This is a genomic window from Synechococcus sp. NB0720_010 (genome assembly GCF_023078835.1).
Classification (GTDB): Bacteria; Cyanobacteriota; Cyanobacteriia; order PCC-6307; family Cyanobiaceae; genus Vulcanococcus.
Window position 1 is genome coordinate 1,939,425 of sequence record NZ_CP090898.1, and the last position, 55,732, is coordinate 1,995,156.

A 55,732-nucleotide genomic window follows, 5' to 3' on the forward strand; every position below is an offset into this window, starting at 1 on the left:
CGGCAGCGGCTGAAGAGTCTGCAACCGCTCCTCAGGCAGCCCCCAAGCTGGAGCTGATTGATCCCCCGCCGGTGCCCTTGCCATCGGCGTTCAGCACCAAGGGCCAGCGCCCGAAGTCCAACCCGACGGTGCTTCCTCCGGCTGCCACCAAGCTCGATCCAGCCCTTCAGCGACTGGCGGCCCCGGCGACTCTGGCTTTGCCGGATAAAACCGACCAAATCAAAATCGTTGAGCTCCGTCCGCTCTCACTCCAGGACGTGGAGAACCTGGCGGAAGTCAATAACCCCAATCTCAAGGCGGTTGCGAGCCGCGTTGACCAAGCCCAGAGCAACCTGCGGGCGACGATCGCCGCTTGGTACCCCAGCTTTGATTTCACGACGGGCAACCAGTTCCCGTCTTGGACCTACGGCCGTCAATACAACTATCTGAACTCCATCGGTTCAACCACCGAAGGCGGCAACACCCAGACCAACCGTTGGGCGGCGACGGCCAACCTCGGCTTCAACTGGGATCTGATCAATCCCCAGCGGGTTCCCCAGGTCAGTGCGGCCCGTGACGCGTTTGAGCAGGCGAAGAACACCTATCTGATTGCTCTGCGTGACCTGCGTCTGCAGGCCTCTCAGGCCTACTTCCAGCTCCAGTACAGCGATGACAACGTTCGGATTGGTCAGACCTCTGTCCAGGCCTCGCTGGTCAGCCTGCGCGATGCCAGGGCCCGCTACCAGGCTGGTGTGGCCACCAAGCTGGAGGTGCTTGAGGCCGAAACCCAGCTCGCGCGCGACCAGAACATTCTGACGACTGCCCTTGCGACCCAGGCCAATGCAAGGCGGGATTTAGCCAGGCTGCTGGACCTGCCTCAAAACATCACCCCCACGGCAAAGCAACCCCTGCGTCCGCTCGGGGTCTGGTTGCCCTCTCTGGAGGAGAGCATCCTCGGGGCTTACGCCTTCCGCGAGGAGCTGGATAACGCGCTCTTGGATATCTCGGTTTCGAACAGCAACGCCAACGCCTCCTTGGGTGCTGTGCAGCCGTTCTTGAGCATCATCAACAACTTTGTGACGGGCCGAACCTTTGGCTACGCCGGTCTGAATGCCAATACCGACGAGGGGTTTGGTATCAGCTCTGGTCAAACCTGGGCCACGGACAACACGGTGGGTCTGAACCTGCGCTGGTCGATCTTTGATGGCGGCCGCGCCCGGGCGCAGTACCGCCAGTCCAAGCAACAGGCTCAAGAAAACGCTTTCCGCTTCGCGGACACCCGCGATCGCGTTCGCTTCGAGGTGGAGCAGAGCTTTAACGATTTGCGGGCTGATACACGCACGATTCAGACCACCTCACGCGAGGTGCTCTCCTCCCGTGAATCGCTCCGCTTGGCTCGCCTGCGCTTTCAGGCCGGTGTGACCACCCAGCGTGAGGTCGTGGATAACCAGCGGGACTTGACCCAGGCCCAGCTGCGGTATGCCCAGGCCCTCGCCGACTACAACCGTGGCCTCGCTGACCTGCGTCGCCGCACCGGTCTGGATCAGATCGCCATCTGCCAGCCGCCCAAGCTCTCGGCGATCAAGCCGCTTGAGGACGAGACCTACACCGTTCCTGTCCCGCCTGAGCCCCTGCCGCCGGCCTGCTCCGCTCCCTATCAGGCGGCGCAGAGCTAGGGCTTAGTCCGACTAACGTCAGTGACCAGCTGAGCGACTGCAGCTGTCTCTTCCTCTTCCTCGTCTGATCCGTCTGGGGTTGTTCCAGGGTTGCCTGGGCTGTCTGGCGGTGATCTTTGTCGGGATGCTCAACCGGGTGATGCTCACGGAGCTGGGTTTCCCTGGGCTGCTGGTAGGTGGTGCCCTGGCCCTTGAGCAGGTGGTGGCCCCGGCGCGCATCCTGTTCGGACAGATCTCCGATAGCCGGCCCTGGGCCGGCAGACACCGCACCCCTTACATCTGGCTGGGTTCGGCCTTGTTCTGCAGCTTGGCGGTGCTGTTGATCCCGCTGATTTTCCGCCTGCATGCCGCCTTCGGTTCAGGGGACGCTGGGGCGATAACGGCTGGGATTGCGGCGATCTGTGCGGTGGTGGCTTGCTACGGCCTGGCGGTCTCGCTGGCGACGACGCCCTACCTGGCCCTGGTGATTGACCTGACGAGCGAGGAGGAACGCCCCCGGGCGGTGGGCTTGATTTGGTGTCTCCTCACCGTGGGCATAGTGGTGGGTGCGATTGCCACCAGCATTTGTTTGAAGGGGCTGGATGGGGTGAGTGACCCAGCGCTGCTTGAGCCAGCCCTGTTCCAGTTCTTGGCTCGCGTGGCCGTGGTGGTGTTTGCCCTGACGGTCTTTGCGACCTGGGGCGTTGAGCCCCATGCGAGTGAGCGGGCGATTAGTCGCTCGGAGGACCGTGAGGATGCGATCACCCTCAGAGATGCCTGGCGTCTGATCACCTGCAGCCGTCAGGTGCTGGTCTTTTTCTGTTTCCTGCTGGCGTTCACCTTGGCGGTCTTCCTGCAGGACCCGATCCTGGAGAGCTACGGCGCAGAGGTGTTTGGTCTGCCGATTGCTGCGACGGCTTCCTTGAGTGCGGTTTGGGGGGTGGGAACCCTGCTGGGTTTGCTGCTGGCCGGGCTCTGGTTGGTTCCCAAGCTTGGGAAGTTCAGCGCGGCTCGGCTGGGCTGTCAGCTGATCCTGTTGTCGCTGCTGCTGTTGGCGGGCGTCGGGGTGCTGGCTGATCCGAATGCATTGCGGATCGTGCTGTTTGTGTTTGGACTGGCGACAGGGATCGGAACCAATGCCACCTTGGTTTTGATGCTCGATCTCACCCTTCCTGCTGTCGCTGGCACCTTTGTTGGTGTCTGGGGCCTGGCCCAGGCCTACTCACGGGCGTTGGGCAAGGTGATGGGTGGTGGTCTGTTGGATGCAGCGCGCTGGGTGTTGCCTGATGCACCAGCGCATGTGGCCTACGGGCTGGTGCTGCTGTTTGAGGCGTCCATCGCGGTTCTGGCCTTGGTGCTGTTGAGCCGCGTCAGCCTGAAGCAATTCCGGGCGGATACCGCCGGCAATCTCGATCGTGTTCTCGCTGCGGAGCTGGGGTGACGATGCTTTCTCTTGCGATGCCAGAAGGCTTGGAGCAGCTGGGGCTACTGCTGGATCAGGTGGCCGAGCGACAGCGACAGGACTTTGGCCAGCTGGATTCCGAAGCCAAGGCCGACGGGAGCCTGATCACGGCCTGTGACCGCTGGAGCGATGCCACCTTGGTCAAAGGTTTGGCTGAGCTCTATCCCGGTGAGGGGGTGCTGAGCGAGGAAGGCAGTCAGTCGGTTCCGACCTCGGAGGCCTACTGGGTGGTGGACCCCCTGGATGGGACGACCAACTTCGCGGCTGGGATTCCCTATTGGGCGATTTCCCTGGCCCGCTTTGAGAACGGAGTCCCGGTGCTGGGGGTGTTGGACGTACCGCCCCTGCGTCAGCGGATCGTGGCGATTCGAGGCGGTGGAGCTTGGCGCAAGGACAAGAAATTGGGTGCCCCTTCGGCCCGCAATCAGGTGGTCGGTTGTGCGTCGCTTTGCAGCCGCTCGATTGGGGTGCTGCAGAAGCTTCCGAATCAGCGTTTCCCCGGGAAGATTCGGCTGCTGGGGGTGGCCAGCTTGAACCTGGTGAGTGTGGGCATGGGGCAGACCATCTCAGCCTTGGAGGCCACACCGAAGATTTGGGACCTGGCTGCCGCATGGCTGGTGCTCCAGGAACTGAATTGCCCGATGGATTGGCTGGTGCGGGATCCAGCTCAGCTCAAACCCGGGGAGGATCTAAGTGAGGCCAACTTCCCTGTGCTGGCGGCGCGCAACGCGGAGACCCTGGCGCGCTTCAAGCCCTGGGCGGACGCTCTGGTGGCCCGTGTTTGACGGAGTGGGGGTTGATGGTGTTATGGTTATGTGCTGCGAGCAAACCGAAAGGTGAGTGAGCAGCGAACTGAAAGCTGGGGCGACCTGGTGATGTAGGTTCGATCAGCGGCTGAGACGCCGCTGAGAACCGAAAGCCGAGGGAACTCGGTGATGTAAGTTCAACAAGCGGTCGCGAGGCCGCGGACCGAGAGCCCGAAAGACCTGAGAGGGTCGAGCTGAAAAGCGTGTGGCGACCGGAGCACCTGGACAACTGAACGTTTAGGAACTGACGCTTTCACTGCGTTAGTCGCTGTCTGAGGCCGAGAGGTTGAGGGTAGTGGTTAACGAAGATGCAGTGAGGGTGTGAGGTCCCGTCAAAAATTTTTTAGTTGTGGAAGCTCATTGCTTGCATGATCTATTGATTTCACGGTCAAGGATTGTGTCGGTGTGCAGTGAGTGGAGCAACGACCGGATCTGAGATCCTGGAAAGTCTGAACGAAAGAAATTTTGTTTTGCACTCTTTGAACGCTTCTGTCAGAGGAAGTGGCATCAACTGCGACAGTGCGCCAGTGCTGGAGTGGGTGAAGCAAATCAAATTGAGGCTGCGTAAGCGGTCAAGAGGATTTGATCTACAACGGAGAGTTTGATCCTGGCTCAGGATGAACGCTGGCGGCGTGCTTAACACATGCAAGTCGAACGAACCTTCGGGTTAGTGGCGGACGGGTGAGTAACGCGTGAGAATCTGCCCTCAGGAGGGGGATAACGGTTGGAAACGACCGCTAATACCGCATACGCCCTTCGGGGGAAAGATTTATCGCTAAGGATGGGCCCGCGTTGGATTAGCTAGTTGGTGAGGTAAAGGCTTACCAAGGCGACGATCTCTAGCTGGTCTGAGAGGATGATCAGCCACACTGGGACTGAGACACGGCCCAGACTCCTACGGGAGGCAGCAGTGGGGAATATTGCACAATGGGGGAAACCCTGATGCAGCCATGCCGCGTGAGTGAAGAAGGCCTTCGGGTTGTAAAGCTCTTTCACCAGGGAAGATGATGACGGTACTTGCAGAAGAAGCCCCGGCTAACTCCGTGCCAGCAGCCGCGGTAATACGGAGGGTGCGAGCGTTAATCGGAATTACTGGGCGTAAAGCGCACGCAGGCGGTTTGTTAAGCTAGATGTGAAAGCCCCGGGCTCAACCTGGGATGGTCATTTAGAACTGGCAGACTAGAGTCTTGGAGAGGGGAGTGGAATTCCAGGTGTAGCGGTGAAATGCGTAGATATCTGGAGGAACATCAGTGGCGAAGGCGGCTCCCTGGCCAAAGACTGACGCTCATGTGCGAAAGTGTGGGTAGCGAACAGGATTAGATACCCTGGTAGTCCACACCGTAAACGCTGTCTACTAGCTGTGTGTGAATTTAATGCGTGCGTAGCGAAGCTAACGCGCTAAGTAGACCGCCTGGGGAGTACGGCCGCAAGGTTAAAACTCAAATGAATTGACGGGGGCCCGCACAAGCGGTGGAGCATGTGGTTTAATTCGATGCAACGCGAAGAACCTTACCTACACTTGACATGCTGAGAACTTTCCAGAGATGGAGTGCCTTCGGGAACTCAGACACAGGTGCTGCATGGCTGTCGTCAGCTCGTGTCGTGAGATGTTGGGTTAAGTCCCGCAACGAGCGCAACCCTTGTCCTTAGTTGCCAGCATTAAGTTGGGCACTCTAAGGAGACTGCCGGTGACAAACCGGAGGAAGGTGGGGACGACGTCAAGTCATCATGGCCCTTACGTGTAGGGCTACACACGTGCTACAATGGTATTTACAGAGGGAAGCGAGACAGCGATGTGGAGCGGACCCCTTAAAGAATGTCGTAGTCCGGATTGGAGTCTGCAACTCGACTCCATGAAGTCGGAATCGCTAGTAATCGCAGGTCAGCATACTGCGGTGAATACGTTCCCGGGCCTTGTACACACCGCCCGTCACACCATGGGAGTGGGATGCAAAAGAAGTAGTTAGTCTAACCTTCGGGAGGACGATTACCACTTTGTGTTTCATGACTGGGGTGAAGTCGTAACAAGGTAACCCTAGGGGAACCTGGGGTTGGATCACCTCCTTACAGGGAGACAAACAACGATTTTGATGCCTGAGTACTTTTATTCTTAGGCCGAAATCCTGTCACCTTAGGTCGATCGGTACCTCAACTTCAATCCTGTGAGTCGCAAGACTGCACAACGATTGATTTTTAGTTCCTAAACGTTGTCTAGGTCACCCCATAGAGGGTTCACTTCCTGGGCCATTAGCTCAGGTGGTTAGAGCGCACCCCTGATAAGGGTGAGGTCCCTGGTTCAAGTCCAGGATGGCCCATTCCAAAATCCATTTTGGATCATTTGGGGGTTTAGCTCAGTTGGTAGAGCGCCTGCTTTGCAAGCAGGATGTCAGCGGTTCGAGTCCGCTAACCTCCACTAACACTACTGAACTCCTAAGCCAGGAAGAGCTTCTTGGTTGGTGACTAGACGTTGTTCCAAAGAATCCACTGGTTCGTCCAGTCGTATTCAGCCTCAGCTCATGTCCGATAACGGATTGAGCTGATGCTGAATTCACTCCTGAGAAGGAGAGGATTTAGCAGAACCTTGACAACTGCATAGGTGAGTCTGGAAAGACAAAAGCATCTCATAGAGGCTAGTTCGCAAGAACTAGTAATTCTATTTTTGAGAGCCGAGACCTTCTAGCGTTCTTCCCAATCCGCCGAGGAGCGGGGAGTTTGATCCTTGTTTCTAACTGGTGAGTGAGCAGAGAAATCTGCTGATTGACTAAGAGAAACTTGAGAGAATGGGCCTCAACAGCCTGAAGCGTTAGGAGGATTAATTGGTCAAGCTACAAAGGGCTCACGGTGGATACCTTGGCACACAGAGGCGATGAAGGACGTGTTTACCTGCGATAAGTCTCGGGGAGCTGGAAAAACGCTTTGATCCGGGAATTTCCGAATGGGGCAACCCCTAGAACGGCCAGCTGAATCTATAGGCTGGCGCGAGCCAACCCAGCGAACTGAAACATCTTAGTAGCTGGAGGAAAGGAAAGTAAAAACGACTCCCTAAGTAGCGGCGAGCGAACGGGGAAGAGCCTAAACCGATAGTTTCGACTATCGGGGTTGTGGGACAGCAACGTGTATCAGGGATGTTAGAGGAAGCGTTTGAATGGCGCGCCATAGAGGGTGAAAGCCCCGTATTCGAAAACTGAACTGAGCTAGCTGTATCCCGAGTAGCACGGAGCACGTGGAATTCCGTGTGAATCTGCGAGGACCACCTCGTAAGGCTAAGTACTCCTGTGTGACCGATAGCGCAACAGTACCGCGAGGGAAAGGTGAAAAGAACCCCGGGAGGGGAGTGAAATAGAACATGAAACCGTGAGCTTACAAGCAATGGGAGCCCTACTGATAGGGTGACCGTGTGCCTGTTGAAGAATGAGCCGGCGACTTATAGGCACTGGCAGGTTAAACCGGAAATGGTGGAGCCATAGCGAAAGCGAGTCTGAATAGGGCGTTAGTCAGTGTTTATAGACCCGAACCCGGGTGATCTAACCATGGCCAGGATGAAGCTTGGGTGATACCAAGTGGAGGTCCGAACCGACTGATGTTGAAAAATCAGCGGATGAGCTGTGGTTAGGGGTGAAATGCCAATCGAACCCGGAGCTAGCTGGTTCTCCCCGAAATACGTTGAGGCGTAGCGTCTAGTGCTCCAGCAGGGGGGTAAAGCCACCGTTTCGGTGCGGGCTGCGAGAGCGGTACCAAATCGAGACGAACTCTGAATACCCTGTGTGTAACTAGGCAGTCAGACTGTGGGGGATAAGCTCCATGGTCGAAAGGGAAACAGCCCAGACCGCCAGCTAAGGTCCCCAAATCAACACTAAGTGATAAAGGAGGTGGGATTGCCGAGACAACCAGGAGGTTTGCCTAGAAGCAGCCATCCTCAAAGGAGTGCGTAATAGCTCACTGGTCGAGCGATCCTGCGCCGAAAATGAACGGGGCTAAGTGTTGTACCGAAGCTGCGGATTAAACTTGTTTAATGGTAGGGGAGCGTTCTATGTGGGGTGAAGCGTTAGCGTAAGCGGGCGTGGACTGCATAGAAGTGAGAATGTCGGCTTGAGTAGCGAAAAAATGGGTGAGAATCCCATTCCCCGAAACCCTAAGGGTTCCTCCGGCAGGCTCGTCCGCGGAGGGTTAGTCAGGACCTAAGGCGAGGCCGAAAGGCGTAGTCGATGGATAACAGGTCAACATTCCTGTACTGATCATGTTTTGGGAAGGAGGACGGAGAAGGCTAGCCAATCCGGATGTTGGTTACCGGTCCAAGCGTTCGAGGCGTTGAGAGCTGGCGAAAACAGCTTGAGCTGAGGCGTGAGTGCGAGCTGCTACGGCAGCGAAGTTGGTGACGTCAAGCTTCCAAGAAAAGCCCTATACCCGTTAAGGCATGATTACCTGTACCCGAAACCGACACAGGTGGGGTGGTAGAGAATACCGAGGGGCGCGAGGTAACTCTCTCTAAGGAACTCGGCAAAATGACCCCGTAACTTCGGGAGAAGGGGTGCCAGCGCGAGCTGGTCGCAGTGAATAGGCCCAGGCGACTGTTTACCAAAAACACAGGTCTCCGCTAAGTCGCAAGACGATGTATGGGGGCTGACGCCTGCCCAGTGCCGGAAGGTTAAAGAAGTTGGTCAGCGCAAGCGAAGCTAACGACTGAAGCCCCGGTGAACGGCGGCCGTAACTATAACGGTCCTAAGGTAGCGAAATTCCTTGTCGGGTAAGTTCCGACCCGCACGAAAGGCGTAACGATCTGGGCGCTGTCTCGGAGAGAGGCTCGGCGAAATAGAATTGTCTGTGAAGATGCGGACTACGTGCACCCGGACAGAAAGACCCTATGAAGCTTTACTGTAGCTTGGTATTGTGCTCGGGCTCGCAATGCGCAGGATAGGTGGGAGGCTTTGATCCATTGCTTGTGGGTGATGGTGAGCCACTGGTGAGATACCACTCTTTGCGAGCTAGGGTTCTAACGGTTACCCGTTATCCGGGAACCGGACAGTATCTGGTGGGCAGTTTGACTGGGGCGGTCGCCTCCTAAAAGGTAACGGAGGCGCGCAAAGGTTCCCTCAGGCTGGTTGGAAATCAGCCGACGAGTGCAAAAGCAGAAGGGAGCTTGACTGTGAGACCTACAAGTCGAACAGGTACGAAAGTAGGCTTTAGTGATCCGACGGTTCTGAGTGGAAGGGCCGTCGCTCAACGGATAAAAGTTACTCTAGGGATAACAGGCTGATCTCCCCCAAGAGTTCACATCGACGGGGAGGTTTGGCACCTCGATGTCGGCTCATCGCAACCTGGGGCTGAAGTCGGTCCCAAGGGTTGGGCTGTTCGCCCATTAAAGCGGTACGCGAGCTGGGTTCAGAACGTCGTGAGACAGTTCGGTCCATATCCGGTGCATGCGCAGGAATATTGAGAGGATTTCTCCCTAGTACGAGAGGACCGGGAGGAACGCACCTCTGGTGTACCAGTTATCGTGCCAACGGTAAACGCTGGGTAGCCATGTGCGGAGTGGATAACCGCTGAAAGCATCTAAGTGGGAAGCCCACCTCAAGATGAGTATTCCCATGGCTTAAGCCAGTAAGGTCACGGGAAGAACACCCGTTGATAGGCTCTATGTGGAAGCGCAGTAATGCGTGAAGCAGAGGAGTACTAATAGACCGAGGGCTTGACCAAATCTCATCTCTCAAAACACAGTGACTGCAGAGTCAATGTGGAGAGCTTTTGACTTCCAGAGCGAGAGTTTGCTGTTGACGCAAGTCAATCAGCCAATCAACTCGTAACCTATGCAGTTCTCAGGGTTCACCTGAGAGCGAATCTCTATCCTGGTGTCCATGGCGCAGTGGAACCACTCCGATCCATCTCGAACTCGGCTGTGAAACGCTGTAGCGCCGACGATATTTGGGGGGTAGCCCCCTGAGAAAATAGGTCGATGCCAGGTAAAACATTCGCTCCAACAACTCAATCCATGCTGCTCTCTTTTGATGAGATGAGCCATGGGTTGAGACGAGAAAGCCACCCCAAAAGGGTGGTTTTTTTGTGCCTGGAAGAATGGGCTTACGCATAAAAGAGGCCGCCGGGGATCACTCCCTGGCGGTCTTGGCGTTCAAATCAAACCTGAATCAGGTCTGATTCAATCAATCAGGAGCGGTGCACGTGCACTTGTTTCCAGTTGCCGCTGAGCTTTTGCCAGATCCGGGTTTCGCAGCAGCGGGCCGTGACGGGATCACCATTGACGAGTTTCTGGGTCAGGCGGGTGTAGCTCACCACCACTGATTCATCGCTCAGCCAGCGCAGATGCGGGCGCGCCATCGTCACGTTCACGGCTGCTGGGGCTTGCGTCGAATCCCCCGGCAGTTCGAAGTAGTAGCGATGGAACGGCAGGCCTTCCACCAAGTGCCCTTCGCTTTCGGCTTCAAAGCAGCTGACGTCTTCGGCGCAGACGGCCGAGTAGGCCTGCCAATCACCTGAGGCCACGCTATTGAGCATGGCTTGATTCAGTCTGAGGATCTCTTGATCGCGCTCGCTAAAAGCCATCGCCAGGATTCAGTCCGCTGTAATCACTGATCCTCGCAAAGCGTCCGGCATCCCGTGCTGGGTTGCCCTCTCGATCGCTGAACAGTGTCTTCATCCCCGCTGCATCCGCTGCCTCCAGTTCTTGCAGTGCATCGCTGATGAACAGGACATCCGACGGGGCAGTCCCCATGGATTTGGCAATCATCAGATAGCTCTCCTTCGCTTGTTTGATTCCCGTTTTGGTGTCAAACCAGTGTTGGAACAGAGGCCTGAAATCTCCTGCTTGGCAATGGCCATAGAGAAGTTGTTGTGCAGGGACGGACCCAGAGGAATACACCGCCAAGGTCAATCCGGCGTCATGCCAGCGATTTAGAGCCTCAGCAACATCGTGAAAGAGCGGTGCGACGATTTCGCCTGACGCATAGCCCGATCGCCAGATTCTTCCCTGGAGATCTTTGAGTTCCGTCAGCTTGATGTCCCTTGCAATCAGTTGCTTCAGGTATTGCGCAACCGCCTTGATTCCGATCGGAGAGTCTTGTCCTTGTGCTTCGAGAAGGGCAATGGCCTCGGGGTGGACATCCTCTTTCCATGCCATCTCTACGCCTTGAAGCAAGCTTTTGATCTCGGCTTCGTCCTGGTGTTGCTCGAGGTAGCGCTCGAGGCAGGAACTGGCATAGGGAAAGAGCACATCGGCGACAAAACTCACGGGACAGGTTGTCCCTTCGATATCAAGAAGGATGTGCGTAACGGTCATCATTTATTTGGCCAGGATTGCCTCGAGAAGCAGTTGCCTCCAGCGCTGCTCCAGTAGAAACTCCAAGATCTCCAGGTGACGCATCGCGCTACCCAGGCTGCGTCCCCAGGCATAGAGCCCGTGGCCGGCAATCAGTAGTCCCTGGGGTGCGTTGCTCAGCAGCGGTCTGGCCTGCGCTGACAGTTCAGCGAGGTTCTGATTGTTCGCCAGGACAGGGATCTCCACGGAGCAGTCGTGGGTGTTGATGCCATCCAGCCCCTTGAGCATCTCCAGGCCGCTCAGCTCGAGCTTGCCCTGTTTGCTCTTCAGGGCCCACTGGGAGAGGAGCGTTCCGGCCTGCGAATGGGTGTGCAGCACTGCACCGGCTCCGCAGGTTTTCACGATCTCCAGGTGCAGGGCGGTCTCGGCGCTGGCTTTGCCATTGCCCAGCACCACATGCCCTTCCCGATTCACCTGAATCAGATCGATCGGAGCAACCGCCCCCTTGTGCACTCCGCTGGGAGCCATCAGCAGGCGAATGGGGTCCCCATCCAGCAGACAGCTGAAATTGCCGCCCGTCCCGTCGCACCAGCCCCGCCGATGGATCTCAGCCATCGCTCCGCACAGGGCCTTGGCGAGGGCTGTGGTGTTGGCATCGGGCATCGTTGCGTCCCGCTCAGGGGGTTCTTCCACCCTGGCAGGAGGGGCACCAGTGGCTGCTGCGGCCGCCCAACTTGTCACGACGGATCGGTGTGCCGCAGACCCGGCAGGGCTCGCCGGTGCGGCGGTAGACCCAGGCGGCATTGCCGTAGTTCCCATTGGTTCCGCTCAGGTCACGGAAATCACTGAAGGTGGTGCCGCCCGCTCCAATGCTGGTGGTCAGCACCTCCACCAAGGCGCCGTGCAGCCGCTCCAACTGCTTGAGCTTGAGCGATCCGGCACGCTCCTCCGGCGCGATACCGCTCATGAACAGCGACTCATCCGCGTAGATATTCCCCACCCCGGCCACCAGGGACTGATCGAGGAGGGCCGTCTTGATGGCCCGCGATGACCCTTTGAGTTTCTGCCGTAGGTACTGGGGCGTGAAGGCCGCGCTGAAGGGTTCTGGGCCCAGCCGTTTCAGACCCGTCATGACCGATTCCAGGGGTTCACCGGGGGGGACCCACCACATCTCACCGAAGCTGCGCAGATCCACAAAGCGCAGCTCCTGGCCTTCGGGATTCCAGAACCTCACGCGCGTGTGGCTGCAGGGGGCCTTGGCCGTCTCCATCCAGAGGAACTGACCGGTCATCCGCAGGTGCACCCCCCAGTGCCCGGCGTCGGCCCCTGCTCGCTTGAGGCTGGCCATCAGATATTTGCCGCGTCTCATCCATTGATCGACGCTGCATCCCTCGAGGGCGGAGCAGAACTGCGCGGGGACCGGGGGAGCGGCAATGGCCCGGGCCCGCAGCACCTCGACCCGCTCAATCGTGAAGCCGCGGGTCTGGCGTTCGAGTCCGCGGCGCACCGTTTCCACTTCGGGGAGCTCTGGCACCCGTGATCCCTGACCGTTGGTGGCCACAGGTTGCCACGCAGACCAGACAGCAAAAATCCCCGACCTGAACCCAGGCCGGGGATCACTGCGAGATCTTGAGCGCCTGGATCAGGCCTTCTCGAGTTCGCTCTCGGCGAAGTTGTTGGTGTTGATGCCGCCTTCGGAGCCGCTGACGCCGTTGTAGTTCACCTTCTCGAAGCGCACCACGACGGGGTAACGGATGCCGGAGGTGTCGATGGAGGCAACGGTGCCCACATCGTTGAACCAGTAGGACTCAGGACGCTTGATGCGCACCTTGTCACCGCGGGAGATGGCCATCGCTGCGCTGTAAAGGGGTGGCTGTCATTGGGAATTTACCCGTAGCGAGAGTCCCCAAAGCCAGCCCGTCACGAAACGTGGCACCATCGACCTCCACCGAGCGTTTCCCCATGGCCGAGGCCCCCTCCTTCAGCCTCGACTTGCCTGATCCCGAAAGCGACAGCATTAGCTCGATGGAGTTCCTGGCCCGCATTGAGGAGGCCTGGGCCATTTGTGATCGCTTTGACCTGCAGACCGAGATCTGGCGGGGCCGGATCCTGCGCAGCGTCCGGGACCGGGAGCGCCGCGGCGGCGATACCCGCGGGGGCGGCTTCCTGCAGTGGTTGCGGGAACAGGAAATCAGCAAAACCCGGGCCTACGCCCTGATTCAGCTGGCCGAATCCGCCGATCACATGCTCGGGGAGGGGGTCCTGGAGGAGACCAGCGTCAACAACTTCTCCAAGCGGGCCTTCATGGAGACAGCCCAGTCCGATCCAGAGGTGCAGTTGATGATCGGCGAGGCCGCCAATGACGGCCAGCAGATCACCCGTAAACAGGTGCGTCAACTCACCGACGAGTTCACGGCAGCCACCAGCCCGCTTCTGCCGGAAGAGATTCGGGAACGCACAGCGAACAATCTGCTTCCGCCCAAGGCCGTTGCCCCCCTGGTGAAGGAGCTGGCCAAGCTGCCCGACGATCAGCAGGAGGATCTCCGCAAGGTTCTGCGTGAGGAGCCCGAGCTCGAGCGGGTCAAGGACGTCACCAGCACCGCCCGTTGGCTGAGCAAAGCCTCGGAAGCCGGCCTGGCCGTTCGGGCCTTCCAGCAGGGGGAGCTGGATCTCGATAAGGCGATGCAGGAGGCCCTGCGTCTCGATGCCCTGGGACTGCTCTCCGATGCCGTTGGGCAAGCCCAGGCCCTGGAATCGGCGGTCCTCAAGCTCCACACCAGCTGGCGCCGCCTCAACGGTCTTCAGGAGCGCCTCTGGGTCGAGAGCGGCAGCAGCACCCCCCACCTGCGGGAGTTGCTGACCGCTCTGCAAACCCTCAGCGGCAACACCATGCGCGTCTCCCTCGGGGAACTCGCCGGCGGTAAGCGCGTGCGCTTGCAGTTGGTGGAGGAATCCCCCGATCAGCTCGAGGCTCCGGCGATCGCGGTGCTGGCTCAGGCCGGCTGAGATCCGCCTGATGAGCGATCCCCTCGACTCCGCCCTCCAGGAGCACTTCGGCTGGTCTGCCTTCCGCCCTGGCCAGCGCCCGGTGATTGAGGCGATGCTCGCTGGCCAGGACTGCCTGGCGGTGCTCCCCACCGGTGCGGGGAAATCCCTCTGTTATCAACTCCCAGCCTTGGTCCGGGAGGGTCTGGTGCTGGTCATCTCGCCCCTGGTGGCGTTGATGGAGGACCAGGTGCAACACCTGCAGCGAAGGGGCATTCCAGCGGCCTGCCTGCACCGCGGTCTGGATCCCATGCGCCGGCGAGACCTGCTGCAGCGGGTGCGCAGCAATCGCCTGCGCTTGCTTTATCTGGCGCCCGAACGGCTCCAGGTGGAGGCCACCCGGCGCTTGCTGGAGGAGATTCACGAGGAGGGGAAACTCGTCGGGCTGGCCATTGATGAGGCCCACTGCATCAGTGCCTGGGGCCATGACTTCCGCCCGGACTACCGCCGCCTGGGTCAGTTGCGCCGGCTCTGCCCTGGGGTGCCGGTGGTGGCCCTCAGTGCCACCGCAGCCCCCCGGGTCCGCGCCGATCTGATTCGCCTGCTGGAGCTGCGGCGTCCCCTGATTCAGGTGCGCTCAGCCCGGCGCGACAACCTGTCTTATGTGATGCGCCGTCGTCCGGCGGACCCCCTGCCGGAGGTCCTCAAGGCGCTGGAGGAGGCGCGCGGAGCGGTCCTGATCTATGCCCGAACCCGGCGCTCTGTGGAGAGCTGGGCCAAGCGCCTTAGCGACAGCGGAGTCGAGGCGATCGCCTATCACGCCGGGATGGATCCAGAGAGTCGTGCCCTGGCCTTGACCCATTTCCAGGAGCACGAGATGCCCGTCCTGGTGGCCACCGTGGCCTTTGGCATGGGTGTCGATCGGCCGGATGTGGGCTTGGTGCTGCACCTGGATCTTCCGGCCAGCACCGAGGGGTACCTCCAGGAGTCCGGCCGCGCCGGCCGTGATGGCCTGCCCGCCCGCTGCATCGTGCTCTTTGACCCCGAGGACCGCTCCAGCCTGGCCTGGGCCATTCGCTCCTCGGCCGAGGAATCCGGGGATCCCCAGGACCGCACCCGGGCTGAGCTCTCTCAGCAGAAGCTGCGGCGGATGGAGGCGGTTGCGGAGGGGGCGGGCTGCCGTGAGCAGGCCCTGCTGCTCTCGGTGGGGGAGCTCGTTCCTCCCTGCGGTCGCTGCGATCGATGCAGCCAGGCCCCGCGGGTGCGGGACTGGTCTGAGATGGCCTCCCAGGTCCTGGAGCAACTGGACCAACGCAGCGGTGTGGATCTGCGCAGCCTTGGCGAGGACCTGGCCAAGGCCGAAGGGGATGAGGTCGATCAGTGGCGCTGGTTAGCGCGGCGCCTGGTGCAGGAGGACCTGATCAGCGAAAGCGATGACGGCAGTCAGCGCCTTTGGCTCAGGCCTGCGGGCCGACGCTTCCTGCGCCAGCCCTGGACCCTGAAGCTGGCGGCCTGATCAGCCGGGCTTGGCCTTGCAGAGATCGGTGATCAGCCGCTGCTCAAAGTCGCTCTGGGGGGCATCCCAGGTCTTCCAGGCTCCCGACTGACCGGTGGCATTCAGGCGCTTGGCGTTGCAGTTGATCGCCAGATAGAGGGGCTGCCCTTCGCTGTTGAGGCTTGGTGCCACGTAGCTGCCGCCCATGGACTGCCAGTTGGCCCAATCCACCTGCAGGGGGCCATAGCTGCGCCAGTCGGGCGTGCTGCCCGCGGCGGTTGTGCTCGATGCCTGGGTTTTGCTGACCTCGGCCTTGGCAACCGTTGGTTTAGCGGCTTCCGCCTTGACGGGCTCAGCCTTCTTCTCGGGCTGGGTCACCACGGTTGTTGCTGCGACTGTGGTGGCCACCGAGGGCTTGACCTTCACCGGTTCAGCTTTGGCGACTTCGGTCTTGGCGGGTTCAGGCTTGGCCGCAACGGGCTCAGCCTTTTTCACTGGCTTGGCGGCCACCACTGCTGCGGGCTTTGGCTTCGGCTTGGCGGCAACAGGAGCAGCGGGCTTGGGCTTGGGTTTGGGCTTGCTGGCGGCGCGCAGGGTCAGGGTGCTGCCGGCCATGACCTGGTTGGGGTTGCTGATGCCGTTGATGGCGATCAGGCGCTGCATCGAAACGCCGTAGCGATCGGCGATGGAGGAGAGGCTCTCGCCGGGTTGCACCTGGTGGGTCTTGGCGTTTTTGTTCACGGCCACCCGCGGGCGAGCGTTGGCGCCAGGCACCTGGATACGGCTGCCGGCCCAGAGGTCGTTGGCATCCCGCAGGCCATTCAGCTGGACCAGGCGGTCGACGCTGGTGCCGTAGCGATCGGCAATTTCAGAGAGGGTCTCACCCGCTTTGACCGTGTAGTTGCCGGATCCCCCACCGCTGTAGACGTTGCCCGGCACCTTGATGCGGCTGCCAGCCCAGAGGTCGTTGGCATCCCGCAGGCCGTTCATCTCCATCAGCCGATTGACCGAGGTCCCGTAGCGATCGGCGATTTCGGAGAGGGTCTCACCGCGCTTGACCACCACCTCGCCGGCCAACCCCGGAAGGGGAAGCAGAAGGGCCAGGGCTAAAGCGGCAGCAGAGCGGCGGCGCATTGGGTTTAACAACGGTCGACTGGGCGCACCATACGGGGCCTGGAGGCGGGCGCCAGTCCCCCTCCCATAAGGCATGGAAATGGCTTCAGCCCAGGAGTCGTCGCATCAGGGGGAGTCGTCCGGCGTAGGGGGGATAACGGAAGGGCAGATCCAGGGCAAAGGGCCGGCGCAGAACGCTGCGCTGGTGGGAAAAGGTGTCGAAGCCAGCCTTGCCGTGATAGGCCCCCATGCCGCTGGCGCCGACGCCGCCGAAGGGGAGTTCGGGAACCCCGACCTGCATCACCACATCGTTGAAGCAGACACCACCGGAGCTGGTCTTGTTGAGCACCGTCTCTTGGTTCGGCTGGGAGCTGCTGAATAGATAGAGAGCGAGGGGTTTGGGGCGTTGGTTGATCCACTCGATTGCTTGCTCCAATCCATCCACCTCGAGGATTGGAAGGAGGGGACCGAAGAGCTCCTCCTGCATCAGCGGATCCTCGCGATCGTTCACCTGGATCACGGTCGGGGTGATCCGGCGGCGTTCCGGATCACAGGTTCCCCCCAGCAGCACCTGGCCCCGCTCTCGGGCCTGCTCCAGCAGGGCACTGAGCCGCTTGTATTGCGTCTCGTTGACGATCGAGGCCAGGTCGCTGGAGTCCAGAGGCTCCTCGCCAAAGCAAGCGGTGATGCGATCGCCCAGGGCCTGGATGAGTGAGGCGCGGGCGCTGCGTTCCACCAGCAGGTAGTCCGGGGCGATGCAGGTTTGCCCGGCGTTCAGGCACTTGCCCCAGACCAGTCGGCGGCTAGTGACCTCGAGATCCGCGTCGCTGAGCACCACCGCCGGGCTTTTGCCGCCCAGTTCCAGGGTGACGGGCGTGAGGTGCTGGGCTGCAGCGGCCATGACCAGCTTCCCGATGCGCTCTCCGCCAGTGAAAAAGATGTGATCAAACCGCTCAGCGAGTAGGGCCTGGGCGGTGCTCCCATCCCCTTGGACCACCTGGACGATCTCGGGCGGGAAGGCCTCCCTGATCAGGCTGCTGATCAGCTGAGCCGTTGCCGGTGCGTGCTCCGACGGTTTGAGGATGGCGGTGTTCCCGGCCGCTAGGGCACTGACGAGGGGCTGAATCGCCAGGTGGAACGGGTAATTCCAGGGGCCGATGATCAGGACGCAGCCCAGGGGTTCAGCGATCACTTCCGCGCGACCTGGCCGCTGGCTCAGGGGAACGCCGACCTTTTTGGGGGCGATCCAGCGCCGTAGCTGCCGGCGGCAGAGGCTGATCTCTTGGCGAACGGCGACGACCTCGAAGTAGGCCTCGACATCAGGCTTCCCCAGGTCCTTGGCCAGGGCCTCCAGGACGGCGTCGCTGTGGGCGCTGAGGGCGGCATCGAGTCGATCCAGTTGCTCGAGGCGCCACTGCAGCGGGCGGGTGGTTCCACCCACAACCAGCTGACGCATCGCAGCGATGGGGGTAGTCAGCTGGAGCACAGATGGACGGGCAGGGCTTGAGACACCCTATGGACAGCGGCGGAAATCCCGTGGTTAGGGCCTTGGTGACTTCGCCATGAAGCCCTTGCTGGGGAGTTCGGAGTCCGCCTCGGGGCTCACGGACGGAGGGGTGGCCGAGAGCTTGGATTCAATCCAGCGGGAGAGGACATAGATGCCGATGAACATCGGCACATAGATCACGCCCGCGCTGCGTTGATCCAATTCCAGTTGGCTGACCGCCGCAACGCCCGCGCTGCTCAGCCCGAAATAGATCAAGACCCGGCGCAGTGCGATCGACTTCAGCATCCCTAAAGCTCCCCGGTCCTCTTCAGCATTTCATGGGCTCTGGAGATCCAACACCTGCTGAATGGCAAGGGTTTGGATGAGGTCCTGACGAAGCAGTGCGTAGATCCGTTCTCCGGCCACCGGCCGGCTGATCAGCGCGCTTGAGGCTGGCAGAAGAGGGGGCTCACTGAGCAGAACAAGATCCAGGAGTCGCCCCTCCAGCAGTGCGGCCAAGCGCTCGGGCTGCCGGCTGCCGGCAAGGGGCAGCGCTGGGGGAAGCCGCAGGCCGAGGTCACCCAGCAGCAATGGCTCATCGAGGCTGTGGAGCCAGCGCAGTTGGCTCGGCATCAGAGCCAGACGCATCTGCTGTGAGGCCAACCGCAGGCTCGCCAGCAAGGGCTGATTGGCTTGGGCTTGATAGAGGCCGTTGCTCCGTTTTTGGAAGTCCAGATTCAGGACTTGGCTGACATGGCGGTAGATCCGAGAGACCGAGCTCTGGTCGCGCTGGATTCGCTGGGCCACGGTGGTCGTGCTGCTGGTGATCTCCAGCAGATCCAGCACCGGGATTCCTTCCAGCAGTAGGTCCGCCAAGGCCTTGACCCCGAGGTATGCACACCGTGCATGACCCCTATAGGTCTGATCAATCCCCAGAACTGGGTAGGGCAGGGAAGCGCAGCCGCAGCAAGGCGCCTCCTTGGGGGCTGGTGGCAACGTCCAGCTGGCCGCTGTGGTTCTCCATGGTGGTTTGCACCACAAACAGCCCCAGGCCACTGCCGCTGGCTTTGCTGGTTTGCAGGGGGAGTTGATCGAGCAGGCTTTGCGGCAGGCCCGGTCCGTTGTCGGCGACCTCCAGGCACCATCCATCTCCTTGGGCCTCGATGCTGATGCCAATCCAGGGCTTGGCAGTCTGGGCGTCGATCAGGGCCTCGGCGGCGTTGCGCAGCAGGTTGACGATTGCGATTTGGATCTGCACCGCATCGCCTTCAATCCAGGCGGGGGCGTCCTCGCGTTCCAGGGCCATGCTGTCGATGGCCACGCGGGCCGTGCTGCCCCCCGAGCGGGCGTAGAGCAGGGCGCTCTGGCTGATCTCCCGCAGGTTCAGGCGCTGATGCTCCGTCTGGACGTTCCTCAGCAGGGCACGCATCTTCTCGATCGTGAGCACGACGCGATCGGCTTCGTGGCGAATGCCCTCCACCTGTTGCTTCCAGCCGCTGGGGAGCGCGCTGAGGTCGACGTTCTCCGTCTGCTTGATCAGCAGCTGGCTGTTGAGCAGCAAGACGCTGAGCGGTTGATTGATTTCGTGGGCCACGGCCGCAGCCTGCAAACTGCTGCGCAACTTGTCTTTCAGCAGCGCCAGGGTTTGGGCATCGCGGTAGCGCTCTTTCTCTCGCGCTTCCGCCAGGCTGGCTTCCCGTTCCCTCAGCTCGCTGGTGAGGCGGTTGTAGCCATCCACCAGTTGCCGTAGGGCTCCATCCAGAGAGACCAGTTCTTCTCCGGACTGCTCGGTCACGCCGCTGTGGAACTGCAAACTCTCCGGCTGCAGTTGTGATGTGGCTTGACTGAGCTTCTGGCTGAGTTGCTCGGAGGTGCTCTCGAGCTGGCGTAAGGGATAGAGCAGGCTGCGGATCTGTCTGTTGGTCATGGCTGCCGCTCCGGCCAGGGCTCCGGCTGAGGCCAGCAAGGCGATGAGGGCGTTCCGGTCAGCAGCGGCCGTGCCGGGCTCCACCGTGAGGCTGGTCAGCAGGATCCAATTCAGTCCTTCATCGGTGCCCCAGGGCGTGGCCACTAGGGAATAGGGATTGCCATTGATTTGGGCGCGCTCGGGTTTGCCGTTGGCTCCCCCCTTGAGCCGTTGATGGAGGGCTTGCGCCATCGGGTCGCTCAGCGCGGCCAATCGGGAGCGCTCCACCTGGCCCTTACTGCGGCTGAGGGTTTGGCTGGGTCTTGAGCTCGCCACCAGGGTGCCGTCGGGCTCCACGATCAAGGCCAAACCATCGCGGCCCTTCCAGACCTGCTCGAGCCAGGTGCTCAGTTGGGAGAGAACCATGTCGACCCCCACCACCCCAAGCAGGTTGCGGTTGGCTCCAAAGAGGGGCGCGTTGTAGGAGATCGAGAAAATCTCGGGCTGGTCTTCCCAGGCGTAAATCGAACTCCAGAGGGGTTTGCCTGCTTTGGCCGTGTCGGTGTACCAGGCTTCCTCGTGGGTTTCGGTCATGCCTGGAATGCGCTCCAGCAGCTCACCCCGTTGTCCCTGCTTCATTGCATAGACAGCCATCGATCCCCGGCCGCTGCGACTGGTGTCTTCGTTGAGCAGCAGCTCTCCGTCATCGCTGCGCTCCATGCCGATGAAACGGCCGTCGGCTCCGCCGTAGTTGATGTAATCCACGGGGAAGGCACGCATCTGGTTCCAGAAGCGCTCGGCCATCGCCGCATACTCCGAAACACGTCCTGGGTTTTGCTCCAGCCAGGCGAGGTTGAGGGTGTTGATCCAGCGGGGGTAGCTGAGCTTGCGGGAGAGACGCGTCGAGAGTTCCACCACCGAGGCGTTTTGGCGATAGGTCTCGCTGATCTCCAGGCCGCTGCGTCGGCCGATGGCGAAACTCAGCACGCTGAGGCTGCCTCCGACGAGCACGAGCTGAAGCGCGCTCAGCAGGGCCAGCCGATTGGCCAGTTTTCTGGGGGTGCTCAGCAAGCGACGTGGAGCCATCTAGGTGTCTTGGGCAATGGTGAGGGGGGCGAGCCGCGAGGCTTGGTGCACCAGTTCGGCGCCAGAGAGTCCCAATTTCTGGGCGATGGCTTTGCGGTGGGTTTCCACCGTGGCGATCGATAGGGCGGTCTCTTTCGAGATCTCCTTATTGCTGAGGCCTCGGCCAATCAGGGCATAGATCTCCTGTTGGCGCGGTGTCAGCGTTGCGATGGGTTGCGGCACCAGTTGCTCGAGAACCTGATGCAGTTGCTGGAAGGCGGCTGTCTTGTCCACAACGCCGCAGATTTGGCTCAGGAGCTCAGGCGGACAGACAAAGCTGGAGGCCTGGCCGGAGAGCACCACAACCTTGGACTCCGGCGACCGCCGATGCAGGGCCCGGGCAACGTCCAATCCCTCACCATCCGGCAGGGCCAGATCGAGCACAAGCAGGTCGGGTGCATCCAGCTCGCAGAGCTCCTGGGCTTCTTGGCAGCTGGTCGCTGAGCCGATCACTTCAATGCCGGCCATGGCTTCCAGTAGCGAGCGCAGCAGCTGAAGAAACATCAGCTGGTCTTCCACGATCAAGCAACGCAGTGATTGTGGGGGTGTTCCGCTCAAGAAGGCCGACGGATTCGTGGTTGAAAATTACCAACCAGCAGGTTCAAGCCGCTCGCCAATCTTGTGGTTCTTCATCAAGGTATCGGCTGAAATGTGTATCACTGGCGCCCCTGATCTGGCCCGCGTGCGGGTCATTGCAATAAAAAACCGGCTTGAGAGCCGGTGGGGTGACAAGTCTGGTGCCGCTTGACTTGTCGGTGATTTTTGGAAGCCCTTGACGAGACTTGAACTCGTGACCTCTCCCTTACCAAGGGAGTGCTCTACCGCTGAGCTACAAGGGCATGTGGAAGGTGGGCCGGGTTGGATTTGAACCAACGTAGGCAGAGCCAGCGGATTTACAGTCCGCCCCCATTAACCACTCGGGCACCGACCCGAACCACACCCCAAGAACTTACCAGCCGGTGGGGCCCCACTAGGCACTCTCCCTACGATCGCCGCAGTGGACCTTGACCCTGGCCGGCACCGATGCATCTGCTGTTGCTGAACGGCCCCAACCTCAACCTGTTGGGACAGCGTGAGCCGGGGCTCTACGGCGCCGACACCCTCGATGCCATCGAGCAGCGGCTGGGCGCAGAAGCAGAGGCGCTGGGTGTCCAGCTCAGTTGCTTTCAGAGCAACCACGAGGGAGCCCTCGTCGATCGGATCCATCAGGCCCGCGGCCAGGTGGACGGGATCTTGATCAACGCCGGAGCGCTCACCCATACCTCGATAGCCCTGCGGGATGCCCTGCTGGGGGTAGCCATCCCCTATGTGGAGCTGCACCTGAGCAACGTGCATGCCCGCGAGGCCTTTCGGCATCAGTCCTATCTGGCCGACAAGGCGCTAGGGGTGATCAGCGGCTTTGGGCCGGCCAGCTATTCCCTGGCGCTCCAGGGCTTGGTGGCCAAGTTGCGGACGCAGCCATGACCGTGCTCTTGGAGAGCCGGGCGGCGCGGGTGAAGTGGCTGGCGGCCCCCAGCTCCCAGGCCTGGCTTGAGCAGGCCGTGGCCCGCGCTGATCTGGTGCTGATTGACCACGCCCACTGCGAACGCAAGGCGGCGGGGGTCGCCCTGCAGTTGATGTTCCGCTATCCCTCCGATGAGTCCTTGGGCGCGCAGCTCAGCGCCCTGGCCCGCGAAGAGCTGGAGCACTTTGAGCAGGTTCTGGCGCTGCTGCAGCGCCGGGGCATTCCCTTGAAGCAGCTGCCGGCTCCGGCCTACGGCTCCAGCCTGATGGCCCAGGTCCGCAAGGCGGAACCCCAGAGGATGCTGGACACCTTTTTGGTGGCGGGCTTGATCGAGGCCCGCAGCCATGAGCGCATGGCCCTCTTGGCGGCCCATAGCCCGGATGCGGAGTTGCAAGCCCTCTATGGCGAGCTCTTGGCCAGTGAGGCCCGCCACTTCGGGCTCTATTGGGTGCTGTGTGAGCAGCGCTTTGGCCGGGAGGTCACGGTGGAGCGCCTGCGGGAGCTCGCTCAGTTCGAGGCCCAGGCCCTCAGCGGCAGCTTGGAGCGTCCGGAGTTGGTTCGGATGCACTCGGTGGGCATCCAGCAGGCGTGAAATTCCACAAAGACTGCGGCAGCTGTGGACTGGAGGCAGCGCTGGGTCTGCTGAAATCCCATCCCGGCTCGGGCTGTTGTGCTTTCCCTCGAACAGCTCGCCACGCTGGATCTTTATCTCTGGCTCGAGCGTGAGGACGAGGCTGCCCGGCGGCTGAATCTGCACCAAACCTCGGTGTCGCGCCAGCTGCGGGGGGCGCTGAAAACCCTGAACCTGAAGCTCGATCGCAGCGCTCCGCACAAGGGCCTGCTGGGTGAACTGGAGTTGCTGCAGGCCGAACGCCGGGTGCACCAACTCGCCCGCTTGCGGGGGCTGATGCCCCTGCGGCTGGATGCGGCCTTCAGTTCCGGACCCTGGTTCGCGCCGGGATTGCCCCAGGCCTGGATCAGCGGCAATTTCGATCTGCCAGGGAAGAGCCGCCCGCTGGCCTTGCTGCAGGACCGGGTGATTGATGCCTGGATTGGCAGTTATCAACCGGACATGCCAGAGCCCGATGACCCGCTGTTTTTCAGCGTGGACCTGCTGCGCTTTCCCGTGTATCTGACGGCGGCCCCAGATCACCCCTTGGCCCGCGAGCGGCAGATTTCCTCGGGTGATCTCGCGCGCTTCCCCAGCCTGGCTCTTCCTTCGGGTTGGTTCCCCAAGACCGAGGCCAAGCTCAAGGCCCAGGGGCTCTGGAGCGACACCGTTCGGATTCAGCGCTACGACCCCGCCAGCTGGGAGGGCCGCAGCGCCGATGGGGTGACAATGCTCTACGGCACCTCCTTCTCCGACAGCCTCCAGCCCGGCAACGTCCGTTTGGATTGGGACATGCGGCACAGCTCCGGGGACACCCTGGTGGTGCGCCGTGACCTGATCGATCAGCCCGCAGTGGCGGAGTTGATCGAAGGGCTGCAACAGCGTGCTGTGGCTCTTTCGGCGGTTTTTGAGGATGTCGCCTTGGCGGCTTAGTTCAGACGGGGGAAGCGATCGGCGATCGGGTCGCCGCTGAACTGCGCCACCCAGCCCTCGGGGTTGTCAAAGAAGCGAATGGCGCAGAAGCAGGGCTCTGCCCCCATGTCAAACCAGTGCTTGGTGCCGGCTGGCACGCTGATCCAGTCATCGGCTTCGCAGAGCACCTGCAGCACCTCCTCGCCGATGTGCAGGCAGAAGAGCCCTCGCCCTTCGACAAAAAAACGCACCTCGTCTTCGGCGTGGGTGTGTTCGGCGAGGAACTTCTGGCGCAGGGCGGCGCGCTCGGGATGGTCCGGGGTCATCCGAATGGCATCGACCGTCGGGTAGCTGCCCCGGGCTTGGACCGCTTGGATCTCCCGGGCGTAGGCCTTGAGTACGTCCTCGGGACCCGCACCCGCCGGGAGCGCCTCACGGGCCGGCCAGCGCTCGAAGCCGATACCCCGCTCAGCGAGTTCAGCGGCAATGACCGCCGGATCGTTCGTCGTCAGCTTGGCTTGTTGCTCGGCCTCGCCGAAGACCTGCAGGTCGCTCATCGCCCAGCCCGCTGAATCCCATCACCCTAGAAAGGGGTCGGTTGAGCCCCCTTCGATGTCCTCCAGCGCGATCCTGCGCGTCTTGGCAGACGCTGCCACGGCGGCCAAGCCTGGGGTCACCCTGGTGGGGGTGGGTCCGGGTGATCCCCAGTTACTAACAGTGGCGGCGATTCAGGCCATCGCCTCGGCGGCCGTGGTGGCCTATCCCGTGGCAAGACCCGACGCCGAGGGCATGGCGGCCCAGATCGCGGCGCCCTGGATCTCGGCTGCGCAACGGCGGCTGCCATTGCTGTTCCCGATGGTGGCGGAGGCGGAGCCGCGCCAACGGGCCTGGCGGGAGGCGGCCGATGCCCTGGCGCTGGCCGTAGAGCAGGACCAGGCGGTGGTGTTGCTGTGCGAGGGGGATGCCTCGCTCTATGCCAGCTGTTCTTATGCCCTGCTGTCCTTGGCCGATCGCCATCCAGGGGTGCCTGTGGCTGTGATTCCTGGGATTACCGCAGCAGCGGCGGCGGCGGCGGCGGCTTCGGCCCAAGGCTTCCCTTGGCCCCTGGCCCTGCAGCAGGAGGGTCTGATGATTCGCCCCACGCCTGAGGATCCAGAGGCCCTGGAGGCTCTGTTGGATTGGGCGCGCCATCAAGAGGTGGTGTTGGCCCTGCTCAAATTGGGCCGCCGCTGGCGCTGGGTGCAACCGCTCCTGGAGCGTCGCGGTCTGCTCGGCGGCAGTCTGTTTGCCCAGCGGGTGGGCTGGCCTGATCAGCTCTTAGCCCCGGCCGATTCGATCCCGGCGGACGAGCAGCCCTACTTTTCACTGTTGCTGATCCGTCAGGGTTGGCCCAAGGTTCTGCCCTAGAGGAGCTGTTGCCATGAGCGCCATTGACTGGTTTGCCCTGCTCCACCCGGTGCTGGTGATCCTGTTCGTCTATCCCCTGATGGGCGCGACGGTTCGTCTGGGCCTGCTGGTGCGCGAGAAGCGCCTGGGCATCACCAAGCAGCCCGAACCGGTGCCGCAGGAGCACGCCGACCACGGCCTTTGGCTGACGGTTGGGGTGGTCGTGGCGGTGCTGATTGCCATCGTCTATTCGTTCAGCAAGGCCTATCTGGAGGCCGGTGCGGACTTCAGCGGCGGCGCCGGCCGCTACGGGCTCCTGCTGCTGGTGTCGGCCGGGACCCTGGTGGCCCTGGCGGCTCTGCTGCGGGTGCACCGGGCGATCTGGCGGGCGAGTTTTGCGCTGCTCTGCTGGGCCGGAGTCCTGGGCCTGGGCAGTCAGGCCGAGATCTGGCGTCTCTCCGACAATCCATTCGGGGCGGGGTTCTGGAGCTCCCACTACTGGGCGGGCGTTCTGCTGAGCGGTCTGATGCTGTTCACGCTCTCGGCGCGGCCGGAGATCAAGCGCAACCCTCGGCTGCGGCAGCTGCACATCAGCGCCAACGTGCTGATCCTCCTGTTGTTTGCTGTGCAGGGGGTCAGCGGCACCCGGGACCTGCTGCAGATCGGTGCTTACTAGCTGACGAGGGCCGCGGCGGTTTGATCCAGGAGTGCGATGGCGTCGGCGGGCGTGGGTGCCCGCATCAGGGCGTGCCGCAGTTGCGGGGCGCCCGTGAAGCCATTGCAGGTCCAGCCCATGTGTTTGCGGGCGATCAGCAGCCCGTGGTCGCCCTTGGCGGCCACGAGGGCCTGGAGTTGTTCCTTGGCGAGCAGCACCCGCTCAAGCGCTGAGGGGGCCTCTGGGATCGGCCGGCCGCTGAGGGCCGCATCGATTTGGCCGACGAGCCAGGGGGCCCCCATGCTTCCCCGCCCCACCATCACCCCATCGGCGCCGGTTTGCTCCAGGCAGCGCAGGGCATCGGCGGCGGAGTTGATGTCGCCGTTGGCAATCACAGGGATCGCCAGGGCGTGTTTGACAGCGGCGATGGCTTGCCAATCGGCGCTTCCTTTGAAGCCCTGTTCCCGGGTGCGGCCATGGAGGGTGAGCAGCTGGGCCCCGGCGCTCTCCAGTTGACGGCACCAGGCCACCGGGTCGAGGTCACTGCCGCACCAGCCCAGCCGGGTCTTCACGGTGACTGGGATCGAGACGGCCGCAGAGACCGTCTCCACGATGCGGCTGGCCAGATCGGGTTCGCGGATCAGGCCGCTGCCGCCCCCTTTTTTGGCGATCTTTTTGACCGGGCAGCCCATGTTGATGTCGATCAGGAAGGCCCCGGCGGCCTCCGCCCTGCGGGCTGCATCGGCCATCGACTGGGGCCGGTGATCAAACAGCTGAACGCCGATGGGCCCCTGCTCGAGGGCCAGCTCCTCGACCTTTTGCAGGCCATGGCCCAGCTCCAGGCTCGTGGCGTTGACCATCTCGGTGAACAGCAGGGCATCGGGCGCCCAGCGCCGCACCAGCCCGCGGAAGATGCGATCGCTCACACCCGCCAAGGGCGACTGCAGGGCGCGGCAGCGCAGCAGGCGCGGTGTGCCCTGGCCGGACAGCTGAATCGCTTCGGAGGTAGTGGCGGGCGTGATCATGGTGATCCGATTCTCGGACTCCAGGTCGATGCCCATTCCCTACCCCCTTAGCAGGGCGCTGCTGGAAGCGGTGTTGGAGGACCGCACCAACGATCGTTTTGTGTGTGAATTGATCTGGCCGCGCCTGGGATACGAGCAGAACGGCGAGGGGGTTTGGAGCGCCGGCCCGGCGACGGAGGCCAGTTGGCTGGAGTCCTTTCCAATCGAGCCCCAGTTCATTGCCGAGCGTCCAGCCAGCGTGGCCCTGACCCGGTCGGTTCCCAAGCCCTACAAGCAGCTGCTCAAGGAGCAGCTGGGCTTTGGCGGCTACCGGATTGGCGGCCTCTATCCACGCCGCACCCGCCGGGCCACCGCCGTGAACTGGCTGCTGGCCCACCTGGCGGAGCGGGGCGAACCCCTGCCCGCTAGTGGTCCGATGCCTCCTTTGTTGGAGCAACCCGCTGATCCGGTCCAGGGGCATCCAGGCGACCTGCCGATTGGCTAATCCCCGGGCTCGCGGGGGCCTGATGGGCAGGGAGGGCCAGGACCCATAGGCCCACGATCAACAGCTCCAGGCTCAGGAGCTGCAGGATCTGGCTTGAAGGCCCTCCCCGCATGGCTCAGGCCTGGATGCTGACGGGTGTTCCCTTGGGTGTGTTCTCAAACAGCCAGCGGGCATGGGGGCTGGGGATCCGAATGCAGCCGTGGCTGCGGGGCACGCCAAAGGCCTCATTGGCCTGCTCCTGCCAGGGGGCTCCGTGCATGCAGATCATTCCGTTCTGGGTGATGCACATCGCCCAGGGCACGTTGGGCGCGACATAGCCCCGGCCGCGCATGGTCACGCTCTGGTACTTGTCGTAGACCTGGCCAACACCCATCGGTGTGGGAGTGGAGCCTTTGCCAGTGCTCACCAGCACCGTGCGAACGAGCTCTTGTTGTTGGTTGTAGACGTAGAGCTTCTGGTCGGAGAGATCGACCACGATCGAGGCAATCAGTTCCACCATCGCGGGAGACCGCCGTCGGGCGGGGGACAGAACACCCTTCCTCTAGCGAGACTCGCCTGGTCTTGCTTTGAGACTGGCGGAAAGATTTTCGCTTCTGCCGGCCTGTAGGGTCGGATTACGGCAGTTGTTGCGATAACTCTTTGGCGTTGCCCGTCGTTGCCATTATTGGCCGCCCCAACGTGGGCAAATCCACCCTTGTGAACCGCCTCTGCCGTAGTCGCGAGGCCATCGTTCACGACGAACCCGGTGTGACCCGCGATCGCACCTATCAGCAGGGCTATTGGCGGGATCGCCATTTCAAGGTGGTCGACACCGGTGGTCTGGTCTTCGACGACGACAGCGAATTCCTGCCGGAAATTCGTGAGCAAGCGAACCTCGCCCTCTCCGAGGCCTCAGTTGCGGTGGTGATCGCCGATGGCCAGCAGGGGCTGACGGCTGCAGATGAGTCCATCGCTGAGTGGCTGCGGGGGCACAACGTTCCGGTGCTTCTGGCGGTCAACAAATGCGAGTCCCCTGAGGCGGGCCTCGCCATGGCCGCCGAGTTCTGGAGCCTGGGACTCGGTGAGCCCTTCCCGATCTCCGCCATTCACGGCGCTGGGACCGGCGATCTGCTCGATCGGATGGTGGACCACCTGCCTGCCGCCGAGGAGTTGGAGGGGGAGGAGCCCATCCAGATGGCCATCGTGGGCCGTCCCAATGTCGGCAAGTCCAGCCTGCTGAACGCGGTCTGCGGCGAGAAGCGGGCCATTGTCAGTCCGATTCGCGGCACCACCCGCGACACGATCGACACCTCGATCGAGCGGGAAGGGAAGCCCTGGAAATTGCTGGATACCGCCGGTATTCGCCGCCGCCGTTCGGTGAATTACGGGCCGGAGTATTTCGGCATCAACCGCAGCTTCAAGGCGATCGAGCGCTCCGATGTCTGTGTGCTGGTGATCGATGCCCTCGATGGCGTCACCGAGCAGGATCAACGCCTCGCGGGCCGCATTGAAGAAGAGGGGCGCGCCTGTGTGGTGGTGGTCAACAAGTGGGACGCCATCGAAAAAGACAGCCACACCATGCCGGCCATGGAAAAAGAGCTGCGGGCCAAGCTCTATTTCCTGGACTGGGCTCCGATGCTCTTCACCTCGGCGCTGACCGGTCAGCGGGTGGAAAGCATCTTTGCGATCGCCGCCGTTGCTGTGGAGCAGCATCGCCGCCGCGTCAGCACCTCGGTCGTCAATGAGGTGCTCAGAGAAGCGGTCAGTTGGCGCTCTCCGCCCACCAGCCGCGGCGGACGTCAGGGCCGGATTTACTACGGCACCCAGGTGGCCGTTCGCCCCCCAAGCTTCACCCTGTTCGTCAACGACCCGAAGTTGTTTGGGGACACCTACCGTCGCTACGTCGAACGGCAAATCCGTGAGGGTCTGGGCTTTGAGGGGTCGCCGCTCAAGTTGTTCTGGCGCGGTAAGCAGCAGCGCGATGCGGAGCGGGATCTGGCGCGGCAGCAGGCCAGGGGACGCTGACGGCCTGAGCCGGCTTCAGCCCTGATGGATTGGTTGCGGCAGATCCCCATCGGCCAGTACGTCGATGGAACCAGCAGCTGGCTGCGGCTTCTCGATGCCCGCCTGAAGCTGGCCTGGACGGTGGCGTTTCTTCTGACCCCGATCCTGGCTGGACCCTGGTGGCGGCTGGCCCTGGTGGGTCTGTTGCTGCTGTTCACCGCCTGCAGTGGGCTGCCCTGGCGCCTCTGGCGCCGCACCCTTCCCTTGCTTCTCGTCCTCTCGGTGTTGGTGGGAGCCCTGGCGACGACCCTGCCGACGGGATCCCTGGCGCCTGCCTCCTTGAATCGTCCTCCCCAGGAATTGGAGTTGGGCTCCGATCAGCAGGGCCTGCGTTGGGAGTTGCTGCGGCTGGGTCCGGTGCAACTGGGCCCCCTGCCGCTGGGTCCGTTGGTGGTGACCCGCCGCTCGGCGGAGTTGGGGATCAACAGCGCCACGCTCCTGTTCACGGTGATTCACAGCGCCAACCTGCTGCTGCTGACCACCCCGCCGGAGGAGTTGGTCTGGGGCTTGAGTTGGTGCATCGCTCCCCTGGGTCGCCTGGGGGTTCCGGTGGAGCGTCTGGGCTTCACCTTGCTGCTGGCTCTGCGTTTTCTGCCGCTGGTTCAAGAGGAGTTCCAGAACCTCCTGCGCTCCCTCGCCACCCGTTCGGTCAACCTGCGGCGCTTGGGCTTTCAGGCGTCAGTCGGCCTGGTCCTGGCCTTGGGGGAGCGGTTGCTGGCCAACGTTTTGTTGAGGGCGGAGCAGGGGGCGGAGGCCCTGTTGGCCCGGGGCGGTCAGTGGATGGCCCCCTCACAGCTCCTGCGCTCCAGGCTTCGTGCCCCCGTGCTTCAGGCCTTCGGCTGGATGGGCTTGCTTGCCGTTCTGGTGCTGCGCTGGCGCTTCGGTGCGCTTTGATAGACGGTTGGCCGACCTTGGCGTGTGAGCAACGAGCGCTATCTCAATCACCCCACCTTTGGCTTGCTCTATCGCGTCGCAGAGACGGGCGATGGCCGCGAGGTCTACGCGACCCTCTACGCCCAGAGGATGTTTTTTCTGGTCATGGTGCAGGGCCGCAGCGTCGAATTTGAGGTCATCCCCTTGATGGATGCCCGCCATCTAGCCGAGCAAAATCTCAATCGCGCCCGCCGAGAAGGTCCCGAGGTGCATGCCAGCTGGCGACAATTGTTCGACAAGACCTTCATCTAACCGTTGGGCATCTAACTGTTGGGCACTTCCCCTGCTGCAGATCGTCTTGCAGCCCTGTCTGCACAGTTGCCCTCCCACACCCGCTTGCTTGCGGTGAGCAAGGGTCACCCCGCCAGCAGCATTCGCGCGTTGGCGCAAGCCGGGCAACGCAGCTTTGGTGAAAGCCGCCTGCAGGAGGCCACGGTGAAGCAGCAGGAACTGGCCGATTGCGTTGACCTGGATTGGCACTTCATCGGCCGTCTGCAGGCCAACAAGGTGCGGCCGGTCCTGAAGCACTTCAGCGTGATTCACTCCGTGGACTCCTTGACCCTGGCCGAGCGGATCTCGCGGATTGCAGGAGAGGAAGGGCTGCTGCCCTCCATCTTTCTTCAGGTGAAGCTGCGCCCCGATCCCAACAAAGGGGGCCTCTCCGTTGAGGAATTGGAGCGGGAATGGCCGCGGCTCCAGCAGCTGCCGCACCTGCGGATTGTCGGTCTGATGACCATGGCTCCCCTGGAGGTGGAGGGGGCAGAGCGGAAGGCGTTATTTGCGGAGTGTTCGGCTCTGGCCAAGCGCCTGGGTCTGGCCGAATTGTCGATGGGAATGAGCGGTGATTGGCCCGAGGCGGCCGCCGCTGGGAGCACCTGGGTCCGGGTGGGTTCAGCCCTCTTTGGACCGAAGCTTTGAAACCGGCATGAAAGCCAACAATGATCCGCTGAAACCCTTGTCACCGCTCGCGTGGGACGCTATCTAGGTTGAAAGCCAAATCCGAGGTTTCACGGTGTCGTTGTTCTCCCGCCTGCGTGCAGTTGTTTCCGGAGACGATTACCTCGACGGTTATGAGGACGACGATCTCGATTACGACCAGGGCGACATGCCTGAAACCAGTGGTTCGACCCCCTCTGGTGCACTCGCTCTGACCAGCGATTTCGATTCCGTTGATCCCTTCGCTGGGAGCAATGTGATTGGCATGCCCGGCATCTCCACCTCGGCGGCTGAGGTCACCTTGATGGAGCCCCGCAGCTTCGACGAGATGCCTCGCGCGATCCAGGCCCTGCGTGAGCGCAAGACCGTGATCCTCAACCTCACGATGATGGAGCCCGATCAGGCTCAGCGCGCCGTTGACTTCGTCGCCGGCGGCACCTTCGCCATCGACGGCCACCAGGAGCGCGTCGGCGAGAGCATCTTCCTGTTCGCCCCGAGCTGCGTCACCGTCACCAGCGCCGGCAGTGAAGAGGCCTCTGCCCCCACCGTGGCTCACCGCGAGAGCGTTGATGAGCCCCAGCAGGACATCGCCCCCACCCCCGCCTGGGGTCGTGAGTACGGCGCGAACGTCGGTTGAGCCTCACCTCCCCCTCGACCTTCGGGGTGATTGGCCTGGGCCGCATGGCCCAGGCTTTGCTATTTCCGTGGCTGGAGAGCGACCTGGTGCAGCGTGCTTCGGTGCGCGCCGTCGTCGCCTCCCAGGCCTCGGCCCAGCGTCTACAGACTGAGCACGCGGGCCTTTCGGTGAGCGTCGATGGCCGTGAAGCCTGGGCGGCTCCGGTTGTGATGCTGGCGGTGAAGCCTCAGCAGCTCGAGGCCGTGGCAGCCGCGGCTCCAGCCCCCGCTCCCGGTGTATCGCCGCTGCTGATTTCCGTGTTGGCGGGGGTGAAGCTCGAGCGTTTGCAGCGCCTGTTCCCCGGCTGGCGTGTGGTGCGCTCCGTTCCCAACACCCCCTGCCTGGTGCGCGCTGGCCTGACGGCCTTGGCCTGGGGCGAGGGTCTTGAGGCCGAGCAGAAGGATTGGCTGCTGGAGTTGTTTGCCCAGGTGGGTGAGGTGCTGGAGCTGCCTGAAACGCAGCTCGACGCTTTCCTCGCGCTGACCTCATCGGGCCCCGCGTTTGTGGCCTTGGTGGCTGAAGCCATGGCGGATGGGGCGGTGGCCTCCGGCCTGCCGCGGGCGCAAGCTCTGCACCTGGCCCATCGCACCTTGGCGGGGACCGCCGCGCTGTTGCATGAGCAGCAGTTGCATCCCGCCCAGCTCAAGGACATGGTGACCAGCCCGGGCGGCACCACCATTGCCGGCGTCCGCGCCCTCGAGAGCTCAGGTCTGAGGTCCGCCTTGATTGAGGCTGTCGTGGCGGCCGCCGAGCGCAGTCGCGCGCTCGGTTAGGCCTCTTTTTTCTTGTCCCCCAGGCGGGGCTCGGTGCCCGCAGCGATCCGGCTCAGGTTGCTGCGGTGGCGCCAGATCACCAGCACGGCGGCGACGATCGAGAGGCTTAGGTAGGCCGGACGGATCGCCTCTCCCAGGGAGGCGAAGCGCGCCAGCATCAGCAGAGGCAGGCTCAGGGCGGCGAGCACGCTCGAGAGGGAGACGATGCGGCTGACGCTGATCACCGTCAGGAAGACCCCGAAGGTGGCCAGGCCGACGGGCCAGGCCAGGCCCAGCAGCATCCCCAATCCAGTCGCAACGGCCTTACCCCCACGCCAGCCCAGCCAGATGGGCCAGATGTGGCCGGCCAACGCCGCTAAACCGGAGGCGACCACCCACCAATCACTCAGGGCGTTGGTGCCATCGGGCTGGAGTAGGGCTTTGGCCAGGAGCACCGCGGCGGTGCCCTTCAGCACATCGATCAGGAACACCACCAAAGCGGGGCCCTTGCCGATTTGGCGCAGGACGTTGGTGGCGCCGGTGGAGCCGGATCCCAGGGTGCGGATGTCGACTCCCTTGAGCCAACGCCCAGCCAGGTAGCCACTGGGGAATGAGCCCAAGAGGTAGGCCAGAGCCAGGGTGAGCAGAGGCGCGATCACGAAGTCGGTCACAGCAGGTCATCCTCCAGGGCGAGCTCGGTGGGGCTGCCGGCAAAGGCGAGCCAGACCGGGAATTGCAAGATCGGCACCTCGACGGCCGGCTCGGCCGCGTCCACCACGATGAAGGGGAGTTCGCCGCGCTCCTCCAGGCGGTCGGCCCGTTCGATCAGGGCATCGGCGCGCTCGAAGAGAACAATGCCGCTGCTCGGCCCAAAGTCTTCGCGGTTCAGGCCCAGGCAATCCTGCAGGCCCCGGCGCCATTCCCCGAGGCGCTCGGGTATCCCCGCCAGCACCAAGGTCTGGAAGCGCTCGCCGTAGAGCTCGCCCAGGATCGAGATGGCGGCGGCGGTGGTCAGGGCATTGCGGTTGCGGCTGCCGCAGCTGGGTTGGGCTCCGCGGCCCCCTTGGGCCAGGAACCAGTCCTCCAACAGGGCCGCGCCGCCGGGCTCCAGGCTCCGGCGCAGTTTCCAGGGATCGGCGTAGAAGTCGGCCTGGCCTTGGAAGCTCTCGAGGCGATCGCGAATCAGCGCTTCGTCATTGCTGAACAGCCCCGCCGGTGCCGGAGCCGGGATCTCAGCCGCCGCTGTGGCTTGCGCTTCAGCGGCTGCAGCCTGATCCAAGGGAGAGGGCTGGACCACCAGGGGCTGGACCACCAGCTCCATCTGTTCTGCGGAGACCGCCAGTTCCTGGAGGGCTCCCACCAGATAGTCCTGGAACCCCTTCACCCGCCGGGCGATGGAGTCGGATTGGCCGGCAAAGCTGCTTTGGATCTCCTGCTGCAGTTGATCCCGGCGGCTGCTGAGCTCACTGATCTCCTGCTGCAGGGCATCGCGCTGCTGCCGCAGTTCGCTGGTGGCTAGGGCCGTCCAGTCGTCCGGTTGTGCTGGGTTGGTGGCGTCGTCGCTCATGGCTGGGCGCTCACGTGGTGGTTGAGCTGCTCGCGCAGGCTGTTGGCATCAAACAACACGGGCAGGAAGTGAATGCTCTGCTGTTCACGGAAATAGAACAGCACAGGGAATTGCCCCCAGAACACCGTCCAATTGAGCCATTCGCTGTAGGGGAAGCGGCGCAGGACGCTCTCGCCCCGCCAGACGATCAGGGCCTCAGCGCAGAACTGCAGGCGCAGGATCTGACTCTGGACCAGCAGGAACAGGCCAAAGACGCTGACCAGCGCGGCGGCCCAGACGTTGAGCAGCAGGCACGCCAAGCCCAGCAGCAGGACCCCCAGGGGCACCCAGATCCGCGGGGCCAGGATCGTGCCCTGATCAGGGTTCGGACCGGATCCAGTCACGGTTGCAGGACTCATGAACCGAAGAGCAATTGGGTCAGGACCACATCCATCAAGGACACGGTCACCAGGATCATCACCACGGCGCCAGTGGTGCTGGTGCCGACTTCCTTGGGGCCGCCCCTGGTCGTGAGGCCCCAGCCGCAGGCGATCACGGCAATCTGAAGGCCGAAGACACCGGCCTTCAGCAGCATCGCCGGCAGGTCCGAGGGCTGCATCCAGCCGCGCACGGAGGTCCAAAAGACATCCGGCGGGATGTTGTAGAGGATGGCGCTGCTGACTTGACCCGACCAGATCGCCACCCCGAAGAAGGCGAGGCATTGGACAGGGGTCATGACGACCATGGCCAGCAGACGCGGGACGACGAGGTACTGGACCGGGTCGGTGCGCAGCATCGTGATCGCGTCGATCTGTTCGGTGACCTTCATGGTCCCCAGTTGGGCGGCATAGGCCGTGGCCACCTTTCCGGTCACCAGGGTGGCAGTGAGGATCGGTGCGATTTCACGGGCCAGGCCCAGGGCCAGGATCCCGCCCACGGTTGATCCCGCGCCCTGCTTGACGAGCTCTGAGGCGGCCTGGATGTTGAACACCGTGCCTGCCGCCAGGCCGGTGATCAGGATGATCAGGAAGCTGCCGGGACCCGCCTCCATCAATTCGGCGATGAGGTCATTCGGGTTGATCTGGCCCTTGGCCAGGGCCGAGACGGCTTGACCGCCAATCAGCAGGCTTTCCCCCAAGCGGGTCAGCCAGCGGGGGCGAAGCCAGGCGGGAAGGCGGCGGGCAGGCATGCGATGGGGTGGCTAGCTGGCTTGAAGATGCAGGCCCCTCTCGGGCCAGCGGCGCGTCACCACTAGCCCAAGAACCACCAACACTGCGGGAATGATGCCCATGCACAGCCGGATCGCCACTAGGGCGCTGGCTGGTTGGGCGGTGTTGGCGAGGGCTTCGTCGTAACCGCTGGCGCTGAGGACCATGCCCAACAGGGCAATGACGACGCTGATGCAGACCTTTTGGGCCAGGACCATCCAGGCGCTGTACTGCCCGGCGGGCTTCTCCGGGTCCGCGTCGATGGCATCGGGCAGCAGCGACCAGGGAATGAGATAGGCCGTTGAGGCGCCGATGCCGGCCAAAACGATGGTGACCACCAGCAGGACCAGCTTCAGCAGGTTGCCGGTGGCCAGCAGGGGCAGGCTGCTGTTCAGGGGCTGGAGCACCATCACCAGAAGGCAGCCGATGATCCAGAGCAGCCCCCCCTGGCGCAGGGCCTGAAGGCGTCCGGCTCGATGGGAGACGTTGTTCCAGAGCCAGAGCCCCCCAAGGGAGCTGAGCAGGAAGGGCAACAGGATCAATTTGCTCAGCCCCTCGGGCACCTGGAGCACGACCGGAAGGAAGAAGAGTGAGACGGCCTGCATCAGCTGCAGGGAGCACCAGAGCAGCAGATAGAGGGCCAGCACCATTAAGAAGCGGCCGTTCTGGGCCACCCGCCGCAGCAACTTGCGGGTGGTTCCGGGGGTGGGTTCAGGCCGTTGGCAATTGCGGGCGGCCGGCAGCAGGCCCCAACCGCAGAGCAGGCCCGAGAGGCTGATGATCACGCCCGAGACCAGGCCAACCGGCAGATAGGTGGAGGGATCACGAAGATCGCTCACCAGCACCCCCGCCAGCAGGGCCGCGGTGATCGTGGCCAGGATCGAGCCGGTGAAGCGGGAGGTGTTCAGCCGGGTCCGCAGTCCGACGTCGGTGGTGAGTTCGGCCGCAAGGGCTGTGTAGGGGAGATTGACGCAGGTGTAGAGGCTGTTGGCGACCACGGAGACCACCAAAAAGACCCAGAACTTGGTCCAGATGTTGTCCCAGGGGGGCAGCCACCACATCAGTGCCATGGAGGCACCCAGGGGAACGGCGCTCCAGAGGATCCAGGGGAGACGTGGGCCGAGTTTGGTGTTGATGGTCTTGTCGCTGAGCCAGCCGACGATCGGGTCATTGACGGCATCCCAAAGCCGTCCGAGCCCATAGGCCAGGCCGGCGAGCCAGGGGGGAAGACCCGCGGCGACGTAGAACCTCAGTAAATAGAAGCCAATCAGGGAGGCGCCCATGCCCGTGCCGACGTCCCCGAGGCCATAGGCCCAGAGCAAGCGTTGACGTGGTCTGCCCCGCAGATCGACGGCATCGCTAGGGGCTTGAGGCGTGGCGGCCAAGGACGCTGTCCCGAACGCAGGTCATAATGCTCTAGTCAGCGCGAAACCCGATCCGCTGGCGTTCAGCACCGAACGCTCCTAGTGCGTTTGTACTGCTGCGGGCTTAGTTTAGTGGTAAAACCTCAGCCTTCCAAGCTGATGATGCGGGTTCGATTCCCGCAGCCCGCTTCCCTCTAGAAGCAGCTCTGCTCCACGAGCAGCACCAGGCTGCGGCTCTTCATGGCCTGGGTTGCACCGTTCCAGGCTTGGGGGTCGGCGGGTGCAGCATCGGCCTCAGCGGTATTGATCACCTGGCGCCAGCCGTGATTCACCTTGGGCACATCGAAACTCAGGTCCTCGCAGTAGGCGTTCATCCCGCACCAGATCAAGGGGCCCCGCTGACGGTCGTTGAGACTCCAGGCCAGGGTGTGGGACCAGCTGGCCCAATCGGGTTGTCCGAGTTTGGGGCCGTGCCATTGGCGAATGAGGTGTCCCGGCTGATCGAAGCGGGGGGACTTGGCCTCGGCAGGGGGCACCTCGGGATTGAACAAATCAGCCCATTGGTGGCGGATCTGAATCAGCCGTTGCAGGAACCGTTTGAGCTCGAGGTCCTCCGCGTCCGGTGCCCAATGCATCCAGCCGAGGATGTTGTTCTGGCACCAGGTGTTGTTGTTGCCGCCCTGGCTGCGGCGCACCTCGTCCCCCATCAGCAACATGGGAACCCCGGGGGCGAGCAGCAGGCTCGCCAGCAGGTTGCGCAGTTGCCGATTCCTTAGGGATTGGATGTCGGGGTCGCTGCAGGGCCCCTCGGCGCCGTGATTCCAATTGTTGTTGTGGTTATCCCCGTCGCGGTTGTCCTCCCCATTGGCCAGGTTGTGCTTACCGCCGTAGCTGACCAGGTCGTTCAAGGTGTAGCCGTCATGGGCGGTTAAGAAGGTGATGCTGCGCCCCAGGACGGCTGGTTGGCCGCCGAAGAGATCCGGACTGCTGCTCAGGCGTTGGCCCATGGCCCAGCAGCTCTTGTCATCTCCCTTCCAGAAGCGACGCACGTCATCGCGGAAACGGCCGTTCCAGCTGCCAATGCGCTTGGCGGGGAAATCGGCCAGGCGATAGAGGCCGCCGCAGTCCCAGGGCTCACTGACCAACTTCAGATCGGAGAGCTCGGGGTCGGCTTCGATCTCTTCAAACAGTGGTGGCTTGTCGAGGGGGGCCAGTTCTTCCCCGCGGCTGAGGGCGATGCCGAGGTCGAAGCGGAAGCCGTCGACCCCCAGCTCCAGGGCCCAGCAGCGCATCGATTCAAGAATCAGGCGCCGCACCAAGGGCCGGTTGGCCGCAATGGAGTTGCCGCAGCCGCTGACGTCGAGGTAATCGCCTTTGGCGTTCTGGTGGTAGTAGAGGCGGTCGTCAATTCCGCGCCAGCTCAGGGTTGGGCCGGCCTGGTTGCCCTCGCAGGTGTGGTTGTAGACCACATCCACCAGCACCTCGAGGCCGGCCTGGTGGCAGGCGCTCACCAGTTGCCTCACCTGATGGCGGATCTGTAGGGGATCGTCTCCCTGCTGGTAGCCGTGATGGGGGGCCAGCCAGCTGAGGGGGCTGTAGCCCCAGTAGTTCATCCGTCCCTCGGGTGCATCGTGGGGGTCGAACGCCATCACCGGCAGCAGTTCGACCGTGGTGATGCCGAGGTCCTTGAGATAAGGAATGAGTTCGATTAACCCCAGGTAGGTCCCCTGGGCGTCCGGGGTGACTGGGCTGCCCTGGCCGCGGCTGAAGCCCCCCACGTGCAGCTCGTAAATCAGCGTGCGCTGCCAGCTGTGGCGCGGTCTGGGCGCCGCTTGGAAATCAAAGCGATCCCGCTCGGTGACGACCCCCTTGAGGCACTTCGCCGTATTCGGCATCCCGCCGAGGGCATCGATTCGGCTGTAGACATCCCACCCTGTGATTGCACGGGCACAGGGATCAAGGAGCAACTTGGACGGGTTGTAGCCGTGGTTCCCCGGTTGCAGGGGGCCAAAGACTCGGTAGGCGTAGCAGCAGCCGATGCCGACGCCCTCGACCTCCACGTGCCAGATGTCGCCGGAACGGTGGCTGCTGCTCAGCTCAATCGTTTGCTCGGGTTCACTGGCGTTGCCATCGCGAAACAGCAGCAGCTCAATCCGGCTGGCACTGGGAGCGGCCAGGGAAAAGTTCACCCCCCTGGGCGTCGCTTGCGCCCCAAGGGGCCAGGGCTGTCCGAGGTGGATCGAAGCCAACGGATCCTGGGGGCTGCCACCACAAGCTAAAGGTGGTGGAGCGGTTGTGGCCCGTCATGAGTGAGGAGAGCCCCCAGCAGGCTGCATCCGGTTCGGTGTTTGCAGAGCCCTTGCCGGAAGGGCGCCCGCCGCGTCAGGTGCTTGAGAACCTCTGGCTGTTTGCCCCCAACCGCGACACGCTGGGGGGCTCGGCCTGGTGGCTGGAAACCCCGGAGTGGGAGGGATGCGCGGGTCTTCTGATCGACTGTCCAGGACTGAACCAAGCCAACCTGGCTTTTCTGCGGGAGCGCGGCCCTGGTCGACTGGTCTTGACCAGCCGTGATGGCCACGGCCGCACCCGACGCTTTCAAGAGGAGCTGCAGTGGCCGGTCTCCCTGCAGGAACAGGAGGCCTACCTCTTGCCGACCGTTGAAGGACTCGAGCCCTTCTCGACCGAGCAGTCCCTCGCCCCGGGATACAGCCTGCGCTGGACCCCAGGCCCGACCCCGGGCAGTGCCGTGCTGCTTGCTGATCGGGCATTCAATGGCGCGCCGCTGCTGTTCTGCGGGCGGCTTCTCAGTCCAGTCGCGTCGGGTGAGGCCCGTCCCCTGCGCACGCGCCGTTCATTCCATTGGAGCCGTTGGTTGCGCAGCCTGGAGGCCTTGGGGGACTGGTTGCCCCGCTCCACGCCGGTTGCTCTGGCCAGTGGGGCTGGCTTGGGGGCCCTGCGGGGTGAGGCCTTGATCGCTGATGTTCAACAGCAGTTGCAGGCCCTGGACTGGGCTGCTTTAGAGGGCCAGGAGCCCGTCTAGGGATCGGCTCGTAGGGGCACAAAACAGTGCGAAAGGGCCGATTTCGGCAGCAAATGTGGCAAAAACGGCATGGGAAAAGGGGTTTTGAGGTTGCCGCCCCTTGCCAACCCCCATACCATTGGCGCGCTGAAACCAGTGGTGGCGGGGTTTTCTCACTCCGCCCTGCTGCTACTGAGCCCAGAGGCTTCCACTCCGATGAACAAAGCTGACCTCGTCAATCTCGTGGCTGCTCGCACCGAGTTGACCAAGACCGACGTGGCCCAGGTGGTCGACGCGGCCATCGACACCATCATCGATTCGGTTGTCGAAGGTAAGAAAGTGTCGATCCTTGGCTTCGGCTCCTTCGAGCCCCGCGAGCGCTCTGCCCGTCAAGGCCTGAACCCTAAGACCGGCCAGAAGATCAAGATCCCCGCGAAGCGCGTCCCTGCATTCACCGCAGGCAAGCTCTTCAAGGATCGCGTGCAGGGCTGATCACACCGCGCCCATTCACGGTGTTGAGCAGAGGGCGACCTTCGGGTCGCCCTTTTGCGTGTTGCGGGCCTAGCGGTTGATCGATGTCTACCTTGCTGCCCTCTCATCTCAGAGCATTACGGCGCGAGGTCGCCGATCTCAAGGAAACGGCTCGCCGGGGTCGCTATGCGCCGTCCCCGACCGGTCCACTGCATCTGGGCAACCTCCGCACGGCCTTGCTCTCCTGGTTGATCACCCGGCTGCAGGGCGGCGAGTGGTTGCTGCGGATTGACGATCTCGATACGCCCCGCAATCGAGCAGGGGCGGAGGCCAGCATTCGAGAGGACCTGCGCTGGCTGGGTTTGCTTTGGGATGGACCGGTGCTGCGCCAGAGCGAGCGCCGCGGTCTCTACGCCACGGTCCTCTCGGCCTTGCGGCGTAGCGGCCAGCTCTATCCCTGCCGCTGCAGCCGTCGGATGTTGGCTGACATCTCGGCCCCCCATGGCCGATCGGGGGTCTATCCCGGTTTTTGCCGGCCACTCACTCCCCGTTGGGGTCTGGAGGATCAGCGCCTGCCCAGTTGGCGGCTGCGGCTGGAGCCGGGACCCCTTCGTTGGCCAGAGCAGTTGGGTCCTGAGGGGTGCCTCGACGGACCGACGGAGGTCGGTGATGTGGTGCTGCGCCGGGCCGATGGTTTCCTGGCCTATCACCTGGCGACCGCGGTCGATGAGTGGGCACTCGGCATCAGTGATGTGGTGCGCGGCTTGGACCTCTGGCCGGCCACGGGACCGCAGGTGGCGGTCCTTCAGCACCTAGGCGTGGAGCCGCCGCGTTACTGGCACCTGCCCCTCTGGATGGATGGTCAGGGCCAGCGCCTGTCCAAACGCGATGGCGGCATGGGCCTTGCGGTTTGGCGGGAGCAGGGCGTTCTGCCTGAGGCGGCGATTGGTCGCTTAGCCGCCTCCTTAGCGCTGGTGCCGGAGGGCTCCTGTCTCAGCGCCCAAGAGCTGTTGCAGCACTGCCAGCTCGGGACCTTGCGGCAGCAGTTGAGCAAGGCTTAACAATCCCTTCGGGATCAAAACCCCTGGCTGCGAACAAAGTGAGGCCATCACCAGGAGCGGCCCATGGCCAGGCCCGAGGAGCAGGGGAAAACAGCCATCAATGAGGGTGCAAAGCCTTGTCCCAGGTGTGGAGGGAGCGGCATCCAGCGCACGCAAACGGCCGGCTACCGCACCTGCTTGCAATGCGTGGGTCAGGGCACCATCCTGTTGATCAGCGCTTCGTCTTCTGCCGCCAGATGAAGAAAGCCGTCGTTGCGACCACGGCCAACAGGGGTGCGGCAGTCAGCAGCAGCAGGGCAATGGCGGTCCAGTCGGTGTACATCGCGGCCAGGGCGAAAGCGGCGCCCATCCTCTCAGGCGCTCTGCTCGTTGTGAGCTGCTGTTGCGTTCCGGTTTCGGCCCGGGCGGGTGTGGTCTTTGACGATTGCCAGCCCACGCCGGATGGGGGAGTGACCTGCAACACCCAGCCGACGGGGAACACGCTGATGGATGACGAGGCGGCCCGTTACGGCCTCTTCAATGAAGCCAGCCCTGGCTGGTCGGAATTTGACCCGTACCAGGGCTACGACGACATGTTTGGCGGGAACGAAACCTGACCTGCAGGTGAGGGCTCCGTAGGATCCGCCCCATCTCGAGTTCGCTGAGCCAGCCCCCGATGGAGCTCACCTACCGTCCCCGCCGCCTGCGCCGTTCCCCTGCCCTGCGGGCGATGGTGCGTGAGACCTCCCTGAGTCCCGCGGACTTCATCTATCCCCTCTTTGTCCATGAGGGGGCCAGCAACGAACCCATCGGGGCGATGCCCGGCTGTCAGCGCTGGAGCCTGGATGGGCTCGTGCAGGAAGTCGGTCGTGCCTGGGACCTGGGGATCCGTTGCGTGGTCCTCTTCCCGAAGGTGGCCGATGGCCTGAAGACCGAAGACGGTGCGGAGTGCTTCAACGAAGGTGGCCTGATCCCTCGGGCGATCCGCCGCCTGAAGGAGGTACACCCCGAGATGGCGATCATGACGGACGTCGCCCTGGACCCCTACTCCTGCGATGGCCATGACGGAATCGTCAGTGGCGAAGGGGTCGTGCTCAACGATGAAACCGTTGCCCTGCTCTGCAAGCAGGCCGTTGCCCAGGCCCGTGCCGGTGCGGATCTGATCGGCCCCAGCGACATGATGGATGGCCGCGTTGGTGCCATCCGCGAAGCGCTCGATGAGGAAGGCTTCGAGCACGTCGGCATCATTAGCTATACGGCGAAATACGCCTCGGCCTACTACGGCCCCTTCCGTGAAGCACTGGATTCCGCCCCTCGTGCGGTGGCCAGCAAGCCCATCCCGAAGGACAAATCCACCTACCAGATGGATCCGGCCAACGCCCGCGAGGCCATCACCGAGGCCCAGCTCGATGAGCAAGAGGGGGCCGACATCATGATGGTCAAGCCCGGTCTGGCTTACCTCGACATCATTCACCGCCTCCGTGAGGAGAGCGAGCTGCCGATCGCGGCCTACAACGTCAGTGGTGAGTACGCCATGGTCAAGGCGGCCGCTGAAAAGGGTTGGATTGACGAGCGGGCTGTGGTGCTTGAAACCCTCCTCTGCTTCAAGCGTGCTGGTGCGGATTTGATCCTCACTTATCACGCCTGTGATGCAGCCGAATGGCTGCGCCAGGGCTGAAGCCGGCTCTGACGGCAAGCACTCCGGGGCAACCCCCCTAGCGTTAGCCCGTCCAACGCGGGCTGCATGAGTGGGGCTGCGCGGGTTACGCCACCTTTTGCTCGTCGTTGCCGTCGGCTTCCCGGTCGGGGTCGTCGCGCGCGAGAAGGAGATTCCTCCGGCGCTCCTCCCTCTGGTCAAGAGTTTTGAGGCGTACGCCCGGGATCTTGATCGTCTCGATGGGGTCCTCAAGGTCGCCTCACCGGAGACCCCTGCGGCTGAGCCCACTGCGGAGTTGCTGGAACGGCTCAGGCCTCCCAGCCCGGGAGACTTGCCGGCCAGAACTGAGGCCGTTGCCGTCGCACAACGGCTGCGCCTGGACCTGCAGCAGGTGATCGCCGTTGCGGTACAAAACGACCCGGTCCTGCAGCAGCAGGTTGCCGAAGTCCAGGAACAGCAGGGCTGGTTGAAATCGGTTCGCGGCCGTCTGTACCCGATCCTTGGCCTGAACCTCGGCGGGAGTTACACCCAGCAGAAGGTGGGCAATGTCGCTTGGCAGGGGAACGAGAGCCTGTATGGCGTCGACTCCGCCTTCTACGTCCCGACGGGTGGTTGGGAACGGGCCCAGACGAACGTCGGCGAAGGATTTGCCCTGCTGCGCCTCGATTACGAGCTCTTGAGCTTTGAGCGCAATGCCGCTCTCGCGGAGGTCAAAGCGGAACTCGATGCCTCTGAGCAGCGCTATGGCAACCGCCTTCGTCAGTTGCAGCTCAACGTCAGTGAGGCCTACTACCAACTGCAACTGGCTGACCAATTGCGCAGGATCCGTCAGGTGGTCGTCGACAACGACACCGTGATCTACGACCAGGTCGTGGCGATGAAGATCGCGGGCCTCGTGCCGCGGGTTGATCTCTTACGGGCTGAGGCGATGCTGCAGCAAAGCCGCTTTCGCCTTGAGCAGGCCGATGCCCTGCGATTAAGCCAGCAACGGCGGCTGAGCAACTTGGTCAATGCCCCCTTCCAGATCACGCTCGAGGCGAGCGAGGCCGTTCGCCTGCAGCCGCCCTGGCCCCTGGATCTTCAGCAGACCATTGTCCGCGGCTTCCAGGACAACCCCCAGCTCGAAGCGTTGCAATCGGCGCGTACAGCCTTGCTGCGTCAGGCGGATCGCCGGGCCGCTGAATTGCTGCCGCGGTTGGGGTTGTTTGCGACGGGCGGCTATCTGGCTGCCCAAACCACCGCCCCTTTGGTGGATCTGCAGGGGTGCTGCAAAGGGCCGGCCTATATCCCTGGACTCAATGGGGAGAGTGGGGAATGGGCCGCTGGGGTCATGCTCAATTGGCGTCTCTTTGATGCCGGGATCACCTCGGGGGCGGTTGCTGCCAGCCGAGCGGCGGCGGAGCGGACCTTGCAGGCGGAGGCCACAGAGCGCAATGCGATTCGGCAACGCCTTGAAACCGCCTACTACGACCATCGCGCGGCCCTCAGTCAGATCATTGCGTCGAACGCCTCGTTCCGGGCAGCGCGGGAGGCCTACCGCGATAGTCGCGCCCGTTTTGAGTTTGGCCTGGCGGATTACACCGACCTGGCGGACACGATTCGATCGCTGACGACGGCGATGGAGCAGCAGGCCGAAGCGATGACCTTGGCGAATGTCAGCTATGCCCAGCTGCTGCGGGAGTTGTTGCCGATTCCCACCACACTCGATGCACCGGTGAGCTTGCCCATCACTTTGTCGGCGGCGCAGGATTGATCAAGGTGTTCACCGTCGCGTGGGAGGTCGCTCCCGCACGCAAGGGATGACGACTGTTTTGCTCCATCAGGATTCGCACCGGGAAGCGTTGCGGCACCTTCACCCAGTTCCCTGTGGCGTTTTGGGGCGGCAGCAGGGAGTAGTAGGCACCACTCCCTGAGCTGATGTTGATGACCTTGCCTTTGAAGGTCACACCGGGGTACATGTCGAGCCGGACCTTGGCGGGCATCCCATCACGGATGCGGTGGATCTGGGTCTCCAGATAGTTGGCGTCCACCCACCAGTGGTTGTTGTCGACGAGGGTGAACATCGCCTGGCCAGGTTTCACATATTGACCAACACGAATGGAGAAGTTGTTGCTGACATACCCGTCCATCGGTGCGTAGTAGCGGGTGTAGTTCAAGTTGACCTTGGCGTTGCCCAGCGCCGCTTTGAGCGCACGGATGTTGGCCTCCTGCTCGCCGATCTGTTTCTCCAGTCGGCTGATGTCGAGGTTGGCCCCTTTCACCCTGGCGCGCGCTTCGAGTTTCGCGGCTTGAAATTCCTGCTCCTTCTCGAGCGAGACCACCTGTTGCTGCTGGAGGTAGGCGTAGCGCTGTTGGTTCAGGTCGATCAGCCATTGACGGGCCTCTTGATCCTTCAAGGCCTGCTTGGCCTGCAGGCGCTGTTGCTCAAGGGCTTCTTTCTGGGCGATGGCCGCATCGAGTTGATGCTGTTGCTGATCGACACTCAGTTGAAAGGGAAGCGGGACGATCTCATAGAGCAGCTGCCCCTCTTTCACGAAGGCATTGGGCTCGGTATTGACGGTCTTGATGTAGCCCTCGACATACGGTGAGACGGTCACCGTGTAGGCGTGGACGTAGGCGTCGTCGGTGTAGGGAAAGAAGTGGCCGTGGATGAAGTACGTGGCGAGGCTGGTGGCGACCAGTCCGATGGCTCCACCGGCGATTAGGCGGGTGCGCTGTTTCTTGCGGGCGGCCTCTTCAGGGCTGAGGGCCTTGGTCTCCCCTGCGGGTTGTGCCGCTGATGCGCTCACGCCCGGCTCGCCTGACTATTGCCGGAGGCTAGGGCTGTTCTTTCGTTTTGGCTGGTGCCGTGCGGTGAAGCTGGGGCAGCACGCAGAGCACCAGCAGGACGAGCCCCACCAGGGTGGCGATGTTGATGAAGTTGACCACTTCGGCCTGTTGGGCGATGGCTTTGTTGAGCAGCTCAAGGGAGCCTTGGGACCAGAGGTTGCCGCTGATGCCCATGGGATGCCCGCTCAAGGGTTCTTGGAAGGTCTCCAGCCCCCAGTTGGACCCGTAGCTCTGCTCACGAAACCGTTCCCAGCTGCCCTGCGTGCTCACGGTTCGGATAGCGGAACTCACTCCCCCAGAGAGGGCCTTGGAGATGTTCGTGCAGAAGAACAGCACGGAGCTGGCGCTGGTCATCAGTTCCGCCGGCATCGTCGAGAACGACATCTGAATCTCGAGGCAATTGATCAGGGCGAAGCAGACCCCCACCAGGATCAATTGCAGGGTGACGTTGCTGTTGCTCTGCTGGGCTGAGGTGTAAGCCATCCAGAGCGCGGTCAAGGCAAAGGTGAAGATCGCCGCAGAACAGAGTTTCTTTTTGGCGGGGATGGTGGCGGCGATGAGATGGGGGCTGGCCCCCGGCGTGACCATCAGGCCCGTCAGGATCGCCGCTGCGACAAAGGGAAGAAAGGACCAGGCGTAGTTCTCAATGGTGTTGTTGACCACCACCATCAAGAAGCGCGGGACGATCGCAAAGATCATGAACAGAAAGAACATCACGGAGCTCAGGTTCACCGCGCTCACGCAGTAATTGACGTCCTGAAAAATCTTGAGGTTGATCAGTTTGGGGACGGTGGCCACACGCCAGCCAAAGAGCCCAAGCAACAGCAGTGAGCTCCAAAGCATCACCACATAGATCCCGCTGCTGAACCACTCCCGTTGGTTCCCGACCACCAGCGAGAGGCTCAGGAGTCCGAAGCCACCGGCCATCAGCCCATAGCCCAGCCAGTCGATCTCGGCTTTCGGGTCACCCGGGGTCGCGGGCATTAATCGCAGGATAACGGCGACTGCTGCCAGGGCCGCTAGGCCCAGGCCGGCGTAGAGCGTCCGCCAACTGAGGTACCAGGTGACGAAGGCGGAGAGGGGAATGCCGATGGTGGAGCCCGTGACCAAGGCCAGGGCCACCAATCCCTTGCCCATCGGCGTGTACTTCTCCCCCAGCTGACCGCCCAGGTAGCCCCCCGCTGCCGCCGGGATCACCCCGGCTCCGAGTCCCTGCAGCACGCGCATCGCGATGAACAGCTGCGGATCGGTCGCAACGGAGCTGAGCAGGCAGGCGATGCCGAAGACCCCTGGACCCACCGTGGCGATGGCCTTGGCCCCGACCCGCTCTTTCAGGCTGCCCAACAGGGGCATGATCAGGGCGGCTGGCACCAGGAAGGCCACCTGAAACCACACCTCCAGATAGGGCGTCCCACCCACATCGCCGCTGACATATTCATGGGCGGGCACACCGATGGAGTCGGTGGAGAAAAACACCAGCTCCAGCGCCAGAAAGCAGATCGCCACCACCCCGCGATTGGTGACCCAGAGGCTGCTGGGTGGACTGCTCAAGGGGGACGATCGGTGCTCGCCCAGTGTTGCCACGCCAGCCGGGGCCTGCACGACCGAGAATGGACTCAATGCCAACGGATGCCATGGCCGTCTCCCATCGCCTTGGCCATGTCGCCCTGCGGGTGCAGGACATGGAGCGGGCCAAGCGTTTCTATCTCGATTTGGGCTTGCGGCTGACCTGGGAAGCCGCGGACTGGTGCTATGTCCAGTGGCCTACTGGTGAAGGCATTGCTCTTCTCAGCCCTGACTACAAGGCGGCAGGCCCCCACTTCGCCTTTCACGTCCAGAACCGCGCTGAAGTGGATCAGGTGCGGGAGCAGCTGCTTGCCAAGGGGCACTCCTGCGGTCCGGTGCATGACCACCGCGACGGCACGGCCTCCTTCTACATGCAGGATCCAGAAGGGAACTGGTTGGAGATGCTCTATGAGCCCGCCGGCGGGCTGCCCTCCAATATCGGAGCCGAGCCGATACCTCTGACCTACTCGTGACGGCTGAGCTGCACGCGCCCATCCAACAGGAGGCCCTGGAGCTACTGGAGTGGCCGCGGCTGGCCCACCACGTCTCCAGCTTCGCCAGCACCGCCGCCGGTCGCGTCGTGGCGGCGCGGCTGCCCCTGGCTTCGACCCGCCAGCAGAGCGTGGGCTGGCTGGCGGAGACGACCGAGCTGCTGGCGCTGGATGGCCTGATCGAAGGGGGGCTGAGCTTTCAGGGGGCTGCTGATCTGGATCACACCCTTCAGCTCTGTGCCAAAGGTGGCGTAGCCAGCGGTGATGACCTCTTGGCCGTGGCGACCACCTTGGCTGCGGCTCGGCGTCTGCGCCGGCAGATCGACGATCCCGAGCTGCGGCCGGTGACGACTGCCCTGGTGGAGCCTCTACGCACCCTGCCTGAGCTGGAGCAGCGCCTGCGCTTTTGCATTGAGGACGGGGGGCGTGTGGCGGATCGCGCCAGCCCTCCCCTCTCAGGCCTGCGTCGTCAGCTCGCCTCCGTGCGGATGGAGCGCCGTGATCGTCTGAATGAGCTGATTCGTCGTTACGCCGCGCTCCTTCAAGACACGGTGGTCGCCGAGCGCAATGGCCGGCCGGTCTTGGCGGTGAAGGCGGGCGCCGGCAGTCAGTTGCCGGGCCTGGTTCACGACAGCTCCGCCTCCGGCAACACCGTTTTTATCGAGCCCCAGGCGGTGATCCCCCTGGGCAACCGGATCCGGCAGCTGGAAGGCGAGGAGCGCGAGGCGGAGCGGGCGGTGCTCCAGGAGCTCAGCGCCCTGGTGGGAGAAGAGCAGCCGGCGCTCGAGCACCTGCAGCAGGTCCTGATTCAGCTGGATCTCGCCCTGGCTCGCGCCCGATACAGCGCTTGGCTGGGGGCTGTACGCCCCGAGCTGGAGGCCGATCCCCTGGCGCCGCTTCAGCTGGAGGGGCTGCGGCATCCGCTCTTGCTCTGGCAAGAACGTCGCCAGGGAGGCCGAACGGTCGTTCCCGTGAGCGTCCGCGTGGAGAGCAGCCTGCGGGTGGTGGCGATCACCGGCCCGAACACCGGCGGCAAAACGGTGACCCTTAAAAGCGTCGGCCTGGCGGTCCTCATGGCCCGGGCGGGCTTGTTTGTTCCCTGCAAAGGGTCGCCGCGTTTGCCCTGGTGTCAGCAGGTCCTCGCGGACATTGGCGATGAGCAGTCCCTCCAGCAGAACCTCTCGACCTTCAGTGGCCATGTGCGCCGGATTGCTCGGATCCTGGAGGCCCTGCCTGCCGCCGGTAGCGATCTGGCGACCCAGGCCGGAGCTCAATTGGTGCTTCTCGATGAGGTGGGTGCCGGCACCGATCCCACCGAGGGGACGGCGCTGGCCATCGCCCTGCTGAAGCAGTTGGCGGATCGGGCTCGTTTGACCATTGCCACGACCCACTTCGGGGAGCTGAAAGCCCTGAAGTACGACGACCCGCGCTTTGAGAATGCCTCCGTCGCCTTCGACGTCGAGAGCCTCTCGCCGACCTATCACCTGCAGTGGGGCATCCCTGGCCGCAGTAATGCCCTGGCCATCGCCACCCGACTGGGTTTGGACGGCGCGGTCCTTGATGCGGCCCAAGCCCTGCTGGCTCCCCGGGGAGAAGGGGAACTCAATCAAGTGATTGCGGGGCTGGAGAGCCAACGTCAACGGCAACAGGAGGCGGCCGAAGAAGCGGCTGCTCTGCTGGCGAGAACCGAGCTCTTGCATGAGGAGCTCCTCATGCGCTGGCAGCAGCAGAAGGAGCAGAGCGCTGAGCTGCAGGAGCAGCGCCGCGAGCAATTGGAGCGCTCGATCCGTGATGGCCAAAAGGAGGTGCGCCGCATCATTCGACGTCTCCGCCATGGCCGTGGCACAGGCAGCAGTGAACTGGGTGAATCAGCTCGCCGGGCAGGGCAGCAGCTGAAGCAGCTGGAGCAACAGCATCGCCCCCTGCCGGAGCGCCGTGACCACAAGGGTTGGCTCCCTAAGGTTGGCGATCGCGTGCGGGTCCTCTCCCTCGGCAAGGCAGGTGAGGTCCTCTCCCTCAGTGAAGACGGCCGGGAGCTCAGTGTCCGCTGCGGGGTGATGCGCCTGAACCTGGAGCTCTCCGCCATTGAGGGACTTCAGGGCGAGAAGCCCGAGCCGCCGCAAGCCCAGGTCTCGATCCGCAGTCGCCGCAATCCCGCCAGTCGAGGTCCTGAGGTGCGCACGGAGCGCAACACCATCGATGTCCGGGGCATGCGGGTGCATGAAGCCGAGTCCGCCGTGGAAGAACACCTGCGCGGAGCCAACGGTCCGGTTTGGGTGATCCACGGAATCGGCACCGGCAAGCTCAAACGCGGACTGAGGGAGTGGCTCTCCAGCGTTCCCTATGTGGAGCGGGTTACGGACGCCGCCCAGGGGGATGGCGGCCAAGGGTGCAGCGTGATCTGGGTGAAGTGAGGGGTTAGCCCAGCGATGGCAGCACCGGTTCGGGACCGCTGGCTGTAGGGGCGATTGGCTCGGGCGCCGGAGGGATCGCTTCTCCGTCGGCGTCAAAGAACCGCCAGCCCTTCGGATCGATGTCCAGGTGAACCGTTTCCCCTGGGGTGAGGTGCTCGCTGGGATCGGCCCTTAGCTGAACCAGGTGGCTTCCCTCCTGCAAGCGGCAGGTGAGCAGTTGTTCATTGCCGAGGCCCTCCACATGGCAGACCTCCGCCGGCAGATTGCGGTTGGTGGCCGGAGCCAAGTGCAGGTGTTCCGCCCGCAGGCCTCCCGTGAGGGCTTCGCTGCCCCCCGCCTCCTGCCAGTGCAGGAGGGCATCACCGCTGGGACCTTCCGGGAGAAAACGCCGGCTCCCGAGCTGCAGTTGACCCTTGCCGGCAACGTTGACGGGCAGCAGATTCATGGCGGGGCTACCGATGAATTGCGCCACAAAGAGGTTGCTGGGCCATTGATAGAGCTCCGCCGGTGTCCCGAGCTGTTGCAGGCAACCGCGGTTCAAGACGGCGATCCGATGGCCCATGGTCATCGCTTCCACCTGGTCGTGGGTCACGTAGACCGTTGTGGTGCCCAGACGGCGCTGAAGCTCGACGATCTGGGCGCGGGTTCCCGTTCGCAACTTGGCATCCAGGTTGCTCAGGGGTTCATCCATCAGGAAGACGGACGGTTGACGGGCGATGGCACGCCCTAGGGCGACCCGTTGTTTTTGCCCGCCGGAGAGTTCCTTGGGCATCCGCTCCAGCAGATGCTCCAGCTCCAGGGTGCTCGCGACCTCTTGGATGCGTGCTTCGATGCGCTGCTCTCGGCTGGAGGGAATCCGTAGCGCCTGGGGCAGAGTCCGTCCCGCCCGATGGAGGCCGTCTTGAAGTTGCTGAAGGCCCGTGCGTTGGCGCTGCCGGCGCAGGCCAAAGCCGATGTTGTCCGCCACGCTCAGGTGGGGATAGAGGGCGTAGCTCTGGAAGACCATCGCCACATCCCGCTGGGAGGGGCGCAGGTGGGTCACCCGGCGACCGCCCACGATGATTTCACCGCCGCTTGGGCTCTCCAGTCCGGCCAGGAGGCGCAGCAGCGTGCTTTTGCCGCAGCCGGAGGGCCCGACGAGAACTAAGAACTCGCCATCACGGATGGAGAGTTCCAGCTGCCGTAGGACCTCAACCGCTGCACTGCCCCGCCGCGGTGGGTAGGTCTTGCTGACCTGCTGGAAGCGAACCTCTGCCAAGAACCGGCCTCACGGCGGCCCGATCTTAGGGTTGGTCAAATGCAATTCATTGATCAGGCCCGGATCTCACTGCAGGCAGGACGCGGCGGCGATGGGATTGCCGCTTTTCGCCGTGAGAAGTACGTCCCTGCCGGCGGTCCCTCCGGTGGGGATGGCGGTCGCGGTGGTGATGTCTGGCTCGAGGCCGACCCCAACCTGCAAACCCTGCTGGACTTCAAATACAAGCGGCTCTTTGCCGCCGATGACGGTCGTCGCGGTGGGCCGAACAAGGCCACTGGAGCCAGTGGTTCTCCCCTGGTCATCAAGGTTCCCTGCGGAACGGAGGTCCGAGATGCCCGGACCCACATCCTTCTGGGAGACCTCACGGAGAAGGATCAGCGCTTGCTCGTGGCCGTCGGAGGCCGTGGTGGCCTGGGCAACGCCCACTACCTGAGCAACCGCAACCGCGCCCCCGAGAAGTTCACCGAGGGACGCGACGGCGAGGAGTGGTTGCTGCAGCTCGAGCTCAAGCTCTTGGCCGAGGTGGGGATCATCGGTTTGCCGAATGCCGGCAAAAGCACCCTGATTTCGGTGCTCTCTTCAGCCCGGCCCAAAATTGCCGACTACCCCTTCACAACCCTGGTTCCCAACTTGGGGGTGGTGCGCCGCCCCAGTGGTGATGGCACGGTCTTTGCTGATATCCCTGGCTTGATCGCCGGGGCAGCCCAGGGGGCTGGACTGGGCCATGACTTCCTGCGTCATATCCAGCGCACCCGTCTCTTGATCCACCTTGTGGATGCGAGCTCAGAGAACGTCCTGCACGATTTCCAGGTGGTGCAGCAGGAGCTGGCCGCCTATGGCAATGGCTTGGACGAGCGGCCCTGTCTGGTCGCCCTCAACAAAACCGAGTTGTTGCTCGAGGATGAGCTCGAGGAGAGGATCCAACAGGTCAGCGACCACTGCGGCCAACCGGTGCTGGATATCTCAGCAGCGACATCAAAAAATTTGGATCAGCTCTTGGCCAAGGTCTGGAAAGAGCTGGGGGTGTGAGCCAGAGAAACGAAGTTCCACCGGCTCACTGCTGAACGCTTAGAGACTCAGTCGTCGTAGACGAGGCACTCAGGGGCGTCGGGATTTAGGTCGCAGTAGACCTCCATCGGGGAGGGGTCTTTTTTGTCCTCGGGGTGGTGGGCCTTGTACTCCTCGAGGCCTTTCACTTCGTCCTCAAGGTGGCGCACTTTGCCTTGATCACCAGCAGCTTTGGCCGCTTCGATCTCGGACTTGTCCTTAGCGATGTGCTCGTCGATCGTGTTCATGCAATGAGGCCGGAGAGATCAGGCTGCTCGACGTCGCTGCACACCATACGGGGTGTCTGGCGGATGCGGAGCCAATTGTGATCGGGTTCTGATTTCGGCTTTCTGTTTTCTTCGCGGTCCGATCGCAGGACTCTGGCTAGCAGAGGGCTAGTGATGGGCTTCCAGATGGCGCGAATCACGCAGCGACACGATCGTCACTTCATGGATGAGTCCGGTCGTCTGTTCTGGATCAATGGCCCAGACCATCACTGCTATCTGTCTGAACAGAGGCAGTGGCGTGATGGGCTGAGCTTTGAAGACACCCTGGAGTGGAAGCAGTGCTCTCCGACCGGCTTGGTCAGTCAGCGTTTTCAGTCCCTGCAGGCGGCCTGCGAGGCCTTTGAACACAACCAGATCCAGTGGACCTTGGATCTCTACCTGCGGCACATGGGCGATGAAATGGCCCTTCAGCGCAGCCTGAGCGACTACAAGCCAACGGCGATGAAGGAGGTGGAAGCTCAATCGGGCCGAGCCCGCCAACAACCTTGGCTAGGGCAGGACACTCCGGTGATGCAGTGCGAGCTCAGCGCCAGACCATCCCGCCGTGCAGCGGACCTCCCCCCCCATGCCCATCGCCGCCGGCGCAGCAGTGCCCCTAGCTCGGCATCTCGCTGAGCTCGAGCCAGCGCTCTTCCCCAGCGGCGATCTGCTCAAGCAGGTTCGAGAGTTCTGCGCTCTGGGTCTCGAGGGCGGCGTAATCGCTGCCTCCTGCCGCCATGAGTGCTTCGAGTTCCTCCTTGCGTGCCTCCCAAAGGGGAAGGTTGGCGTCCAGTTGCTCGAGTTCACGGTTTTCCTTGAAGCTGCGCCGCCGGGCCTTGGCCGGTTTGGCGGGGGCCTCCTTGGCTTTTTTCTCTGCTGGACTGCTCGGAGCGGCTGGGGCTGGGCGGCTGGCGGCCTGCCGCTCGAGATAACTGCTGTAGTTCCCTTCAAAGCGCTGGAGTTGGCCGTCCTCGAAGCTGAACAGCCGATCGACGGTGCGGTCGAGGAAGTAGCGGTCGTGGGAGACCACGACGACACAACCGCGGAAGTCCTCGAGGAAATCCTCGAGCACCGTCAGGGTCTGGACGTCGAGGTCGTTCGTCGGCTCATCGAGCAGCAGGACGTTGGGCGCCTCAATCAGGAGGCGGCAGAGGTGCAGTCGCCGCCGCTCCCCGCCGGAGAGCTTGCTGACGGGCTGGTGTTGCTGCGCCGGAGGAAACAGAAATCGCTCCAGCAGCTGGGAGGCACTGAGGGTGGAACCCTCGATCTCGACAGTGCTGGCGGCCTCTTTGACGATGTCGATCACCTTGCGCTCCCGGCCGGCGGCATCGGTCTGATCGAGCACGGTGTGGCTGTGCTGGTCGAAGTAGGCGAGCTTCACGGTTGATCCCAGCTCAACCCGTCCGCCCTGGGGGATGCGTCGACCGGCAATCAGATCCAGCAGGGTTGATTTGCCGGAGCCATTCGGCCCGATGATCCCGATCCGATCCTCCGGGCTGAAGTCGTAGCTGAAGTCGCGCAACAGCGGTGTCTGGCCGCTGTTTTGGGCCTCCTCGCTGGCCCAGACCAGCACCGCCTCGGCTTCGATCGCTCGCTTTCCGAGCCGCCGCTGGTTGCTGGTCAGGCTCAGGTCCCCTCTCCCCTGGCGCTTGGGGGCCTCCTGCATGGCCTCGATCCGCTGGATGCGCGCCTTTTGTTTGGTGCTGCGCGCTTGGGGGCCCCGCTTGAGCCACTCCAGCTCACGCCGCAGCACTCCCTTGAATTTGGCTTCGCTGGCGGCAGCCGCTGCCTCCTCTTCGGCTTTTCGGGCGAGGTAATAGGCATAGTTCCCGCTGTAATTGCGGGCCTCGCCGCGGTCCACCTCCACGATTCGGTTGGTGACCTGATCGAGGACGTAGCGGTCGTGGGTGATCAGCACCAGGGACCCGCTGAAACGCTGCAGATAGCCCTGGAGCCACTGGATGCAGTCGGCATCGAGATGGTTGGTGGGCTCGTCCAGCAGCAGGACATCCGGGTCGGCCACGAGGGCGGCCGCCAGGGCTAGGCGCTTGCGGTAGCCGCCGGAGAGATCCCCGACCCGGCGTTGGGTGTCGCCGATGCCCAGTCGCTGCAGAACTTCGCGGATTTGCTGCTCCAAGCCCCAGGCTTGGCTTTGGTCCATCCGTCCATTGAGTTGGCCCAGCTCCGCCAGCAGGGCGGCATCGTCGTCGCCTCGCTCATGGGCCGCGGCGAGGGCCTCGCTGACCTCGGTGTATCGGCGCAGCAGCTGCATCTTCTCGCCGCTCTCAGCAAAGACCTGCTCGAGCACGGTCCGCTGCGGATCCATCTCCGGCTCCTGGCTCACCAGGACGATGCGGGCCT

At 63.1% G+C, this 55,732-nt stretch carries 53 protein-coding genes, 5 tRNA genes and 3 rRNA genes (2 of these 61 only partly in view); 33 read left to right on the forward strand and 28 right to left on the reverse strand.

The window, feature by feature from the left end; all coding sequences use genetic code 11:
• The 8 genes from LY254_RS10170 to rrf form a co-directional block, all read left to right on the forward strand.
• Positions 1-1,655 carry the 3' portion of a TolC family protein gene (locus tag LY254_RS10170; protein ID WP_247476975.1) on the forward strand. It extends 70 nt beyond the left edge of the window, so only the last 1,655 of its 1,725 coding nucleotides appear in the window; its start codon lies off the left edge, out of view; the stop codon is at positions 1,653-1,655.
• A 79-nt stretch (positions 1,656-1,734) separates the two neighbouring features.
• Positions 1,735-3,075, forward strand: coding sequence for a BCD family MFS transporter (locus tag LY254_RS10175; protein WP_371820461.1), 1,341 nt, complete (start codon positions 1,735-1,737; stop codon positions 3,073-3,075).
• 2 nt (positions 3,076-3,077) lie between these two features.
• Entirely contained in the window at positions 3,078-3,881 is an 804-nt protein-coding gene (locus tag LY254_RS10180; protein WP_247479862.1) for an inositol monophosphatase family protein, read from the forward strand.
• Between the two features lie 610 nt (positions 3,882-4,491).
• Positions 4,492-5,969: ribosomal RNA gene (locus LY254_RS10185) — 16S ribosomal RNA — on the forward strand.
• Between the two features lie 174 nt (positions 5,970-6,143).
• Positions 6,144-6,217, forward strand: a tRNA-Ile gene (locus LY254_RS10190).
• A 25-nt stretch (positions 6,218-6,242) separates the two neighbouring features.
• Positions 6,243-6,315, forward strand: a tRNA-Ala gene (locus tag LY254_RS10195).
• 405 nt (positions 6,316-6,720) lie between these two features.
• Positions 6,721-9,596, forward strand: a 23S ribosomal RNA gene (locus tag LY254_RS10200).
• A gap of 148 nt (positions 9,597-9,744) precedes the next feature.
• Positions 9,745-9,861: ribosomal RNA gene (gene rrf / locus LY254_RS10205) — 5S ribosomal RNA — on the forward strand.
• The 16S, 23S and 5S rRNA genes sit together here with 2 tRNA genes alongside, the layout of an rRNA operon.
• 200 nt (positions 9,862-10,061) lie before the next feature.
• Here rrf and LY254_RS10210 read toward each other — a convergent pair.
• The 5 genes from LY254_RS10210 to LY254_RS10230 all read right to left on the reverse strand — a co-directional run bounded on the left by LY254_RS10210 (position 10,062) and on the right by LY254_RS10230 (position 13,021).
• Entirely contained in the window at positions 10,062-10,457 is a 396-nt protein-coding gene (locus LY254_RS10210) for a nuclear transport factor 2 family protein (protein WP_247476976.1), read from the reverse strand.
• Positions 10,447-11,142, reverse strand: a complete 696-nt coding sequence (mtnC, locus tag LY254_RS10215; protein WP_247476977.1) for an acireductone synthase — start codon at positions 11,140-11,142, stop codon at positions 10,447-10,449. Before mtnC ends, LY254_RS10210 begins: the two co-directional genes overlap by 11 nt.
• A gap of 51 nt (positions 11,143-11,193) precedes the next feature.
• Positions 11,194-11,832: a methylthioribulose 1-phosphate dehydratase gene (mtnB, locus tag LY254_RS10220; protein ID WP_247479864.1), complete on the reverse strand. Its 639-nt coding sequence runs from the start codon at positions 11,830-11,832 to the stop codon at positions 11,194-11,196.
• A 13-nt stretch (positions 11,833-11,845) separates the two neighbouring features.
• The gene (locus LY254_RS10225; protein ID WP_247479866.1) at positions 11,846-12,703 is read right to left on the reverse strand and encodes a DNA-formamidopyrimidine glycosylase; all 858 of its coding nucleotides are present in this window, start codon (positions 12,701-12,703) and stop codon (positions 11,846-11,848) included.
• A 108-nt stretch (positions 12,704-12,811) separates the two neighbouring features.
• Complete coding sequence (locus LY254_RS10230) at positions 12,812-13,021, reverse strand: photosystem I reaction center subunit IV (protein ID WP_010315087.1); 210 nt, start codon at positions 13,019-13,021, stop codon at positions 12,812-12,814.
• A 110-nt stretch (positions 13,022-13,131) separates the two neighbouring features.
• Between LY254_RS10230 and LY254_RS10235 the strand changes: the two genes are divergently transcribed.
• Both LY254_RS10235 and LY254_RS10240 read left to right on the forward strand, forming a co-directional pair.
• On the forward strand, positions 13,132-14,175 hold the full coding sequence (locus LY254_RS10235) for a hypothetical protein (RefSeq protein WP_010315089.1): 1,044 nt from the start codon (positions 13,132-13,134) through the stop codon (positions 14,173-14,175).
• A gap of 10 nt (positions 14,176-14,185) precedes the next feature.
• Positions 14,186-15,670 (forward strand): ATP-dependent DNA helicase RecQ, encoded by a 1,485-nt coding sequence (locus LY254_RS10240; protein WP_247476979.1) that lies wholly within the window; start codon positions 14,186-14,188, stop codon positions 15,668-15,670.
• Here the strand turns inward: LY254_RS10240 and LY254_RS10245 are convergent, their stop codons facing one another.
• From LY254_RS10245 to LY254_RS10280, 8 genes are all read right to left on the reverse strand, one after another.
• Positions 15,671-16,783: a LysM peptidoglycan-binding domain-containing protein gene (locus tag LY254_RS10245; protein ID WP_247476980.1), complete on the reverse strand. Its 1,113-nt coding sequence runs from the start codon at positions 16,781-16,783 to the stop codon at positions 15,671-15,673. It lies immediately after the preceding gene.
• An 85-nt stretch (positions 16,784-16,868) separates the two neighbouring features.
• Complete coding sequence (locus LY254_RS10250) at positions 16,869-18,218, reverse strand: aldehyde dehydrogenase family protein (RefSeq protein WP_247476982.1); 1,350 nt, start codon at positions 18,216-18,218, stop codon at positions 16,869-16,871.
• An 84-nt stretch (positions 18,219-18,302) separates the two neighbouring features.
• The gene (locus LY254_RS10255) at positions 18,303-18,554 is read right to left on the reverse strand and encodes a hypothetical protein (protein ID WP_247476983.1); all 252 of its coding nucleotides are present in this window, start codon (positions 18,552-18,554) and stop codon (positions 18,303-18,305) included.
• A 30-nt stretch (positions 18,555-18,584) separates the two neighbouring features.
• Positions 18,585-19,124: a hypothetical protein gene (locus LY254_RS10260; RefSeq protein WP_247476984.1), complete on the reverse strand. Its 540-nt coding sequence runs from the start codon at positions 19,122-19,124 to the stop codon at positions 18,585-18,587.
• A 49-nt stretch (positions 19,125-19,173) separates the two neighbouring features.
• Positions 19,174-21,240 (reverse strand): sensor histidine kinase, encoded by a 2,067-nt coding sequence (locus LY254_RS10265; protein WP_247476986.1) that lies wholly within the window; start codon positions 21,238-21,240, stop codon positions 19,174-19,176.
• A complete protein-coding gene (locus tag LY254_RS10270) occupies positions 21,241-21,783 on the reverse strand; it encodes a response regulator transcription factor (protein WP_247476987.1) in 543 nt (180 codons plus the stop codon).
• Between the two features lie 263 nt (positions 21,784-22,046).
• Positions 22,047-22,118 (reverse strand) — tRNA-Thr (locus LY254_RS10275).
• A 10-nt stretch (positions 22,119-22,128) separates the two neighbouring features.
• A tRNA-Tyr gene (locus LY254_RS10280) sits at positions 22,129-22,210 on the reverse strand.
• A gap of 92 nt (positions 22,211-22,302) precedes the next feature.
• Between LY254_RS10280 and aroQ the strand changes: the two genes are divergently transcribed.
• The 3 genes from aroQ (at position 22,303) to LY254_RS10295 (ending at position 24,326) form a co-directional block, all read left to right on the forward strand.
• Complete coding sequence (aroQ, locus tag LY254_RS10285) at positions 22,303-22,743, forward strand: type II 3-dehydroquinate dehydratase (RefSeq protein WP_247476988.1); 441 nt, start codon at positions 22,303-22,305, stop codon at positions 22,741-22,743.
• Positions 22,740-23,375 (forward strand): tRNA-(ms[2]io[6]A)-hydroxylase, encoded by a 636-nt coding sequence (locus LY254_RS10290; protein ID WP_247476989.1) that lies wholly within the window; start codon positions 22,740-22,742, stop codon positions 23,373-23,375. The genes aroQ and LY254_RS10290 overlap by 4 nt, the downstream gene beginning before the upstream one ends.
• A gap of 78 nt (positions 23,376-23,453) precedes the next feature.
• The gene (locus LY254_RS10295) at positions 23,454-24,326 is read left to right on the forward strand and encodes a LysR substrate-binding domain-containing protein (protein ID WP_247476990.1); all 873 of its coding nucleotides are present in this window, start codon (positions 23,454-23,456) and stop codon (positions 24,324-24,326) included.
• On the opposite strand, the gene LY254_RS10300 is transcribed toward LY254_RS10295, so the two are convergent.
• Positions 24,323-24,862 (reverse strand): acireductone dioxygenase, encoded by a 540-nt coding sequence (locus tag LY254_RS10300; RefSeq protein ID WP_247476991.1) that lies wholly within the window; start codon positions 24,860-24,862, stop codon positions 24,323-24,325. The two genes, LY254_RS10295 and LY254_RS10300, sit on opposite strands and share 4 nt — an antisense overlap.
• A 55-nt stretch (positions 24,863-24,917) precedes the next feature.
• Here LY254_RS10300 and LY254_RS10305 point away from each other — a divergent pair, with 55 nt between their 5' ends.
• Entirely contained in the window at positions 24,918-25,712 is a 795-nt protein-coding gene (locus tag LY254_RS10305) for a precorrin-2 C(20)-methyltransferase (RefSeq protein ID WP_247476992.1), read from the forward strand.
• Positions 25,713-25,725: 13 nt separating this feature from the next.
• Positions 25,726-26,367 (forward strand): DUF4079 domain-containing protein, encoded by a 642-nt coding sequence (locus tag LY254_RS10310; RefSeq protein ID WP_247476993.1) that lies wholly within the window; start codon positions 25,726-25,728, stop codon positions 26,365-26,367.
• Here LY254_RS10310 and dusB read toward each other — a convergent pair.
• Entirely contained in the window at positions 26,364-27,371 is a 1,008-nt protein-coding gene (gene dusB / locus LY254_RS10315) for a tRNA dihydrouridine synthase DusB (protein ID WP_247479868.1), read from the reverse strand. The genes LY254_RS10310 and dusB overlap by 4 nt on opposite strands.
• A 28-nt stretch (positions 27,372-27,399) precedes the next feature.
• Here dusB and LY254_RS10320 point away from each other — a divergent pair, with 28 nt between their 5' ends.
• Entirely contained in the window at positions 27,400-27,855 is a 456-nt protein-coding gene (locus LY254_RS10320; protein WP_247476994.1) for a DUF1823 family protein, read from the forward strand.
• Between the two features lie 115 nt (positions 27,856-27,970).
• Here the strand turns inward: LY254_RS10320 and LY254_RS10325 are convergent, their stop codons facing one another.
• Positions 27,971-28,354, reverse strand: coding sequence for a L,D-transpeptidase (locus LY254_RS10325; protein WP_247476995.1), 384 nt, complete (start codon positions 28,352-28,354; stop codon positions 27,971-27,973).
• Between the two features lie 140 nt (positions 28,355-28,494).
• Here LY254_RS10325 and der point away from each other — a divergent pair, with 140 nt between their 5' ends.
• From der to proC, 6 genes are all read left to right on the forward strand, one after another.
• Positions 28,495-29,859 (forward strand): ribosome biogenesis GTPase Der, encoded by a 1,365-nt coding sequence (der, locus tag LY254_RS10330; protein WP_010315124.1) that lies wholly within the window; start codon positions 28,495-28,497, stop codon positions 29,857-29,859.
• A gap of 24 nt (positions 29,860-29,883) precedes the next feature.
• On the forward strand, positions 29,884-30,792 hold the full coding sequence (locus tag LY254_RS10335; protein ID WP_010315129.1) for a CbiQ family ECF transporter T component: 909 nt from the start codon (positions 29,884-29,886) through the stop codon (positions 30,790-30,792).
• A gap of 24 nt (positions 30,793-30,816) precedes the next feature.
• Positions 30,817-31,083 (forward strand): PipX family protein, encoded by a 267-nt coding sequence (locus LY254_RS10340; protein ID WP_247476996.1) that lies wholly within the window; start codon positions 30,817-30,819, stop codon positions 31,081-31,083.
• 66 nt (positions 31,084-31,149) lie between these two features.
• Positions 31,150-31,749, forward strand: a complete 600-nt coding sequence (locus LY254_RS10345; protein WP_247476998.1) for a YggS family pyridoxal phosphate-dependent enzyme — start codon at positions 31,150-31,152, stop codon at positions 31,747-31,749.
• 94 nt (positions 31,750-31,843) lie between these two features.
• Entirely contained in the window at positions 31,844-32,404 is a 561-nt protein-coding gene (locus LY254_RS10350; protein WP_247477000.1) for a cell division protein SepF, read from the forward strand.
• Positions 32,401-33,216 (forward strand): pyrroline-5-carboxylate reductase, encoded by an 816-nt coding sequence (gene proC, locus LY254_RS10355; RefSeq protein ID WP_371820462.1) that lies wholly within the window; start codon positions 32,401-32,403, stop codon positions 33,214-33,216. The genes LY254_RS10350 and proC overlap by 4 nt, the downstream gene beginning before the upstream one ends.
• On the opposite strand, the gene plsY is transcribed toward proC, so the two are convergent.
• The 5 genes from plsY to LY254_RS10380 are packed head-to-tail and all read right to left on the reverse strand — an operon-like array spanning position 33,213 to position 37,271.
• Entirely contained in the window at positions 33,213-33,866 is a 654-nt protein-coding gene (plsY, locus tag LY254_RS10360; RefSeq protein ID WP_247477002.1) for a glycerol-3-phosphate 1-O-acyltransferase PlsY, read from the reverse strand. The genes proC and plsY overlap by 4 nt on opposite strands.
• The gene (locus LY254_RS10365; protein WP_247477004.1) at positions 33,863-34,762 is read right to left on the reverse strand and encodes a DUF3086 domain-containing protein; all 900 of its coding nucleotides are present in this window, start codon (positions 34,760-34,762) and stop codon (positions 33,863-33,865) included. The genes plsY and LY254_RS10365 overlap by 4 nt, the downstream gene beginning before the upstream one ends.
• Positions 34,759-35,160, reverse strand: coding sequence for a DUF3119 family protein (locus LY254_RS10370; protein WP_247477005.1), 402 nt, complete (start codon positions 35,158-35,160; stop codon positions 34,759-34,761). Before LY254_RS10370 ends, LY254_RS10365 begins: the two co-directional genes overlap by 4 nt.
• The gene (locus tag LY254_RS10375) at positions 35,157-35,930 is read right to left on the reverse strand and encodes an ABC transporter permease (RefSeq protein ID WP_010315145.1); all 774 of its coding nucleotides are present in this window, start codon (positions 35,928-35,930) and stop codon (positions 35,157-35,159) included. The genes LY254_RS10370 and LY254_RS10375 overlap by 4 nt, the downstream gene beginning before the upstream one ends.
• A 12-nt stretch (positions 35,931-35,942) precedes the next feature.
• Complete coding sequence (locus tag LY254_RS10380) at positions 35,943-37,271, reverse strand: MFS transporter (RefSeq protein ID WP_247479873.1); 1,329 nt, start codon at positions 37,269-37,271, stop codon at positions 35,943-35,945.
• Positions 37,272-37,431: 160 nt separating this feature from the next.
• Here LY254_RS10380 and LY254_RS10385 point away from each other — a divergent pair.
• Positions 37,432-37,502: transfer RNA gene (locus LY254_RS10385), tRNA-Gly, on the forward strand.
• Between the two features lie 5 nt (positions 37,503-37,507).
• Here the strand turns inward: LY254_RS10385 and LY254_RS10390 are convergent.
• Positions 37,508-39,562: a glycogen-debranching protein gene (locus tag LY254_RS10390; protein ID WP_247477007.1), complete on the reverse strand. Its 2,055-nt coding sequence runs from the start codon at positions 39,560-39,562 to the stop codon at positions 37,508-37,510.
• Between the two features lie 56 nt (positions 39,563-39,618).
• Between LY254_RS10390 and LY254_RS10395 the strand changes: the two genes are divergently transcribed.
• The 3 genes from LY254_RS10395 (at position 39,619) to gluQRS (ending at position 41,864) form a co-directional block, all read left to right on the forward strand.
• Positions 39,619-40,353 carry an MBL fold metallo-hydrolase gene (locus tag LY254_RS10395; RefSeq protein WP_247477009.1) on the forward strand — a complete coding sequence of 245 codons (735 nt, stop codon included), beginning with the start codon at positions 39,619-39,621 and terminating at the stop codon, positions 40,351-40,353.
• A 195-nt stretch (positions 40,354-40,548) separates the two neighbouring features.
• Positions 40,549-40,824 carry an HU family DNA-binding protein gene (locus LY254_RS10400; protein ID WP_010315164.1) on the forward strand — a complete coding sequence of 92 codons (276 nt, stop codon included), beginning with the start codon at positions 40,549-40,551 and terminating at the stop codon, positions 40,822-40,824.
• Positions 40,825-40,907: 83 nt separating this feature from the next.
• Positions 40,908-41,864, forward strand: coding sequence for a tRNA glutamyl-Q(34) synthetase GluQRS (gluQRS, locus tag LY254_RS10405; RefSeq protein WP_247477010.1), 957 nt, complete (start codon positions 40,908-40,910; stop codon positions 41,862-41,864).
• A 211-nt stretch (positions 41,865-42,075) separates the two neighbouring features.
• Here gluQRS and LY254_RS10410 read toward each other — a convergent pair whose 3' ends face one another.
• Positions 42,076-42,213: a hypothetical protein gene (locus LY254_RS10410; protein ID WP_010315168.1), complete on the reverse strand. Its 138-nt coding sequence runs from the start codon at positions 42,211-42,213 to the stop codon at positions 42,076-42,078.
• 100 nt (positions 42,214-42,313) lie between these two features.
• Between LY254_RS10410 and LY254_RS10415 the strand changes: the two genes are divergently transcribed.
• The 3 genes from LY254_RS10415 to LY254_RS10425 all read left to right on the forward strand — a co-directional run bounded on the left by LY254_RS10415 (position 42,314) and on the right by LY254_RS10425 (position 45,253).
• Positions 42,314-42,460 carry a hypothetical protein gene (locus LY254_RS10415; RefSeq protein WP_247477012.1) on the forward strand — a complete coding sequence of 49 codons (147 nt, stop codon included), beginning with the start codon at positions 42,314-42,316 and terminating at the stop codon, positions 42,458-42,460.
• Positions 42,461-42,519: 59 nt separating this feature from the next.
• The gene (gene hemB, locus LY254_RS10420; RefSeq protein WP_010315171.1) at positions 42,520-43,521 is read left to right on the forward strand and encodes a porphobilinogen synthase; all 1,002 of its coding nucleotides are present in this window, start codon (positions 42,520-42,522) and stop codon (positions 43,519-43,521) included.
• Between the two features lie 70 nt (positions 43,522-43,591).
• The gene (locus LY254_RS10425; protein ID WP_247477014.1) at positions 43,592-45,253 is read left to right on the forward strand and encodes a TolC family protein; all 1,662 of its coding nucleotides are present in this window, start codon (positions 43,592-43,594) and stop codon (positions 45,251-45,253) included.
• On the opposite strand, the gene LY254_RS10430 is transcribed toward LY254_RS10425, so the two are convergent.
• Positions 45,228-46,289 (reverse strand): HlyD family secretion protein, encoded by a 1,062-nt coding sequence (locus LY254_RS10430; protein ID WP_247477016.1) that lies wholly within the window; start codon positions 46,287-46,289, stop codon positions 45,228-45,230. The genes LY254_RS10425 and LY254_RS10430 overlap by 26 nt on opposite strands.
• A 28-nt stretch (positions 46,290-46,317) precedes the next feature.
• The gene (locus LY254_RS10435; protein ID WP_247477018.1) at positions 46,318-47,880 is read right to left on the reverse strand and encodes an MFS transporter; all 1,563 of its coding nucleotides are present in this window, start codon (positions 47,878-47,880) and stop codon (positions 46,318-46,320) included.
• 83 nt (positions 47,881-47,963) lie between these two features.
• On the opposite strand from LY254_RS10435, the gene LY254_RS10440 reads away from it, so the two are divergent.
• Complete coding sequence (locus LY254_RS10440; RefSeq protein WP_247477019.1) at positions 47,964-48,368, forward strand: VOC family protein; 405 nt, start codon at positions 47,964-47,966, stop codon at positions 48,366-48,368.
• Entirely contained in the window at positions 48,365-50,800 is a 2,436-nt protein-coding gene (locus LY254_RS10445; protein ID WP_247477021.1) for an endonuclease MutS2, read from the forward strand. The genes LY254_RS10440 and LY254_RS10445 overlap by 4 nt, the downstream gene beginning before the upstream one ends.
• 4 nt (positions 50,801-50,804) lie before the next feature.
• On the opposite strand, the gene LY254_RS10450 is transcribed toward LY254_RS10445, so the two are convergent.
• Positions 50,805-52,058 (reverse strand): ABC transporter ATP-binding protein, encoded by a 1,254-nt coding sequence (locus LY254_RS10450; protein WP_247477022.1) that lies wholly within the window; start codon positions 52,056-52,058, stop codon positions 50,805-50,807.
• Between the two features lie 39 nt (positions 52,059-52,097).
• Here LY254_RS10450 and cgtA point away from each other — a divergent pair, with 39 nt between their 5' ends.
• The gene (gene cgtA, locus LY254_RS10455) at positions 52,098-53,087 is read left to right on the forward strand and encodes an Obg family GTPase CgtA (RefSeq protein ID WP_247477024.1); all 990 of its coding nucleotides are present in this window, start codon (positions 52,098-52,100) and stop codon (positions 53,085-53,087) included.
• 47 nt (positions 53,088-53,134) lie between these two features.
• Here the strand turns inward: cgtA and LY254_RS10460 are convergent, their stop codons facing one another.
• Entirely contained in the window at positions 53,135-53,353 is a 219-nt protein-coding gene (locus LY254_RS10460; protein WP_010315181.1) for a Calvin cycle protein CP12, read from the reverse strand.
• 165 nt (positions 53,354-53,518) lie between these two features.
• On the opposite strand from LY254_RS10460, the gene LY254_RS10465 reads away from it, so the two are divergent.
• On the forward strand, positions 53,519-54,007 hold the full coding sequence (locus tag LY254_RS10465) for a hypothetical protein (RefSeq protein ID WP_247477026.1): 489 nt from the start codon (positions 53,519-53,521) through the stop codon (positions 54,005-54,007).
• Here LY254_RS10465 and LY254_RS10470 read toward each other — a convergent pair.
• A protein-coding gene (locus LY254_RS10470) for an ABC-F family ATP-binding cassette domain-containing protein (protein WP_247477028.1) crosses the window boundary here: on the reverse strand, positions 53,988-55,732 show its 3' portion. It continues 193 nt past the right edge of the window; only the last 1,745 of its 1,938 coding nucleotides appear in the window; its start codon lies beyond the right edge, outside the window; the stop codon is at positions 53,988-53,990. The genes LY254_RS10465 and LY254_RS10470 overlap by 20 nt on opposite strands.

Excerpts from the sequence above, each read along its gene's own strand:
- LY254_RS10180 (WP_247479862.1), top strand. The coding sequence starts at position 3,078 with ATGCTTTCTCTTGCGATGCCAGAAGGCTTGGAGCAGCTGGGGCTACTG.
- LY254_RS10440 (WP_247477019.1), top strand. The coding sequence starts at position 47,964 with ATGGCCGTCTCCCATCGCCTTGGCCATGTCGCCCTGCGGGTGCAGGAC.
- LY254_RS10375 (WP_010315145.1), bottom strand. The coding sequence starts at position 35,930 with ATGCCTGCCCGCCGCCTTCCCGCCTGGCTTCGCCCCCGCTGGCTGACC.
- LY254_RS10235 (WP_010315089.1), top strand. The coding sequence starts at position 13,132 with ATGGCCGAGGCCCCCTCCTTCAGCCTCGACTTGCCTGATCCCGAAAGC.
- LY254_RS10325 (WP_247476995.1), bottom strand. The coding sequence starts at position 28,354 with ATGGTGGAACTGATTGCCTCGATCGTGGTCGATCTCTCCGACCAGAAG.
- LY254_RS10460 (WP_010315181.1), bottom strand. The coding sequence starts at position 53,353 with ATGAACACGATCGACGAGCACATCGCTAAGGACAAGTCCGAGATCGAA.
- LY254_RS10230 (WP_010315087.1), bottom strand. The coding sequence starts at position 13,021 with ATGGCCATCTCCCGCGGTGACAAGGTGCGCATCAAGCGTCCTGAGTCC.
- dusB (WP_247479868.1), bottom strand. The coding sequence starts at position 27,371 with ATGATCACGCCCGCCACTACCTCCGAAGCGATTCAGCTGTCCGGCCAG.
- aroQ (WP_247476988.1), top strand. The coding sequence starts at position 22,303 with ATGCATCTGCTGTTGCTGAACGGCCCCAACCTCAACCTGTTGGGACAG.
- LY254_RS10245 (WP_247476980.1), bottom strand. The coding sequence starts at position 16,783 with ATGCGCCGCCGCTCTGCTGCCGCTTTAGCCCTGGCCCTTCTGCTTCCC.
- LY254_RS10240 (WP_247476979.1), top strand. The coding sequence starts at position 14,186 with ATGAGCGATCCCCTCGACTCCGCCCTCCAGGAGCACTTCGGCTGGTCT.
- LY254_RS10270 (WP_247476987.1), bottom strand. The coding sequence starts at position 21,783 with ATGTTTCTTCAGCTGCTGCGCTCGCTACTGGAAGCCATGGCCGGCATT.
- mtnB (WP_247479864.1), bottom strand. The coding sequence starts at position 11,832 with ATGCCCGATGCCAACACCACAGCCCTCGCCAAGGCCCTGTGCGGAGCG.
- LY254_RS10290 (WP_247476989.1), top strand. The coding sequence starts at position 22,740 with ATGACCGTGCTCTTGGAGAGCCGGGCGGCGCGGGTGAAGTGGCTGGCG.
- LY254_RS10310 (WP_247476993.1), top strand. The coding sequence starts at position 25,726 with ATGAGCGCCATTGACTGGTTTGCCCTGCTCCACCCGGTGCTGGTGATC.
- LY254_RS10320 (WP_247476994.1), top strand. The coding sequence starts at position 27,400 with ATGCCCATTCCCTACCCCCTTAGCAGGGCGCTGCTGGAAGCGGTGTTG.
- LY254_RS10255 (WP_247476983.1), bottom strand. The coding sequence starts at position 18,554 with ATGCTGAAGTCGATCGCACTGCGCCGGGTCTTGATCTATTTCGGGCTG.
- LY254_RS10250 (WP_247476982.1), bottom strand. The coding sequence starts at position 18,218 with ATGCGTCAGCTGGTTGTGGGTGGAACCACCCGCCCGCTGCAGTGGCGC.
- LY254_RS10305 (WP_247476992.1), top strand. The coding sequence starts at position 24,918 with ATGTCCTCCAGCGCGATCCTGCGCGTCTTGGCAGACGCTGCCACGGCG.
- cgtA (WP_247477024.1), top strand. The coding sequence starts at position 52,098 with ATGCAATTCATTGATCAGGCCCGGATCTCACTGCAGGCAGGACGCGGC.
- LY254_RS10300 (WP_247476991.1), bottom strand. The coding sequence starts at position 24,862 with ATGAGCGACCTGCAGGTCTTCGGCGAGGCCGAGCAACAAGCCAAGCTG.
- LY254_RS10410 (WP_010315168.1), bottom strand. The coding sequence starts at position 42,213 with ATGGGCGCCGCTTTCGCCCTGGCCGCGATGTACACCGACTGGACCGCC.
- hemB (WP_010315171.1), top strand. The coding sequence starts at position 42,520 with ATGGAGCTCACCTACCGTCCCCGCCGCCTGCGCCGTTCCCCTGCCCTG.
- gluQRS (WP_247477010.1), top strand. The coding sequence starts at position 40,908 with ATGTCTACCTTGCTGCCCTCTCATCTCAGAGCATTACGGCGCGAGGTC.
- LY254_RS10395 (WP_247477009.1), top strand. The coding sequence starts at position 39,619 with ATGAGTGAGGAGAGCCCCCAGCAGGCTGCATCCGGTTCGGTGTTTGCA.
- LY254_RS10265 (WP_247476986.1), bottom strand. The coding sequence starts at position 21,240 with ATGGCTCCACGTCGCTTGCTGAGCACCCCCAGAAAACTGGCCAATCGG.
- LY254_RS10335 (WP_010315129.1), top strand. The coding sequence starts at position 29,884 with ATGGATTGGTTGCGGCAGATCCCCATCGGCCAGTACGTCGATGGAACC.
- LY254_RS10400 (WP_010315164.1), top strand. The coding sequence starts at position 40,549 with ATGAACAAAGCTGACCTCGTCAATCTCGTGGCTGCTCGCACCGAGTTG.
- LY254_RS10365 (WP_247477004.1), bottom strand. The coding sequence starts at position 34,762 with ATGAGCGACGACGCCACCAACCCAGCACAACCGGACGACTGGACGGCC.
- LY254_RS10465 (WP_247477026.1), top strand. The coding sequence starts at position 53,519 with ATGGCGCGAATCACGCAGCGACACGATCGTCACTTCATGGATGAGTCC.
- LY254_RS10210 (WP_247476976.1), bottom strand. The coding sequence starts at position 10,457 with ATGGCTTTTAGCGAGCGCGATCAAGAGATCCTCAGACTGAATCAAGCC.
- LY254_RS10370 (WP_247477005.1), bottom strand. The coding sequence starts at position 35,160 with ATGAGTCCTGCAACCGTGACTGGATCCGGTCCGAACCCTGATCAGGGC.